This is a genomic window from Streptomyces sp. SX-6, assembly GCF_059089585.1.
In genome coordinates, this window is the sequence record NZ_JBTHHU010000014.1 from 111137 (window position 1) to 167247 (window position 56111).

Here is a 56111-nt window from a genome sequence, read left to right on the forward strand (position 1 = left end):
AGCCGGCAGGAACTCCCGGTGGGCAGCCTCGCGCAGATGGCGGGCGCCCATGTCGCCGCGGTCTCCCAGCACCTGGCGAAGCTGCGGTCGGCCGGCCTGGTGGATTCCCGCCGCGAGGGGACGCGTATCTACTACCGGGTCGCCGGGCCGCATGTGCGGGGGCTGCTCGAGGAGGCCGCGCTGGCCGCGTCCGCCCCGGCCGAGGGCCTCGAGAGCGTCCCGGTGCGGGAGGAGCCCGCGGCGGCCGTCCAGGAGCAGACGGCCCTGGCACGCGGCATGCGGGCCCGCGCCCGGCGCCCGGTCACCGAGCACTGACCAGCCGGTACTCCTGCCGGTCCGCGTCGTAGGAGAACAGCTCCGCGTAGCGGCCCCAGTCGGTGGCGGTCTCCAGCTGCCGGGTCACCTGCTCGCCCGTGTGGTCACGCGCCAGCAGGTCGCGGAAGAACCCCGCGTGCAGGGCGCCGCCGGGCTCCCGCTCCAGGCTGGTGGTGATCAGCCGGACCAGCGGTACGCCCCGGGCCGCCTCGGCGAAGATCCGCTTCGACTGCCGGGCGTCCGCCCGGGCGAACGCCTCGCCGCGCTCGGTGAGCCGCAGCCCGTCCTCGCCCGCCCCGGCGAAGCCGAGCAGCTCGAGGGCGTCGACGAGCGGCAGGAGGTCGTCGAGCTCCAGGCCGAGTTCCTCGGCCAGGGCCACCGGGTCGCAGTCGCCGCCCCGGCCGGCCACCATGTCGGCGAGCCCGGCCAGCCCGTCCGTCCCCGCACCGGGCAGCGGGCCCGGGCCGGTGCCGGAGAGGCCGGGGGCCGGGGGTTCCCCGCCGCGGCCCGTCATGGTGCGGTAGACGCGCTCGACGAGGTCCTCGTAGGCGGCGGACCGGCGGTCGCGGGGGCGCTCGAGGCCGACGTCGAAGGTCTCGCGGATGGTGCCGGGCCGCGAGCCGAGGACGACGATGCGGTCGGCCATCAGCACCGCCTCCTCGATGGTGTGGGTGACGAGCACGACGGCCCGGGTCGGGAACAGCCCGGAGTCCCACAGCTCCAGCAGCTCGCCCCGCAGGTTCTCGGCGGTCAGCACGTCCAGGGCGGAGAAGGGCTCGTCCATCAGCAGCACGTCCGGCTCGACGACCAGCGCCCGGGCGAACCCCACGCGCTGGCGCATGCCGCCGGACAGCTCCTTGGGGTAGGCCGACGCGAAGCCGTCCAGCCCGATGAGGTCGATGGCCTGGAGCGCGGCCTCGGTGCGCCGCGCGGCGGGGACGCCACGGGCCTCCAGCCCGACCTCGACGTTCTGCCGGACGGTGAGCCAGGGCAGCAGGGCGAAGGTCTGGAAGACCATGGCCGTACCCGGGTTGGCACCGGTGAGCGGCTCTCCGCGGTAGGTGACGCGGCCGGAGTCGGGCGGGATCAGCCCGGCCAGGCAGCGCAGCAGGGTCGACTTCCCGGCGCCGGACCGGCCGAGCACGGCGACGATCTCCCCGGCGCGGATGTGCAGGTCGACACCGGCGAGTACGGGCAGTTCACCGCCGGCACCGGCGTAGGACTTGGCCAGCCCGTCTGCGGCGAGCAATACGTCGTCGACGCGGCCGTCGCGGCCGTCGCGCGGCGGGGCCTCGGCGGTGCCGCGGGCGGCACGCCGCCTGCGGAGGGCGATCGGCACGGGGGCTCCATCGGGAAAGGAATCGGATGGTCAGAGGGCGTAGCGGGTCTCGACGAGCCGGTAGAGGCGCCGCCACACCAGGCGGTTGACGGCCACGACGTACAGGCTCATCACCGCGACGCCCGCGAGCAGGCGCGGGAAGTCGCCGTCGGCGGTGGCCCGGGCGATGTAGGCGCCGAGGCCGGTGGCGGTCAGCGTGGTGCCGCCGAAGGAGACCACCTCGGAGACGATCGAGGCGTTCCACGCACCGCCTGAGGCCGTGATGCCGCCGGTGACATAGGACGGCAGGATGCCGGGGACGATCAGGCGCCGCCAGCGCTGCAGGCCGCGCACCCCGAGGTTGTCCATGGCCTCGCGCAGGTCGGTGGGGATGGCCATGGCGCCGGCGATGGTGTTGAAGAGGATGTACCACTGGGCGCCCAGCGCCATCAGCACCACACCGCCCACGTCCAGCGGCAGGCCGGTCCGCAGGAAGAACCAGACGGCGAGCGGGAAGAGGAAGTTGGCCGGGAAGCTCGCCGCCACCTGCACCAGCGGCTGGGCCACGCGGGTCAGCCGGGGCGAGAAGCCGATCCGTACCCCGACCGGCACCCAGACCACCGTGGCCACCACCACGACCACCGCCACCCGCGCGAGGGTGACCAGGCCCAGCAGCAGCGGCTCCCCGAAGATGCCGGGCCCGTTCCGCGTGTACACGTACCCGCCCAGGTCGACGAGGCCCCACAGGATCAGGGCGCCCGCCACGGCCGTGAAGACGGCGTCGCCCGTGCGCCGCCGCCGCGGGTCGACGGCCAGCGGACGGTCGTCGCGGCCGAGGACGCGCCCCGCCCGGGCGAGCCCGCGTCCCACGGGGCCGAGGAAGCGGCCCGGGAGCCGGGACAGTCCCGAGCGGCGCAGCAGGCGCAGGACGACGGAGCGCTGGACCTCGCTCGCCTCGGCCTGCTCGTTCTTGAACTTCTCCGCCCAGGCCGTGAGCGGGCGCCAGAACAGGAAGTTCACCGCGACGACCATGACGGCCATGGCGAGGACCGCCCAGCCGACCCGGCCGAGGTCGCCGTCCGCGACCGCCGCCCCCGCGTACGAGCCGACGCCCGGCAGCGCACGGCCCGTACCGCCGACGCTGATCGCCTCGGAGGCGACGAGGAAGAACCAGCCGCCGCCGAAGCTCATCATCCCGTTCCAGACCAGGCCGATGGCCCCGGAGGGCAGCTCGACCCGCCAGAAGCGCATCCACCGCGTGAAGCCGAACGAGCGCGAGAGCTCGTCGAGTTCACGGGGGAGCGCGGTGAGCGACTGGTAGAAGCCGAAGGCCATGTTCCACGCCTGCGACGTGAAGATGGCGAACACCGCCGCGCACTCCAGGCCGAGCACGGAGCCGGGGAACAGGGTGGTGAACCCGGTCACCGCGACGGCGAGGAAGCCGAGCACCGGCACCGACTGGAGGACGTCCAGCGCGGGGACCAGGATCCGCTCGAGGCGGCGGCTGCGGACCGCGGCACGGGCGTAGCACAGCGCGAAGACGGTGGAGGCGACGAGCGCGGCGAACATCCGCAGCAGGCTGCGCAGCGCGTCGTACGGCAGGCGGGCCGGATCGGTGTCGACGGACACCGCCTGCCCGGGGGAGAAACGGACGGTGGTGCCCTGGCCCAGATGAAGGGTCAGGTGGAACAGCACCAGGACGGCCGCCGCGGCGGCCACTTCGGCGCCCACGCCCGCCAGCCGGGACTGTGTGACGCCCGGGCGGCTCGTCGGGAACGACATCACTAAGACCTCCGGCCCACAGGGGGCACGACGTTGCCGCCCGGCCGTGCTCGGTGATGCGGTTCGTTTTTCGCTGCGGGTGACGCGGGTGACGCGGGTGACGCGGCCCCGGGGGGCGCGCCGCGAGAAGTCTGCCGCTTGCCACACTTATGTGCAAATAACAGCCGGGGCGGCGGCCGTCCGCCGCCCCGGTGCGGTGCGTCAGCCGATGCCGGTGAACGGCGCGAGGACGTGGCTGAAGGCCCAGGTGTCCTGCGCTATGCCGGAGCAGGTGTCGGAGCCCTTGGTGCCGGGGCAGCCGCCGTTGTCGCGCTGGAGTGCCCAGAAGGACAGGGTGTTCACGCCCTTGGAGACGGCCCAGTCGTAGACCTTGGAGGCGTCCTGGAGACCGAAGGTCTCGGCGGGGCCGTAGTCGTCGATGCCGGGCATCTCGGTGATGCCGGTCATGGCCCACAGGTCGGCGGGGGCCTTCGCCGGGTACAGCTGCGCGAGTTGGGCCTGGAGGCCTTGCGCGGCGGAGATGGTGTCGGCGGCCATGTCGTGCTGGGCACCGTCGTAGTAGTCGAACGTCATGAGGTTGACGACGTCGACGCGGGCGCCGTTGGCGCCCCCGCTGCGCAGCACCGCGAGCCCGCTGTCGGCCAGGCCGTGGGTGGTGGACGGCAGGGTGTACGAGATCTGCACGGTGCGGCCCGTGCTCGCCGCCCAGTCCTGCACCTTCTTGACCGCCTGGTTGCGGCGGTCGATCCCGGCGGGCTTGGTGAGGGAGTTGTCCTCGATGTCCAGATCGAGGCGTGTCACGTCGTAGGTGGTGATGACGTTCTCGTACGCGGCGGCGATGCTGTCGACGTTCGTACAGCTGTCGGCGAGCTCGGTGCCGCCGTTGTCCGCCGCATAGCCGCCGAAGGACGGGATGACGTCGCCGCCGTTCGACCGGATCGTCGCGATGTCGGCCCCGAACGTGGCTTGCGCGACGGGCTTGTTGACGTCGCCGTTCCAGTACGGGGTGCACGAGCCCGCCGCCTCGGTCCCGAGGAAGGCCAGCGTCAGGTGCTTCGCCCCCGCCTGCGCGGACAGCGCGGCCGGGCTGTCCGCGGTGTACGTCTGGAAGTACGGCGCGAAGACGTGCGGCGGCAGCGGGGTGGCCGCGGCCGCCGTCCCGCTGCCGCCCAGTACGAGCCCCGTGCTCGTGGCCAGTGCGGCCAGCGCGGTCACCAGGGTCCTGACGGATATGCGTCGTCTCACGGATGCTCCCGAGGTCGAGAGGTGCGCGGGTGGGGGGTGGTGGCGCGAGGGACATCGTTGGACTGGACCAAAGGTCCGTCAAGAGGCCCCGCATGACGGAGTCCTGGCCCGCCCGCCCGTGCGTCGCACGGGAATTACGGCGTCCGGGAATTCGATGAGTTCAACCGACCTGATATTCAGGGGACTTCACGCTTTTCCGTTCCTCGGCCTTGTCCCACAGGCATACAAAAACCCGCCGCCCCGGGGTCGTTGCCCCGGAGCGGCGGGTTTTTCCGGTCGAATCGCCGTGGCCGTCAGCCGTTGCCCGAACCGTTGCCGGACAGCACCGGGATCTCGCTGAGGATGTGCGACAGCGGGTTGTCGCCGTTGTTGACCGTGGAGTTGTCGGTGCACTGCTGCGTCTGCTCGGAGGACAGGATCGGGACGTCCTGGACGCCGATGTTGAGGAGCCCGATGAGCGACTGGACGTTGGCCTTGCCGATGCCGATGCACAGCTTGTTGAGCGTGCCCTGGATCAGGCTCATCTGCGGGCTTTCCTGGCCCCCGGTCGAGGTGTTGCCGTACCCGGTCTTGGAGCCGTTCGCGTTGGCGACGTCGTCGTCGTTGCCGATCGCCATCGCCGGGGTGGCAACGGCGCCCACCGCCGCGGCCGTCAAGACACCCGTGGTGATTGCCTTCTTGAGCACGTCCTTGCCTTTCGATCGAAGAGGATTCCCGTCGGGAAGCGAACTGAGTAACTCTGACCTTTTTGGGAAGTTCCGGGATTTCACTCATTCGAGCCATTGCCGAAGTCCGGGCCGCCGTACGCCGCCGAAGAGTTGCGGGCCCGGCTGGTAGCGTGCGCAATTACGGCGGGTTTCTCAGCCGTCGGCCCGCTCGGACAGCGCCCCCACATGACGCGTCCGGGCGGGCTTCAGGGGCAGCGGAACCAGGAGCTTGCGTGACCGTTGAATACATCCGCTACCGCATCGCCGATCCGCAGCGGCGCACGGCCTTCGAGAAGGACTGCGCCGCGGCGCTCGAGCACCTCTACGCCGCACCCCAGTGCCTGTCCTACGAGCTCGCGCACGGTGTCGAGGAACCGGAGTCCTACGTCTTGAGGATCGAGTGGTCCTCGGTGGAAGATCACGAGAACGGCTTCCGCAACGGACCGCACGGTCCGCCGTTCCTCGCCAGGACCGGGCCGTACGCCGCCGACATCGAGGAGACGAGGCACTACGAACGCACGCTCGTGGTCGACAAGAGGAGGGGCTGACGAGCGGCCGTGCACCGCTTCGTTCGTTCCTGATCGAGTCGTATATCCTCGGCTGTGTGAATCTGCTGGTAAAGCGACGCCACGTGGACTACCTGCGCGTCACGAGCATGTCCTGTCGCCTTCACGGCTGACCTTCCGCTCCGGCGGCCCGTCGAAGTTCTCCGGGCCGGAGCGCTCTTTCGCTTTTCCCTTCACTTCACCCTCCGCCCGGCACCGCCCTGTCCGCACACCCCGCGGCAGCGGCGCGGGCCGTCCGGCCATGACCGGACGTGGCCGGGCCCTCACCCTGGGACATCCTCATGAGCAACGAGCTTCCCGTCATCGACCTCTCCGCTGCCTCGGGCAGCGCCGACGACCGCGCCCGCTTCCGCGACGCGCTGCACACCGCGGCCCGTGACGTGGGCTTCTTCCACCTGACCGGACACGGCATCACCCCTGCCGAGACGGCCGACCTGATGCGCACCATGCGGGCCTTCTTCGCGCTGCCGGAGGCCGACCGGCTCGCCATCAGCAACCTCAACTCGCCCCATTTCCGCGGCTACACCCGCATAGGCGACGAACGGACCGGCGGCAGCCAGGACTGGCGCGACCAGCTCGACATCGGCGCCGAGCGCGCACCGCACGTCCCCGCCCCCGGTGAGCCCGGCTACTGGTGGCTGGAGGGGCCCAACCAGTGGCCCGCCGCACTGCCCGAGCTGCGCACCGCCGCACTGCACTGGGTCGAGCGGCTGAGCGAGGTGGCCCGGCGGCTGCTGCACGAACTGCTCTCCGCGATCGGCGCCCCCGAGGACTTCTACGACGATGCCTTCGCCGACCGGCCGCACCTGCACCTGAAGCTCGTCCGCTACCCCGGCAGCGCCCCCGACGGCGCCGGCCAGGGCGTGGGCGCCCACAAGGACTACGGCTTCCTGACCCTCCTGCTGCAGGACGAGGTCGGCGGCCTCCAAGTGGAGGGACCCGACGGGACGTTCCTCGAGGTGCCGCCGCTGCCGGGCGCGTTCGTGATCAACCTGGGCGAGCTGCTGGAGGTGGCGACCAACGGCTATCTGAAGGCCACCAACCACCGGGTGGTCAGCCCGCCCGGCAACCGCGAGCGCTTCTCCGTCCCCTTCTTCTACAACCCGCGGCTGGACGCGCGCATCGAGCCCGTCTCCTTCCCGTACGCCCACCGTGCCCCCGGGGTCACCCAGGACTCGGCCAACCCGCTGTTCGCCGAGTACGGGCGCAACGAGATCAAGGGCTGGCTGCGCGCGCACCCCGCCGTCGCCCGCCGCCACCACGCGGACCTGCTGGACGACGCGGTGGCCGTCGGCTGACGGGCATCAGCGCCCGGAGCGGTTCAGCGCCCAAAGGGCGGCGCAGGTGACCGCCGCCAGCACTGCACCGGCCCCGAGCACCGCCGGTACGGACAGGACGCTGGAGAGCAGGGTCACCGCGTAGGGCGCGAGCATGCCGAGGTACGCCGTCGTCCAGAACAGCGCGGTGATCCGGGCCAGCCGGTCCGGCGGGGCGATGGCGGCGACCTCGGTCAGGCCGAAGGTCAGGCACAGGCCGTAGCCCGCGCCGAGGACGGCCGCCGCGGCCAGCACGAGGTACGGCCGGCCCCCCGAGGCGGCGGGCACCGCGACCGCGAGCCCCGCGACGATCACGGCCGGCCCGGCGCACGCCGAGCCGAGCCGGTGCCGCGCGGCGAGCCGGCGGGCCAGCGGCTGGACGAGCAGCCCCGCACCGGGGACCACGGCGGTGACGATCCCGGCGAAGACGATCCGCCAGCCGCTTATGCCGTGCACCAGGCCGGGCAGGGTGACGAAGCCGATGCTGGGAGCGGCGAAGACCCAGGGCGCGAGGGGCAGCAGGGCGCGCCGGAAGCGCGGCCAGTCCACCGGTGCCGCCGATGCCGCCTGCCCCGCCGGCCTCACAGGACGGGTCTCCGGCGCGCTGCGCGCCGCCGCCCAGGCCGTACCTGCCAGGACCAAGTGCGGCACGTACGCCGTCACCATGGGGTACGGAGCCCACTGGGCGATCAGCGAGGCGGCCAGGCCGCCGGAGGCGAAGCCCGCCGACACGAACAGCCCGGCGCGCCGGGCCGCGGTGCCCGGATCGCCGTCCGGCGTGAACGGGGGCGCGGACAGCTCCTTGACCCAGGCGCTCCCGGCGGCCAGCAGCGCGCCCGCGCCGATGCCGGTCAGCACCCGGCCCGGCACCAGACACCAGGTGGCGGTGGCACCCGCCATCAGCACGCAGGTCGACAGCAGATTGACGGCCAGGGCGGTCAGGGCCACCTTCCGGCGGCCGTACCGGTCGGCCAGCGGGCCGCCGGCCAGCAGGCCGGGGACCAGCCCGGCCACGTACACCGCCACCAGGCCGGTGACGTCCGACTCGGTCAGGCCGAGCCCGGAGCGGTAGGCGTCGAGCAGGGAGGAGAACTGATTGGCGCTCCAGCCGGACGCTGTCATCATCCAGGCCGCCCGCAGCCCGGAACGGGGCCGCGGGCGGGGGAGAGCGGGAACGGCGCGTGGTTCGAAGGTCGTGCTCATGGCGGAATTTGTACGGGCGGCGGCCCCGCCCGCGCCGCCCGCGTTCACGAGTCGTGAACGCCCTTGCGTACGGTCGGCGGGGCGGGCCTAGGGTGGCCGTCATGGATCTCCGCCTGCTGTCGTCCTTCCTCGCGGTGGTCGAGGAGGGGCACTTCGGCCGGGCCGCCGCGCGGCTGTTCCTCTCCCCGCCCGCCGTCACCCAGCACGTACGGCGGCTGGAGAACGAGCTGGGCACCCGCCTGCTCCACCGCAGCCCGGTCGCCCCGACCCCCGCCGGGGAACGGCTGGCCGGCCACGCCCGCACGCTGCTCGCCGCCGCGAACGCGGCGATGGACGACGTGGCGGAGGCGGCGGCACGGCCCGCCGCCGTACGGCCGCTGCGGGTCGGCATCATGGGCCACGGCTCGGCGGAGCTCACCCCCGCCGCGATCAACGCCTTCCGGCGCGCCCGCCCGGAGGTTCCCGTCGATGTGCGCCAGCTCGACTACACCGAGCACGTCAGCGCGCTGACCGGGGACCGGGTCGACGTCGCCTTCGTCCGGCCCGCCCCGGACGACGAGCGCATCACCACTGATGTGCTGACGACCGAGCAGCGCATCGTCGCGGTCCCGGAGAGCTCGCCGCTCGCCGACGCGCGCCACACCGGGGTCCGCCTCGCCGACATCGCCGACCTGCCGTTCTTCCGGGTGCCGCACCACACGCCCCGCGTCTTCAGCGACTACCTCTACTTCGGCAGCGAGACCGGGCGCCGCAGCCCCGACTACGCGCTCACGCCGCAGGACGTGCTCACCGGCGTGGTCACGGGGCGCGCGGCGGGCTCCGGGCTGAAGTCCTTCGCCCGCTACTACGCGTGGCCCGGCGCGGTGTTCGTGCCGGTGCTGGACGCCCCCTGGGAGAGCAGCTACCTCGCCGTGCGGGCCGCCGACCGCGACCCCGAGGTCGCGATCTTCCGGGCGCTGGCGCTGGCCCTCGCCCGGGAGCTCGGCCCGCGCATCACCACGTGATCACGGGATGCGGTACTCCGTGTCCCGGGCGTCGGTGATGAACAGGTGCCCCGGGGCGTGGGTGATGGCGAACGGCGGTGCCGACGCCATGAGCGCGGCCTGCGGGGTGACGCCGCACGCCCAGAAGACGGGGACGTCACCGGGGTGAGCTTGCACCGCATCGCCGAAGTCGGGCGCGGCAAGGTCCCCGATGCCCAGCTCACCGGGGTCCCCGGCGTGCACGGGCGCACCGTGCATGGCGGGCATGCGCGCGGTCAGCTGCCGCACGGTGCCGACGAGATCGGCCGGGACGGGACGCATGGAGACGACGAGCGGGCCGTGCAGCCTCCCCGCCGGCCGGCAGGGCCGGTCGGTGACGTACATCGAGACGTTGCGGCCCTGCTCGAGGTGGCGCAGCGGGACGCCCGCCTCGGTGAGGGAGCTCTCGAAGGTGAGGCTGGCCCCGATGAGGAAGGCGACGAGGTCGTCCCGCCACAGCCCGGTGACGTCGGTGGGCTCGTCCACCAGCCGCCCGTCCCGCCAGACGCGGTAGCGGGGCAGATCGGTGCGCAGGTCGGCGCCGGGCGCGAGCACGGTCTCCGGCACACCGGGCTCCGTGACGTCGAGGACCGGGCACGCCTGGGAGTTGCGCTGGGTGAAGAGCAGGACGTCGTAGGCCCAGTCGGCGGGCACGGCCATCAGATTGGCCTGGGTGCGGCCCTCGGACCAGCCGGCGGTGGGCCGCACCGCCCCGCCGGAACGGAACACCGCCCGCGCCTCGGCCGGAGCCAGGGACGCGGGCGGTGTGTCGGGACGTGCGATGGTTCCCATGGGCACCTCGCGAGGAGTGGAGGAAAGCGGAGGAGGGGGCTTCTCAACTCCCGCGAGAATAGGGATTGTTGAACAACCCTCGCAAGGGGGAGCCGCCTCCTCCGCTCCGCTCAGTGCCTTATCAGCTGGGTGGCCTGCTCGTCCGTGCCCGGGGCCGGGCCCGGGTCGGGCCGCCGCGCGGAGTCGCTGATCTTGATCAGCAGTCCGATGAGCACCCAGGTGGCGACCTGCGAGGAACCGCCGGAGGCGAGGAAGGGCAGGGCCTTGCCGGTGAGCGGGATCAGGCCGGTGACACCGCCGGCGACCACGAAGACCTGGAGGGCCAGCGCGCTCGACAGACCCGTGGCGAGCAGCTTGCCGAAGGAGTCGCGGGCGTCGAGCCCCGCCCGCAGGCCGCGCTCGATGAGCAGGGCGTAGACCAGGAAGACGGCCATCATGCCGGCGAGCCCGAGCTCCTCGCCGACCGTCGTCAGGATGAAGTCGCTGCGCCCGGCGAACTTGATGAGCTCGGAGTGCCCCTGGCCGAGACCGGTGCCCATGACGCCGCCGCTGCCGAAGCTGAACAGCGCCTGTGCGGCCTGGTCGGAGACGATCTCCTTGGGCGGGTGCGCGTCGTAGTAGGACATCGGGTGCAGCCAGGCGAACACGCGGCCCTTCACGTGCGGTTCCATGGAGCCCACCACCGCCGCGCCGACGACGAACATGAGCACGCCCGAGAACACCCAGCTGGCACGTTCGGTGGCGGCGTAGAGCATGATCACGAACAGGCCGAAGAAGATCAGCGAGGTGCCCAGGTCACGCTCGAAGATGAGCACGAGCAGGCTCAGCACCCACACGGTGGCGATCGGCCCGAACTGGCGCCCCCGCGGCAGATAGAAGCCCATCACCCGGCGGCTGGCCAGCGCGAGCGCGTCCTTGTGCATCGTCAGGTAGCCCGCGAAGAACACCGCGATGCCGATCTTGACGAACTCTCCGGGCTGGAACGACAGCGCGCCCAGCTTGATCCAGCGCTTGGCGCCGTAGGCGTCCTGGCCGAAGAAGGCGGGAGCCATCAGCAGCACCATGGCCCCGAACACCATGATGTAGGTGTAGCGCTGCAGATGGCGGTGGTCCTTGAGGAGCACCACGATGCCGAGGCAGACCGTGAGGCCGATGGCGCTCCACATCAGCTGGCCCGACTCCACGGGGTCGGCGTGCCACCTGGCGGCGTACGAGATGTCGAGCCGGTGGAGCAGGACCAGCCCGAGGCCGCTCAGGCCGATGGCCAGCGGCAGGATCAGGGGGTCGGCGTGCGGCGCGAACTTGCGCACCACCAGGTGTGCCAGGCCTGCGACCGCCGACAGCCCGAGAGCGTAGCCGAGCAGTGCCCCCGGGACCTTCCCGTCGATGGCCATTCCCACGGAGGCGTAGCCGAACAGCGTGAGCGCGACCGCGAAGCCCAGCATCAGCAGCTCGGCGTTGCGGCCCCGCCCCACGTCCGTCCGTGCCATCCGGGCCGCAGCCCTTCCTCCCATGCCCATGTATCCCTCGGTTTTCGTACGAGCCGTTGTCCGGCAACCCTTGTGCCTGTGTGCCGTGGTGACGTGCGATCACCGGCCCACACCTGGTAGGAGTCCAGAACCCCGCACAAGGTTGCACGCCCGCGCAACTGTAGAGGCAGCGGGAAGGCGCGTTGCCGTCGGGCTGCCCACTGGCGCTGTCGCGCGGGTCCGCCGACGGTAACCTCAGGTGGTCCGGCACCTCGGGGCAGGGGGCCCGTCCCGGCCATTTATGCCATTACGTCCAGTGCGCCCGGCCACTGCCCGCGGTCTTTGCCCCCGGCGGTTGCGCGTCGGTGCGCTCTGCGGACCTCCGCCGTTGGTAGCGTGCCGAAGTTCCGTGTGCACTGCGCAGGTTGACGCGTCGTTACGGCTGCGAACGGGCGTGGCGGGTGGTGTGTCGATTTCTTGATGGTTTCTTCTGAGCGGCGGGATGCGGTCTTGTGCGCCGCCGCGCCGGGTCGGGATACTCGTCCGGCGATTTGGCATGAACGCGACGCCTTGTCGGGTGGTGCGTTCCGCCGTCGCGTCCTCCGGGCCCGGCCGCCGACCGCGGACCGGGCACACCCCCCATCGCAGGAGGCACCGTGAAACCAGTACGGAATTCGAGGCGCCGTGCGGCCCTGGCCGGTGCGGGCGCCGTGGTCCTCGCGGCGACCACGCTCAGCGTCCAGGGCGCCCACGCGAGCCCCGGGCCGGACCCGGCGACCCTGACATCGGCTCAGGCGGGGAAGCTCGCGCACACGATCGACAGCAAGCTCGGGCAGGACACCGCCGGTGCGTACTACGACGCGCAGCAGCACAAGCTCGTCGTCAACGTCCTCGACCAGCGGACCGCGGACAAGGTGCGCAGGACCGGTGCCGAGCCCCGGATAGTACAGCACTCGACGGCACAGCTCGCCTCGGCCAGACGGGAACTCGCCGCGAAGGCCACCATCCCGGGCACCGCCTGGTCGGTCGACCCCAGGACGAACAAGGTCTCCGTCACCGCCGACAGCACGGTCCGCGGCGCGAAGCTGGCGCAGCTGAACAAGGTCGTGAAGTCCCTCGGCGACAAGGTCACCGTCAAGCGGACGGCCAACGAGCTCCGGCCGTTCATCGCGGGCGGCGACGCCATCTGGGCACCCACCGCGCGCTGTTCGCTGGGCTTCAACGTCACCAAGGGCGGGCAGCCGTACTTCATCACGGCCGGCCACTGCGGCAACATCTCCAACACCTGGTCCGACAGCCAGGGCGGCAGCGAGATCGGCCAGACCGAGAGCTCCACCTTCCCGGGACACGACTACGCCCTGGTGCGCTACACGTCCGGCATCGACCACCCCAGTGCGGTGGACCTCTACAACGGCAGCCTGCAGAACATCAGCAGGGCCGCCGACGCCACCGTCGGCGAGCAGGTCCAGCGCAGCGGCAGCACCACCCAGGTGCACGGCGGACAGGTCACCGGCCTCGACGCCACCGTCAACTACCAAGAGGGCACGGTCACCGGGATGATAGACACCACGGTCTGTGCCGAACCGGGTGACAGCGGCGGTTCGCTCTTCGACAACGATGCCGCCCTCGGCATCACCTCCGGCGGCAGTGGCGACTGCACGAACGGTGGAGAAACCTTCTTCCAGCCGATCACCGGCGCCCTCCAGGCATTCGGAGCCACCATCCCCTAGCAACGCCCCGCACAGACGCGGCCCCCGGACAACCCTTCCGTGTGTCCGGGGGCCGCTCGCGTCGGCTCGTCCGCGTCAGATCGTCGCGGTGTCGATGACGAAGCGGTAGCGCACGTCACTGGCGAGCACCCGCTCGTACGCCTCGTTGATCTGGTCGGCCCGCACCAGCTCGATCTCCGAGGCGATGCCGTGCTCGCCGCAGAAGTCCAGCATCTCCTGGGTCTCCGGGATGCCGCCGATCATCGATCCGGCCATGGACCGCCGCTGGCGGAAGAGGACGGGCGGGGCGACGGTCAGCGCGTTCTCGGGGGCGCCGAGCTGGACCAGGGTGCCGTCGGTCTTCAGCAGGGCGAAGTAGGCGTTCAGGTCCAGGTCCGCCGAGACGGTGTTGAGGATCAGGTCGAAGGTGCCCGCCAGCGTCTCGAAGGTGGCCGGGTCGGAGGTCGCGTGGTAGTGGTCCGCGCCGAGCCGCAGGCCGTCGTCCTTCTTGCGGAGGGACTGGCTGAGCACGGTGACCTCGGCGCCCATGGCGTGGGCGATCTTCACGCCCATGTGACCCAGCCCGCCGAGGCCGATGACGGCGACCTTCTTGCCGGGGCCGGCCTGCCAGTGGGCGAGCGGGGAGTAGAGGGTGATGCCGGCGCACAGCAGCGGGGCCGCGGCGTCCAGCGGGATGTTCTCGGGGATGCGCAGCGCGTAGTTCTCGTCGACGACGATGCGCGTGGAGTAGCCGCCCTGGGTGAACTCCCCATCACGCCCGGTGTCGGCGTAGGTGCCGACCATGCCGGACTCGCCGGTGCAGTACTGCTGCAGTCCGGCGCGGCAGTTGTCGCACTCGCGGCAGGAGTCGACGAAGCAGCCGACGCCGACGCGGTCGCCGACGGCGTAGCGGGTGACGCCGGGGCCGGTCTCGGCGACGATGCCCGCTATCTCGTGGCCGGGAACGATGGGGAAGGTCTCGTGGCCCCACTCGCCGCGCACGGTGTGGATGTCGGAGTGGCAGATGCCGGCGTACTTGATGTCGATCAGGATGTCGTGCTCGCCGAGCGCGCGACGGGGGATGGAGATCTTCTCCAGGGGAGCCTTCGGGGCGGGTGCGGCGTAAGCGTCGACCATGGTGTGCTGCGTCATGCCACCGATCATGCGTGCCCGCACGGTACGCAGCCAGAACTCCCTTGAACCTACGCTCGCCGTGCCTACCACTGGCAGTACCACCTTCGCCCCGGACAGCCTCCGAAGAGGGCCCGCATACTGGTGGGCATGGACCAGCGCACCGAACTGAGCGAGTTCCTCCGCTCCCGCCGCGCCCGGCTACGGCCCGAGGACGTGAACCTGGCGCCCCACGGGGGCCGGCGCCGGGTGCCCGGGCTGCGCCGCGAGGAGCTGGCGCAGCTCGCCGGTGTCAGCGTCGCCTACTACACGCGGCTCGAACAGGGCCGGGGCCAGAACGTGTCGTCCGCCGTGCTGGACGCGATAGCCGACGCCCTGCGCCTGGACCAGGCCGAGCGGAACCACCTCGCCATGCTGGTCCGGCCCGTGCGCCGTGCCCGGCGCGAGGCCGCCGGCCCGCAGCGGGTCCGCCCGGCCGTGCAGAACCTGATCGACGCCATGGACAGCGTCCCGGCGTACGTCCTCGGCCGGCGCATGGACATCCTCGCCTGGAACCGGCTCGCCTGTGCCCTGCTGGGCGACTTCGCCGCCCTGCCCCCGCAGCAGCGCAACATGGCCCGGCTGGTCTTCCTCGACCCGGCCACCCGGGAGTTGTACGCGGACTGGGAGCGCAAGGCGGCCGACATCGTCGCGATGCTGCGGGCCCAGGCCGGATGCCATCCGGATGACTCCGTGTTCGCCTCGCTGGTCGGCGAACTGTCCATGAAGAGCGAGGAGTTCCGGGTCCTGTGGGCCGCCCACGACGTCCGGGACAAGTGCTACGGCATCAAGGAGCTGCACCACCCCGTGGTGGGCCGGCTGACCCTCGCCTGCGAGACCCTGGACATGCCCGCCGACCAGGACCAGCACCTGGTCACCTACCACGCCGAGCCCGCCTCGCCGTCCGCGGAGTCCCTGCGGATACTGGCCAGTTGGACGCTCGAGCCCAGCCCGTCCCGGGTGTACCGCGCCGTCCCGGGGGACAACCCCCGGACCCCCGGCTAGGGGGTGTCCGATGGGTCAGCACAGGCCCCGCGACGCCCGGCACGGCACCTCGCCGCGTTGTCGCATCACCCACGGACGCCCAGTCCGAGGGCGATGCTCCGCCTTGCGATGCACCGCACCGGACGCCGCGGGGCCCGCACTGACCCATCGGACACCCCCTAAGCCTCGCGCGGCTCGTCCGCCAGGCCCTTGAGCAGGCCGCGCAGGCCCAGTTCGAAACGTTCCTCCAGGCCGCGCCCGGTGAGCGCGTCGCGCATCGCGGCGAGGTTCGGGTGGGTGTCGTCGAGGCGGCCGCCGAGCGTCTCGTGCATGGTGCGCAGCCGTTCCTCGCCGCTCTCGCCCGGGCCGAAGGCCGTCTCCTGGCCGACGAAGCCGATCACGTAGTAGAGGAGCAGCAGGTAGCCGTACGCCGCGGTCCTGTCGTCGAACCCCGCGCGGCGCAGCGTGCCGACCACATGGTCGGCGAGCCGCAGGCCGTTGGGCCCGAGGAAGGGCCGGCCCGGGAGCAGCGGTGCGGCGGCGGCGTGGCCGAGCATCGCCCGGCGCAGCCCCCGCGCGACCTGTGCGAGGCGGTCCTGCCAGTCGTCGGAGCCGTCCGTCTCCGGCGTCTCCGGCAGGGGGCACTCGCCCACGATCGCGTCCGCGATCAGGTCGAAGAGCTCCTCCTTGTGCCGGACGTGCCAGTAGAGCGAGGGGTTCTTGACGTCCAGCGCCGTGGCCAGCCTGCGCATGCTGAACGCCTCGTAGCCGTGCTCCGCCAGCAGCTCGAGCGAGGCGCGCACGATCTCGCCGCGGCTCAGCCGGGGCTCCGCTTTCGCCTCGTTCATGTGCTCACCCACGTCCCCTCGGTTGAAGTCGCGCACAACCTAGCACCGCACGGCGGGCGTTGCGGCGGGTGGTCACCCGGCCCAGCGGCCGGAGAGGAAGACCAGGGTCAGGGCGACGGACAGCGGTACGGCCACGCACAGGTACGCGGTCCTCAGCCAGGGGCGGCGCAGGCTCCACACCGCGAGGCCGGTCCACAGCGGCCACCACAGCAACGAGGCGCGGGGCACGGACATGTACCAGTAGGAGGTGCCGAGTGCCCACAGGCTCAGGCCGATGTACACCGCCTCCGGCCACCGGCGCTGCCGGACGAGCACGGCCAGCAGCAGCACACCGGCCACCATGGCGACGAGCTCCGCCTGGAACATCGCGGCATAGCCCGTGGTCGTGGAGTGGGTGAAGGCCCCGTCCCAGGTGTTGCTCCAGGCCTCCCACGGCCAGTGGAACTGCCGGTACCAGCCGCGTTCCTGCGCGTGCTGCCACGCCATCCAGTCGCCGGTGCCCGCCGCGAGGTACCAGGTGTAGGCCAGCGCGGGCAGGCCCGGGAGCGCGAGCCAGGGCGCGGAGCGCCACCGGCGGTGCCCGCCGTCCGCGACGAGGAACTGCACCACGAGCGCGGCGGCGAGGAAGAGGCCGCTGATCCTGACGGACGTGGCCGCCGCGGCCAGCACCGCCGCGAGCGGCCAGTTGCCCTTCTTCGCGGCGAGCCAGGCGGGCAGGGCGAACGCCAGGAACAGCGCCTCGGTGTAGCCGGCGGCCAGGAACACCGCGCAGGGCGACACGAGCAGGAACAGCGCCGCGCGCCGTCCGGCCTCCGCGTCGGGGAGGTGCAGCCGGGCGATCCGGCCGAGCGCCACCACGGCCACCGCCCCCGCGGCGAACGAGACGAGCAGACCGGCCAGGTTCCAGCTGGGGATCACGGTGTGCACGGCCCGCAGCAACGCCGGGAGACCGGGGAAGAACGCCTCGCGGTTGTCGGGACGGGCCGACCCGGCGGCGCCCTCCCCGCCGAAGTAGCCGTGCATCGCTATGCGCCGGAAGAAGCCCCAGTCCCAGCGGTCCCACAGCGAGAGGAAGGAGGGGGCACGCTTGGCGTCCGCGTCGGCCGGGAACATCCAGGCGGCGCAGTACGCGGTGATCAGTACGCCCAGCCGCGTCAGGGCGTACACGCCCAGGACCGCCCGGTCGGCGGGGCCCAGTCCGAAGCGGGGGAGACGGGAGAGGAGGGAGGGAGGGCCGTCCGATGCCGCGGCGGTCCCCGAGGGGCGCTCTGCCTGCGATGGCTGCGGTATCGGTATACGGGCCATGCGGTGGCGCCCCCTCGGCATGCGGAATCAATGAATCGGACGTCACAGCACATCACAGGCGCCACGCACTTCCCAAACAGCGGTAAAGAATCGCACCGGTCACCATCTGTTCATCAAACTGCTCTCCATTAACGCCGCGTTAAGTGGTGTCATGCTCATGATGCCCGGAATCGGCTCCGGGCCCCGACACGGGAGAGTCCTCCTTGACCCCGACTTCCCTCCGCCCGCTGCGCCGCCGTGCCACCGCCACGGCCGCTTCGCTCGTGCTGGCCACCGCCGGCCTGGTGGCGGCGACCGGCACCACGGCGCACGCCGCCCCCCTCGCCGCCCCTCTCGCCGCCAAGTGCAGCCAGTCCTACCTGCCGCTGCCCGACCCCTCGTGCCAGCCGGGCGCCTACAACCCCGATGTCACCCAGGACACCATCGACGACACGATCTGCGTGCCCGGCTGGACCAAGACCGTCCGCCCGCCGGCCAGCTACACGACCAGACTGAAGCAGCAGCAGATCGCGGAGTACGGCTACAGCGACACCAACCTGTCGGACTACGAAGAGGACCACTTCGTCCCGCTCGAGCTGGGCGGCGCCCCCAGGGACCCGAAGAACCTGTGGCCCCAGCCCCACTACGGCAACCAGACGGCCGACGACAAGGACAAGGTCGAGAACAAGCTCAAGGTCGCCGTCTGCGACGGCCGGGTGACGCTCGACGCGGCCCGCAGCGCCATCGTCACCGACTGGACCACGGCCCTGAGCCGGCTCGGTCTCTGATCACTCCGGGGCCCGGCCCCTCGGCGGCTCCAAGCCGTCGAGCAGCCGGGCCGGTCCGCAGCCGCGACGTCAGCACACCGCCCCGGATCGGACATACCGTCAGCAGTGCCCGGAGCGGCGGCGCTCGCCGTGGCGGCCCTCGCGGTGCCCCATCTGATGAAGCCTCAGCAGAAATCCGTCCCCCGCGATTGAGGACGCAACCTTCACCTGGGAAACTCCCTCTCCGAAGCCGAAACGCGCAGAACGCGGACACGACCCGAATGCGGGGGCAGTTGATGACAAGAAGAGTCGCGCAGCAGCGATCGTCACGAGTACGGAAGACCGCGGCGAGGACCGCGGTGGCGCTGACGGCCGGACTGCTGCTCGCGGGCGCGGCGTGGCCGGCGCAGGCGGCGCCCGGCACCGCTGCCGCGCCGGCGAAGCCGGGCTGCGGCGCCGTCGGCGCCATGAAGGCGGCGTCCGCGAACCGGTCGGAGGAGCCCCCCTCGGTGGCGCCCGTCGGGAACGCCCGGCAGAAGCTCTCCTTCTCGGTCGCCTCCCAGCTGCCCATCGGCCTCTGGTCGTCCGCACGCGTCACCGTGCGCACCCCCGTCACCAAGGGCACGGTGCGCCTCGACGTCGGCAGCCGGGGCTTCAGTACCGACTCCGTGGCGATCCAGCGCTACGTGCCCGCGACGCACAGCTGGGCCGACCTCAAAACCGTGCCGAGCAGCACCAGTTGGCCGCACCACGGCGTCTTCACCTTCCCGCTGACGACGGCCGCGAGCGCCCGGCAGCCCCACACCGTGGCCCTGCGCATCCAGGACCTCGACCGCCCCGGCAGGCTCACCGTCACCGCGTCCGTCAAGGACGGCCACGGCCACACCTACCGCGACCGGGCCCGCAGCGCCACGGCCACCCGGCCCGAGATCGCGGTCAGCGGCTGGCGGCGCGGCACCACGCTGGTGCGCGGCGGCTCCGCCCACGACTTCACCCTCACCGTGAAGAACACCACCGACCGGGCCTACCCCGCGCTGAACGCCGCCTACTTCGCCTACGGCGAGAGCAAGAGCCACGCCCTGAAGCCCAAGGACCTGCGCCTCGAGGAGTACCGGTCCGGCCGGGGCTGGGCCGCCGTGCCGCTGCAGGCGAACGGCTGCGACCCGGGCATGGGCACCGTGCTGCGCGCGCGGTCCCTCGCCCCCGGCGCCACCGCCACCTACCGGCTGCGGCTGGCGGTCGAGGCCGGCGCGCCCCGCGATGTGACGCACGCAGACAGCGGGCTGTCGGTGGGCAACGGCGACCAGTCCGTCTGGTCCCAGCAGCTGCCCTTCGCGATCCGCGGCGGGAAATAGCGGAAAGCGCCGTCGGAGCCGCCCGGAATTTCCGGGCGGCTCCAACGTTTCCGGGGCCGGGAAAGGTAGCGTGCTGGCGACCCGTCCGAAAAGCACTGCACCGGGAACGGCCATGCTCAAGGGATTCAAGAACTTCCTCATGCGCGGCGACCTCATCACCGTCGCCGTGGGTCTGATCATCGCGCTGGCATTCAGCACCCTCATCAAGGCATTCACGGATTTCGTCATCAATCCGCTCATCGCCCGTGCCCAGGGCGGCCGTTCGCTCGGCCTCGGCTGGCAGCTCGGCCGGGCCGGGAACAAGGCCACCTATCTCGACATCGGGGCCTTCGTCTCGGCGGTCGTCTACTTCCTCATTTTCATGGCGGTCGTCTACTTCTTCATCATCGTGCCCTACCAGCACGTCCAGGCCCGGCGCGGCAGGACCGTCTTCGCCGAGCCCGGCCCCCTCAAGACCTGCCCGGCCTGTCTGTCCGAGGACCTGCCGGCCGGCGCGCTCAAGTGCCGGCACTGCTGCACCGAGCAGCCCCGGCCGGACGTCGCGCCCCGTCCCTGATGCCCTCCATCCGCACGGCGGCCCGCCGCGCGGTGTCCCGGCCCCAGGCGCCGGTGACCAGCGCGCCGAGCAGGAACACCACGGCACCGCACCCGGTGATGGCCCACCACACCGGCCGGGCCGCGTCCGCGAACGCGGCCGGAGCCGGGTGCGCGATGCCGGGCAGCCCCGCCACCAGCAGCGCGCCGCCCACCGCGACCCCCAGCGCCACCCCCACCCGGCAGCTCGCCGTGGTGATGGCCGACGCCACACCCGCCTGCCCCCGCGGCATCCCCGCGACCGCGAGACCGGTGGCGGGGACGTCGGCCAGACCGATCCCGGCGCCGAAGCACACGTACCCGAGGACGAACAGCGGGCCGTGGCACTCCGGGCCGCCCAGGGCGAACACCAGCCCGCTCGCGGTGAGCGCCGCCCCCGCGAGCAGCAGCGGCAGCCGGGGCCCGCAACGGCCGACGAGCCACCCCGACAGCGGCGCGCAGACCACGGCCGTCACCGGCATCGGCGCCATCAGGATCCCGGCCGCCAGCGGGGAGAGCCCGCGGGCGTTCTGCAGGTCGAGCGTGCTCAGGAAGAGAAAGCCGCCCAGCGCGGCGAACGCGCCCAGGGAGATGAGCACCGAGCCGCTGAACGGGGCGCTGCGGAAGAACCGCGGGTCGACCAGCGGCTGCGCGCGCCGGCGCTCGTACACCAGCAGCGCGGCGAGGGCCGCCGGTGCGACGAGGCCGCAGGCCAGCACCGGCAGCGCGAGCGGACCGCGGTGCGGGGCGTCGATGATCGCGTAGGTCAGGCTGCCGAGCAGGGCGACGACCAGAACCTGGCCCGGCACGTCGAACCGGCGGGGCGCCTCCGCGCGCGACTCGGGGACGTACCGGGCGGTGAGCACCACCGCGGCCAGCCCCACCGGCACGTTGATCCAGAACACCGAACGCCACCCGGCCCCCGACACCAGCAGGCCCCCGATCAGCGGACCCGCCGCCATCCCGACGGCGCACGCGCTGGTCCACGCGCCGATCGCACGGGCCCGGCGCCGCTCGGCGGGCACGGCGTGCGTGATGATCGACAGGCACACCGGGCCGAGGATCGCGCCGCCCACGGCCTGGACCGCCCGGAACGCGATCAGCAGGTCCACCGAGGACGCGAGACCGCACAGCACCGAACCGGCCGTGAACACCAGGAACCCGGCCAGGAACACACGCCGCCGCCCGATCCGGTCCGCCGTGGCACCGGCGAGCACCATCAGGGACGCCACCAGCAGGTTGTAGGCGTCGACGGTCCACTGCATCCCGGCGACCGAGGCATGCAGATCCCGCTGAATGGCAGGCAGCGCCACATTGAGACCGGTCGCATCGAGACCGGCCATGAACACCGCCAGACAGCAGATCGCCACGATCACCCGGACCGGGCGCCCGCCGGAATTCCGATAAGAACTCACGTGCTTCTCCAAAGGCGTTGGCGTATCCCCACGCTAGGAAGCACGGATCCGCCGCGGGACCGGACGACCGGTGGATGCACCGGATGACATGTACTCCACCGACCGGTGGAGGGTGCGGGAAACCCGGACGGACGATTGGTCGCCAATTCCGGCGGGAAGAATCAAGGAGGCCCGAAAGGTGCGGGCGGGGGAGGAAAACCACCGAGCCGCGCACGGAGAACGGGGCGAAACGCATGGAGACCAACACCCCCGGTGCACCGCGCTGGGAGGGCGTGCTCGAGGAACGGGCATTCGTCCAGTTCCCGATCGCGATCTCGGTCTACGACCGTGACAACCGGCTGGTGCGGGCCAATGACGAGATGCTCCGCATCACCGGCATCCCCGTGGACGAGATCCTGGGGCGAAGGCTCTCCGACTTCCTGCCCTACGCGCCGTTCGACGAGTTCACCAAGCTGATGGAGCAGGTCCTGAGCACCGGCCGGGCCATCCGGACGGACCGCCGCTTCGCCACGCCCGGCGACGGCCGCGAGCGCATGTGGGCCAGTTTCTTCACCCCCATCACGGACAGTGCGGGCCGCACGCAGGGGGTGACCATCGCCGCCCTCGACGTCACCGAGGAGTACCGCGCCCAGCAGCGGCTGGCCCTGGTCAACGACACGGGCGCCCGCATCGGCAGCACGCTCGACGTCAACCACACCGCCGTCGAGCTGGCGGAGTCCACCGTCGGCCGGTTCGCCGACTTCGTCTGTGTGGACCTGCTCGAGACGGTGCTCCACGGCGAACCGCCGCAGCCCGGGACCACGGGCGCCGTCACGCTGCGCCGCGCGGCCCACCGGGCCGTGTCGGGCGACTGCTCCGATGCCGCGGTGGGCCCCGGGGACACCCACTTCTACCCGCCGCAGTCCCCGCCCGCCCGCGCCCTCGCCGCCGACGAGGCGACCCTGTTCCGGTCCGGCGATCCGGGCGTGCGCCAGTGGGTGGCCGGCACCCCGGCGCTGCCCGGCAGCGTCCGCGGGCGCGGTGTCCACTCCATGATCGTCGTGCCGCTGAGCGCCCGCGACACCGCCGTCGGCCTGGTCATGTTCGTGCGGTACGGCGCGAGCGAGTCCTTCGAGGACCACGACCTGCTGCTCGCCGAGGAGATCGCCGCCCGGGCCGCGGTGTGCATCGACAACGCCCGCCGCTACGCCCGCGAACGCACCGTCGCCCTCACCCTCCAGCGCAGCCTGCTGCCCGCCCGGCTGCCGCAGCAGGCGGCCGTGGAGGTCAGCTACCGCTATCTTCCGGCCAGTTCACAGGCGGGCGTCGGCGGCGACTGGTACGACGTCATCCCGCTCTCCGGTGCCCGCGTCGCCCTGGTCGTCGGCGATGTCGTCGGCCACGGTCTGCAGGCGTCCGCCACCATGGGCAGGCTGCGCGCGGCCGTGCGTACGCTCGCGGACATCGACCTGCCTCCGGACGAACTCCTCACCCACCTCGACGACCTCGTCATCCAGCTGACCCAGGACGGGGACTCGGAGACGGGGGACAGCCGGACGGGGCCGCGCGAGATGGGCGCGGCGTGCCTGTACGCGGTGTACGACCCGGTGTCCCGGCACTGTGCGCTCGCCCGCGCGGGCCACCCGGCCCCCGTGCTCGTGACCCCCGACGGCAGGGCCGAGTTCCTCGAGCTGCCCAGTGGGCCGCCGCTCGGCCTGGGCGGACTCCCCTTCGAATCCTTCGAGTTGGAGCTGCCCGAGGGCAGCCTCCTCGCCCTTTACACCGACGGCCTGGTGGAGGGGCACGGCCACGACGTCGCCGTGGGGCTGGAGAAGCTCCGCGAGTCCCTGGCGCACCCCGCCCCCTCGCTGGAGCAGACCTGCGACAAGGTGATCGAGACCCTGCTGCCCGGGCGGCCGGCCGACGATATCGCGCTGCTCGTGGCCCGTACCCGTGCCCTGGCCCCGTGGCAGGTCGCCAGCTGGGATCTGTCGGACGATCCGGCCACGGTGGCCGACGCCCGCAAGGGCGTCGTGCGGCGGCTCGAGGACTGGGGGCTGGAGGACCTGTCCTTCACCACCGAGCTCGTCGTCAGCGAACTGGTCACCAATGCCATCCGGCACGGCGAACCGCCCATCCGGCTGCGGCTGATCCGGGACAGCTCCCTGATCTGCGAGGTGTCGGACGGCAGCAGCACCTCCCCGCGCATGCGCAGGGCCCGGGCCTTCGACGAGGGAGGCCGGGGCCTGCTGCTGGTCGCGCAGCTCACCGGGCGGTGGGGCACCCGGTTCACGGCCGCCGGCAAGACCATCTGGGCGGAGCAGCCGCTCACCGCCCCGGCCTGAGGCCGGAGCGGCGAGCGGGCGGCGTCAGTTGCGGGTCTTCGACGCGTTGCCGGCGGTCACGTTGACCGCCGCCCAGGCCTGGTCGACCGTCTTGTACTCGGTGCTGTCCGTGCCGTAGATGTCCGCGGCGGCCTGCAGCGTGGCCGTACGGGCGTCGTGGAAGTCGGAGGACGAGACCAGGTAGTTGGTGAGCGCCCGGTACCAGATCTTGATGCCCTTGTCCCGGCCGATGCCGGTCACCGTCGAGCCGTCGTAGGTGGGCGAGTTGTAGGAGAAACCGTTGACGGTCTTGCTGCCGCTGCCCTCGGCCACCAGGTAGAAGGCGTGCGAGGAGACGCCCGAGCCGGCGTGCACCTCACGGTCGTAGGAACCGGAGTCCCAGTAGTCGACCGTGCCCTCCAGCTTGTCCTGGGACGGCTGGTCCAGGCGGCGCAGGAAGCCCTGGTCGAGGCCCAGCTTCTCGCCGATCAGGTAGTTCGGCGGGTTGTTCGGGTTGTTGGTCGCGAACTCGACCGCGGTGCCGAAGATGTCGGCGTAGGACTCGTTGAGCGAACCCGCCTCGCCGAACTGGTTGCCCGATGAATCCACCCGGGTGGGCTGGAAGTTGGCGGTCTGCTCGACCACACCGTGGGTGAGCTCGTGGCCGGTGACGTCCAGGGCCACCAGGGGCTGCTTGAACGTCTGGCCGTCACCGTCGCCGTAGAGCATGCAGTGGCAGTCCGGGGACCAGAAGGCGTTGCCCACACCGTTGCCGAAGTGCACCATCGCGTTCGGGCCGACACCGTCGTTCTTGATGCCGTCGCGGCCGAGGGTGTTCTTGTAGAAGTCGTACGTGCTGGTGATGCCGTACTGGGCGTCCACCGCGGCGCTGCTCGGGTCGGAGCTGGTGCCGTCGCCCCAGCGGTTGGTGCTGTTGGTGAAGGCCTGGCCGCCCGCGAAGCTGCTGAGCTCCTGCCCGCCCGCGTTCCTGGTCTCGGACTGGCCGCGGGTCGGGTCCTTGAGCGTGAAGGAGTCCTGCGCGGTCTGGGTGGTGGTGAGGGAGACGCTGCCGTCGAAGATCGCGGAACCGGTGCCGGCCGCCTGCGCGGGGAAGTCCGTCGCCAGTGAATCGCGCGTCTTCCGGGGCGACTTGGAGGTGCCCGCACCCGGGGTGGCGGTCTGGCCCAGCGCCTTCAGCCGGGACTTGAGCTGCGGCGAGATGAACGCGTCGTTGTTCGGGGTGCTGCTCAGCACCTTGCCCGAGACGGCGTCCACGGTCACCGTGCGCGTGGTGCCCTTCTCGGCCTTGAGGGCGCCGGTGACCGTCACCTGGAAGGCGAGCACGGGCTTGCCGCTCGTGGCGTCGACCACCAACTGGGTGTGCCTGGCGGTGCCCTTGACCGACGCGGCTGCCTTCGCGGCCGCCTGACGCTGCGTCAACTTCGGCTGGACCGTGGGAACGGACAGCTGGTGGTGGGCCGCCCTGGTGACGCCGATGTAGCGGTGGTGGGAGTCGAGATGAATGATCAGGTCGCCGCCGATGACCGGAACACCCTTGTACGCCCGCTCGAAGCGGACGTGCTGCTTGCCCTCGGGGTCGACGAGCGCGTCCTTGGCCGTCAGGGTGTCCTGCTTGCCGACACCGGTCTGCCCGGCGTGGGCGAAGGCGGCGGAACGGGCCGCCTTCACCACGTCCGCACCGGCGGCCCGGGCCACGGCCGAGGCGGCCGTGTGCGTGGCCGGAGATGCCGTGGCCGCCGTGGCCGCGCCGGTCATCGTCGCCGCGGCAGCCACCGCGAGGGCGATGGTGAGTATTCGTCTGGAGGGTGTGGGGGATGTACGCACTGTTCAGCGCCCTTTGGTCGTAAGGGCGGTGCTGTCACTCGTGCACCGCGGGACCCCGTGGTCCCGCGCAGACAATGCATGCGTTGGCATGGTCATGCAAAGACGTGTTACACGCTGTTAACCGCGGTTGATCAACTCTTGACCTGAATCCAGCGGAGAGTGAACGAGGCGTGACTTCATGTCCATTTGGCGAACAGGATGTGACAAGAAGCGTTCAGGTTGCCGTAGTTCGGGCAGTGATCAGCATGTGAGACGCGGCGTCACCCGGTGCGCGAGAGCCATCACGCATACGGCCAGTCGCCGCCCGGAACCGGTGTCCCGGCGGCGCGCAGCAGCCGGGACATCCGGTCCCCGGCGAGGTATACCCATGCGCGGACAAGGCCGCCGCTGTCGGGCAACACGTCGCGCGCGACGCGGTCGTAGAGGTTGCCGGGAGCGCCGGGAGTGCATTCCTCCAGCGCGTCGAGGGCGGCGAGCACGGCGGCGTGGTGCGCCGGGGCGAGCGTGATCAGCTCGCCGCGGACCGTACCGTCCGGCGCGGCCACCGCATACGGGTAGCCCGGCCCCTCGTAGAGCATCGCGCCCCGCAGCGTGGCGGGTTCCTCGGCGGTCGTCCGGCCGTGCAGGAAACGGTCGTGGTTGTGCTGCCCCGGACGCAGGGTGCCGTACACGAAGACGGGCAGTTCGGGCTCCACGCCCGTCACCCTAGGCGGCCCCGTCGCACCCGGTCGAGCAGGCCGCCCGCCACCCCCGCGACCAGGCCCCACAGCGCGCCGAGCCCGGCCAGTGGCAACAGTCGTGCCCGCAGCCACACCTCGTTCCCGAAGGCGTCGACGTCCCCGATCCCGATCAGCGACAGGCCGTAGCGCGCCGAGACATGGGTGAGCCCGCCGACGGCGAGCAGGGCCACCGCCAGCGTGACCGCGAGACTCACCGCGAGCCGCACCAGGCCGGTCCGCGCGGGGGAGAGCACGGCCGTCAGCACCCCGGCGGCCAGCAGTGCGAGCGCCGCGAGGAGCACCAACACCCAGGCACGGCCGTCCTGTTCGGAGAGCGAGGCGTAGTCCACGGTGCCGGGCCGTCCCCCGCGGCCCCGCAGCACCGCCGCGAGCGCCTGGGGCATGGGCAGCCCGATGCCGTGCGGCATCTGCCCCTCCCACGAGCCGCCGAAGCCGACGCCGAACGCGATCCAGACGAAATTGGGCAGCCCGAGCAGCAACACGGCTGCCGTCCGCGCCGGATGGCCATGAGTGAAGAGGATCACCACGCCGGCCACCACGCCCACGGCCACGTACGCCAGCAGCACCGCCACCGTCGCGCACACGGCCGGCCGGACCGTCTCCCGCACCCGTCGCAGCCGGCCCGGCAGCGGTGTACGGCGCGTCACCACGACCGTCACGGCCAGCAGCGCCAGCAGCCACAGCAGCCCGCGGCCGAGCGTGGGGAGCACGGCCGCCCGGAAACCGATCTCCGGCGTCACCCCCAGGGCCTCGCCGATGTCGTTGAGCACCGACCCGCCCAGGTCGAGCCGGAACGTGTGCCGGGCCGCCAGGGCGGTGAGCAGCAGGGCGAGCAGCCACAGGACGACCGTGCGCCCGGCCCGGCCGAGCAGCTCCGGACCGTCCGCCGGGGCACGGCGCAGCGGACGCAGGAAGGCCGCGGCGAGCGTCAGCGCCCCGGCCAGGGTCACCGAGAGCGGTACGGCGGTGAGCGTCGCACCCGTACGGCCGAGGAAGCCCGCACCTCCCGTCAGCTCCACCGAACCGCCCGCCGCCGCGGTCACCGTGGCCGCGAGCACGGCCGGGAACGCCCCGGACGGCAGATCGCCGGCCCCCGCCGCCCACAGCCCCAGCGAGGCGACGACCAGCATGGCCGCCACCGCCGCGACGACCGTGGCGACGGCATCCCCCCAGAGCCTGAGTGACCGGAGCACGCGATCAACGTAAGCCCCGCCGCCGGGCACCACCCGCCCGCGCGGGCGCCCGGGGGACAGCCTCCCGCTTGCGGGACGTCACGGATTGAGACACACAATGTGCACAGATGTCGTGAAATCCCATCAGTCACAGGGAAGCCGAGGAGGAGGCCGTGTCGTCCGAGCCGACCTCCGCCGCCCTGAAGCAGGTCCGCGCACGATGGGCGCCCCTGCTGCTGATGTCGGCGGCCGTGGTCTACAACGACTGGGTGCTGGAGTTCCTCCTGCCCACCGGGCTCGACCCCCGGCACTCCTACGTCAGCGAGCTCTACGCCACCGACCAGCGCTTCCACGTCCTGTTCGGCACCGTCGAACTCGTCGCCGCAGTCCTGGTGACGGCGGGCGCCCTGCTGGCCCGCGGGCGACGGACCGGCCGCTGGGCCACGGCCGGATGCTGGTGCCTGGCCGCCTTCGGCGCGGCCTCCGCGGCCGATGTGATCGTGCCGATGAGCTGCGCCCCCTCGGTGACGCGCGGCTGCGAGGCGGTCCTGTCCTGGCACACGGCGACCAGCGCGCTCGTCCACGCCGCACTGTTCGCCTCGATGGCCCTGTTCACCGTCGCCGCCCGCGCCGACCGGCCCCGCTGGGCGGCCGTCCGCCGCTGGACCCCCTGGATGCCGGTCGCCGCGCTGGTGGCGGCGGTGGCCACGACCGGCCCGCTGCTCGGCCGGCCGGGCTGGCACGGCGTACCGCAGCGCGCCCATCTGGTGCTGGTCGGCGCGTGGTTCGTCCTGGTCGCCGCGGCGGTGCGCGCGGACGCGAGAGCGCGGCGGTAGACGGTGGCCCGGCGCCGGACCGTCCTGTGCGGGGCGGCGGGCCTCGTCCTCGGCGCGGCCGGCTGCTCCGGCACCCGCCCGCCGGACACCGCCCGCACGCCCTCCGCGGCACTGCCCTCCACCACGGCCTGGCAGCCCGACCCGTCGGACATCGCACCCGAGGTGAAGCAGCGCGCCGTACGGCTCGTCACGGCGCTCGGCGCCTGGCCGCCCGGCGGCGGAGGCGCGGCACAGGCACGCGCCCGGGTGGCCGGACTCGGCCTGCCCGACGACCTCGCCGGCCAGGCCGGCCCGCTGCGGCCCGCCGCGGACGAGGCCGCGCTCGAGGTGATCTGCGCCCAGTACGGCGGCATCCTGGCCGCCTCCGCCAGCGTCCTCGTCGTCTGCCGGCAGTGGACCCGGACCGGTGACGGGCCCGTCACCGCGGGCGGCACGACCGTGGACGTACGCCTGTCCCGGCAGCGGAACGGCTGGACGGTGACCGCGCTGCGCCCGGGCTCGCCCGGGCCGGCGGCACCCGCCCTTGCCGCCGAGGCGCGCGAGGTGCTCGCCGAGCGGCGCATCCGGCTGCCGCCCGCCGCCGAGGCCGACATCCGCAGCGGCGCGGTGCACCCCGGCGTGCTCCGGGCGCTGCTCCGGCTCGCGGGCACCTACCGCATGGACGTCAGCGTCGTGGTGTCCGGGCACCCGCTCCAGGTCTTCGGCACCCGCAAACCCAGCGACCATCCGCTCGGCCGGGCCCTCGACGTCTGGCGCATCGACGACCGCGCCGTGCTGAAGGCCCCGAGGCCGCTCGTCGAGACCTTCATGCGCGACGCCGCCGCGGCCGGGTCCTACAACGTGGGCGGGCCGCTGCGGCCCCCGGGCGGGGCCACGGCCAACCAGTACTTCACCGACGACACCCACCACGACCACGTGCACCTCGGCTTCACCGGCTGACGGGCGTCGACGGGCATCAGCCCTTCGTCCGGGCGCGCACCAAGGGGTGGGCGGGGTCGTCCTCCCGGCCGGGGCCCGGCAGTGGAAGCAGCTCGTCCGGGGCGAGTTCGGCGCCGCAGCAGCCGCACACGTAGCGCGGGTCCGCGTCGTGGCCGCAGGCCGTGTGCACGACCCGGGTGGGCGGACCGTCCCCCGCCGGCAGCCAGCGGTCGCCCCACCGCTGCAGGGCCATCAGCACGGAGAACAGGTCCCGCCCCCGCTCCGTGAAGCGGTACTCGCTGCGGGTGCCGCTCGGCCCGTAGCCGTGGCGCTCGAGGACGCCCCCGTCCACCAGACGCGTGAGCCGGGCGGTCAGCACATTGCGGGCGATGCCCAGGTCGCCCTGCATCTCCTCGAAACGCTTGCGGCCGAGGAAGACCTCGCGCAGGACCAAAGGCGTCCACCACTCACCGATCAGATCCACGGTGCGGGCGATCGAGCAGTCGAGACCGGCCAGGCTGGCTCGTTTCATGATCGGAGCCTAACAGGGACAGTTGCGTGACGATACGGGTCAACTCCCGCCCGCCACCGGCCCGGACGGCACGCCCCACGCCTCCGGCACCCGCCAGCCGCGCCACTCCTCCCACCAGGCGCCGCCCTGCTCCACCAGAGCGGCCACCTCCTCCGCCGCCCGCCGCACCGCCTTCTCCTCCCGCGCCGTGAAGCCCCCCGACCGCACCCGCTCCTCGAACTCGTCGACGTCCTTCCACCGGTACGGCGATCCGTCCGCGGGGATCCACAGGTCCAGCTCCAGGTCCAGGGTGTCGAAGCCGTGCTCCGTACGGCGCATCGGCTCCTGGAAGTTGACGTACCAGCCCTGGAACCGGCCGTTCTCGCGGCGCCCCCACACCGCGTACCACTCGCCCGGCCGCTGGAGCTGGAGCACGCCCTCCGACTGCCATACGGGCTCGAAGGCGCTCCACGGGTGCGGGCCCCAGCGGAACGGGCCGCCGCCGAAGGCGAGCGGCGTCCCCTGGGCCAGATGGACCGCCAGGGTGTGCCCGTCGTCGGCGGCCACCCGCACCGGATACGTGAGCCACTCACGGCCGTCCAGGACCTCGCGACGCGTGATCCCCTGCCCGACAGAAAAGATCTTCGACATGTCCGTGACCTTAGGGGACAGCCGATGATCCGCCCGATATCACCCGATCCAGTGATTGTCGGTCCGGTCCTCCCGGCCCGACCCTGGAACCCTGGCAGAGCGCACCGTACAACCGGTCGGCGCCGCCCTCGCAGAGGAGGGGAACCATGATGAACCCGCCGCTGACGGCGGCCTCCGCGCCTCCGGCCGCCGAGCCGCCCAAGCCGCCCCACGCGTGCGAACTCCCCGCCGGGGAACGGCCCGGCCCGGTGTGCTCCGCCTGGCGCGCCCCCGCCTTCACCGCCGTCGAGCTCGCCGCGGAGGTCACCGCGTACTCCGGGCAGTGGTAGCGACCCATGGGGGACACGGGGGAGGAGCGGGCGGCCGGCACCGAGGACTTCACCGCGGCCCTGCACGCCTACGCCGATCGGTACTGGCACCGGCACCCGCTCCATCTGCGGCTGCACCAGGGTGAGTTCAGCCATGACGAGCTGCGCCGGTGGATCGCCAACCGGTGGTACTACCAGAAGTGCCTGCCGCAGAAGGACGCCGCCATCGTCGCCAACTGCCCCGTGGCGGAGGTCCGCCGTCGCTGGGTCCGGCGCATCGCCTACCAGGACGGCGCCTCCGACGGCACAGGCGGCCACGCCCAGTGGCTCGACCTCGCCGAGGCCGCCGGGCTCACCCGCGCCGAGGTCCTCGACGAGCGCCACGTCCTGCCCGCCGTCCGGTTCGCCACCGACGCCTACGTCACCTTCGCCCGCACCCGGCCCTGGACCGAGGCCGTCGCCGCCTCGCTCACCGAACTGTTCTCACCGGGCCTGATGCGCGAGCGCCTCGCCGCACTGCGCACCCACTACCCCTGGGTCGCCCCCGCCGGGCTCGGCTACTTCACGGCCCGTCCCGACGCCGCCGCCGAGGACGCCCGCCACGCCCTCGGCCTCGTCACCGCCTACTGCACGACACGGCAGCAACAGGACGCCGCGCTCGGCGCGTTGGCGTTCAAGTGCGATGTGCTCTGGAGCATGCTCGACGCCCTCGAGCACGCCGGCCGGGCGGGGTGAGCCGATGACCGGCGACCGGACCCGGTGGCGGCTGCGCAGCGGCGTCCGGCTGCGCCACGACGCCGTGCGCGACACCGGCGTACTGCTGCACCCGGAGGGTGTCCTCCTGCTCAACGAGACGGCCATGGCCGTCCTCGAACTCTGCGACGGAACCACCGACCTCGTCGGCGTCACCGTCGCTCTGTCCCGGACGTACTCCGCCGTCGAGGCCGAGGACGTCCGGGCCTTCCTCTCGAGCATGGCCGAGCGGCGGATCGTCGAACCAGCGGCCGGTCCCCGGTGAACCGGCCGCTGGGCATGCTCGCCGAACTCACCTACCGCTGCCCGCTGCAGTGCGCCTACTGCTCCAACCCCCTCGACCTGGGCGACCGTTCGGCGGAGCTCACCCTGGCGCAGTGGCGCTGTGTCCTCGGCGAGGCCCGCGACCTCGGGGTGCTCCAGGTCCTCCTCTCCGGCGGGGAACCCCTCCTGCGCCGGGACCTGGCGGGCATCGTCGCGCGCGCCCGTGAACTCGGCCTCTACATCAGCCTGATCACCGGCGGCCAGACCCTGTCCGCACGGCGCCTCGCGGAACTCACCACCGCCGGCCTCGACCACGTGCAGCTCAGCGTCCAGGACGCCGAGGCACCCGGCGCGGACGCCATCGCGGGCCGCCCCGTGCACCGGCGCAAGCTGGCCGCCGCGGCCCGGGTCAAGGAAGCGGGCCTGCCGCTCACGGTCAACGTCGTCCTGCACCGCGCCACCATCGGTCACACCGGCGCCCTGATCGAACTCGCCGAACGGCTCGGCGCCGACCGGCTCGAGCTCGCCAACGCCCAGTACTACGGCTGGGCGTTGCTCAACCGCGCCCGTCTGCTGCCCACCCGCGAGCAGCTCGCCGAAGCCGAACCGGTGGTGCGCGCCGCACGCGAGCGGCTCGCCGGCCGGATGGAGATCGTGTACGTGACGGCCGACTACCTCGACGGCCTGCCGAAGCCCTGCATGCACGGCTGGGGGAGCCGCCAGCTGACTGTGGCCCCCAACGGCGACGTGCTGCCCTGCCCCGCCGCGGCGCAGATCCCCGGCCTGGGCGTGGTGAACGTCGCCGACGCCCCGCTGGCCGACATCTGGTTCCGCTCCCCGGCGTTCACCAGGTTCCGCGGCACGGACTGGATGGCCGAGCCCTGCCGCAGCTGCCCGCGCAAGGAGATCGACCACGGGGGCTGCCGCTGCCAGGCGTTCCAGCTGACCGGCGACGCCGCCGCCACGGACCCCGCCTGCCCTCTCTCCCCGCACCACGCACTGGTCACCGGGGCCGCACGGGACCCGGACGCCGTACCCGTCCGGAGGATGCCATGACGGTCCCGGTCACCACCCAGCACAACGACAACCGGCGCACCGGCGCCAACCCGCTGGAGACGGCACTGCGCCCGGACACCGTCGGCCCGCACACCTTCGGCAGGCTCTTCTCCCGCGCCGTGGACGGCGAGGTCTACGCCCAGCCGCTCTGCCTGCGCAACGCCGTCTACGTGGCCACCATGCACAACAGCGTGTACGCCTTCGACGCCCAGGACCCCGCCGCCTCGACACCGCTGTGGCACACCTCGCTCGGGCCCCCGGCCCCGCTGCCCGACCCCGATATCGGCCCCTCGGGATACCACGACATCGCGGTCGAGGTGGGCGTGCTGAGCACCCCTGTCATCGATCCGGACCGGAGCGTCCTGTACGTCGTCGCCTTCACCAAGGAGCACGACGGCTACCACCACACGCTGCACGCCCTCGACACGGACACCGGCCGCGAGGTCCTCACACCGGTCCGGATCGCCGCCACCGTGCCGGGCAACGGCGACGGCAGCGTCGGCGGCCGGATCACTTTCACCAGCGAACGGCAGCTCCAGCGCTCGGCGTTGACCCTGGCCAACGGCAGGGTGTACGTGGCGTTCGCGTCGTACGGCGACCGGAGCCCCTACCACGGCTGGGTGTTCGGGTACGACGCGGGAACCCTCAGGCGCACCGGCGTGTACAACACCACCCCCGACACCGGGCTGGGCGGCATCTGGCAGGCGGGCCAGGGCGCGGCCGTCGACGAGCACGGCCACTTGTACGTCATGACCGGCAACGGCGGCTTCCGCACGGACGGTTCGAACCTCGGCGACTGCTTCGTCAAGCTCACCCCCGACCTCACCGTCGCCGACTGGTTCTCGCCCTTCGACAACGCGGTCCTCGACCGCATCGACGCCGACCTCGGTTCGGCCGGCCCCCTGCTCCTCCCCGGCACCGGCCTGGTGCTCGGCGGCGGCAAGATGAGCAAGTTCTATCTGCTCGACACCGCGAACATGGGCCACTTCCAAGCCGGTTCCGACAGCCAGATCGTGCAGAGCTTCCAGGTCGTGGCACCGGGCGTGCTCACCCACCACATCCACGGCGGCCCCGCCTACTGGGACTTCCCCGGCGGGCCGTGGGTGTACGTCTGGCCCGAGAACGCCGCCCTGCGCGCCTACCGTTTCACCGGCGGAAGCTTCCTGACGAGCCCCGTGTCGACCAGCACCACCACGGACCCCACGGGCGTGCCGGGCGGGTCACTGGGGATGCCCGGCGGCATGCTGTCGCTCTCCGCGCACGGCGGCGACCCCGCGACCGGGCTGCTGTGGGCCTCCCACCCCTACAAGGACGACGCCAACCAGCGGGTCGTGGCCGGTGTCCTGCGCGCCTACCAGGCCTCCGACCTCACCCACGAGGTGTGGAACAGCAAGATGGACGCGGCCCGCGACGACGTCGGCCTGTACGCGAAGTTCGTCCCCCCGACGGTCGCCAACGGCAAGGTCTACCTGGCCACGTTCTCCGGCGCCCTGCACGTGTACGGCCTGCTCGGGGTGTGACGGTTCACCCGGACGGCCCGCAGGGCGGGCGGCCCCGGGGCGGGCGGCGGTCCCCTTGACCCATGGCCTCACCGACACCGGAACCGACACCGGAACCGACACCGAAGCCGACACCGAAGCCGACACCGACACCGCCCCGCCCCGCGCCGCCCGCGGGTCTGAAGCCGGGGCTGTGGTGGCACTGCCTGGGCGGCGGCCTCGCCCTGTGGCTGCTCGCCCTGGTGGTCACGTACGCGACCCAGAACACCAACCTGCTGCCGACCCTGATCCTGCTCGGCAGCTTCCTGGTCCCGGGCTGCTTCGCCCTGTGGGCGTACGAGAAGCACGGCCAGGTGTACGGACTCGGCCTGCTCATCGGCTGCTTCGTCGTCGGCGGCGTGCTCGGGGTGCTGGGGGCCTCCGTCCTGGAGTACTACCTGCTGCACCCGTCGGTCGGCCTCTTCCTCGGCGTCGGCCTCATCGAAGAAGCCGTCAAAGCCCTCGCCCTCGTCCTGCTGCTGCGCCGTCACCCGGACATCCGCGGCCGGCGCGCGGGACTGGTGCTCGGCGCGGCGGTCGGCTTCGGCTTCGCCGCCTTCGAGAGCTCCGGCTACGCCTTCAACGCCCTGCTCACCGTCCGGGGACTGTCCCTGCGCGGACTGGTCGAGACGGAGATCCTGCGCGGCCTGCTGGCGCCGTTCGGCCACGGGCTGTGGACCGCGATCCTCGGCGGGGCACTGCTCGCCGAGCGCCGCGACGGCCGCTTCCACCTCACCGGCCGGGTGATCGCCACCTACCTGGGCGTGTCCGTACTGCACGCCCTGTGGGACTCGATGAACGGCATCGCCGTCTGGCTCGTCTACGCGCTGACGGCGACCAGCACCCAGCGCACCCTGTTCGAGTACGGCTACCTGCCCCGCCCCACCGGTGAGCAGAAGCACCTCTACACCCTGTTCTCCGACGGCGGCCTGGTGGTCATCGGCCTGGTCGGCGTGGCCTGGCTGCTGTCGTCGGCATCGCGGGCGCGCAGGGACACCCCCTAGCACCCGCGACTTTGGTCGACGGTCCGCGCGACCTTCGGCGAACGTCCCGGGCGCCCGGATCTGCCTATGGTGCCTGGCATGGCAGTGACATCTTGGGCCCGCGACCTGTGGGTACGGCTGACGGCACCGGGCCAGTGGTCCCGGCGGCGGATCGCCCTGGAGAGCGGGCTCGCCCTGGTGCTCGCCGTGCTCGCGGCGGCAGCGGAGGACGGCTTCGGGGACGGCGGGACCGGTACGGTCGTCCTGGTCGCCCTCGCCACCGCGGCAGTCTCCCTGATCCGGCGCGCACTGCCGGCGACCGCCCTGATCGCCGCCGCCGTGCTGACCGCGCTGAGCGGCGGGGCCTTCGGCCTGCTGCTGATCGTCGTCGGATGGTCCGCCGGGCGCAGGATCGGCGGAGTGCTGCGGGCCCTGTCCGCCTTCAGCGCGGCCTTTGTGCTCTACGGGGTGATCACCCTCTCGTTCGAATCGCATGCGTTGCCGTACGTCGTCTTCACAGCGCTCTTCTTCCTGGTGACCACGGTCGTCCCGGGCCTCGCCAGCCGCTACTGGGCCCAGCGGCACGCCCTGCTGCAAACCCTCCGGGAACGCAACCTCCAGCTCCTGCGCGAGCGTGAGATGGTCGCCGGCCAGGCACGGATGCGCGAACGCCAGCGCATCGCCCGGGACATGCACGACAGCCTCGGCCACCAGCTCGCCCTGATCGCGGTGCAGAGCGGTGCGCTCGAGGTGTCCAGCGGGCTCACCGATCAGCAGCGCGAGGCGGTCGGGGTGCTCCGGGAGGCATCGGTCGCCGCCATGCACGAGCTGCGTGCGGTGGTCGGCGTCCTCAAGGACGGCACCGTCGAGGACGAACAGCCCGCCTCACGGGGCGTGGCGGGCATCGGCGGACTCGTCGACGCGTCCACGACGGCGGGTATGCGGGTCCGGCTCGAGCGATCGGGGGAACCGCGCCCGCTGTCCCCGGCGGCGGACCACGCCGGGTACCGCATCGTGCAGGAGGGGCTGACCAACGCGTACAAGCACGCGCCCGGCGCGCCCATCACCGTCGGTCTGCACCACGAGCAGGACTCCCTGGTGGTGGAGGTCGTCAACGGGTCCGTACCGCAGGACGCCGCCTGCCGGGAGGCGGCGGTCAGCGGCGGCCAGGGGCTCACGGGGCTGCGCGAGCGGGTCCGGCTGGCCGGCGGGATGCTGCACGCCGGACCCGTGGACGGCGGCGGCTTCCGGCTCGGGGCGGTCCTCCCGTACGGCGCGGGGGAACACCCGGAGACGACCATCGTCGAGGCGGGCGACGACTTTCGGCAGCAGATGCGGACCGTGGCTCCGGGCGACGGTGGACCGGTCATCGACGGGCTGGATCCACGTGAGGAGTTCAAGAGCATCATGAGCGTCAGGAAGAGCAACGGCTGTCTCGTCGGCTTCGGGGTCGCCCTCGTGATCCTGGCGGGCCTGGCTCTGCTGGTCGTGCTGGGGGTGAGCAAGCTCATGGACGCGGCGAACAAGGCGATGATCGGGCCCAAGGAGTACGCGTCGATCCAGGTCGGCACGTCCGAGGAGAAAGTACGCAAGCAACTGCCCTCGGGAAAGTCCTTCCTGACGTCCGACCTGAAGGGCAAGGGTCCGGCCGTGCCGGCCGGTGCCAAGTGCCTCAGCCTGCTGTCCACCGACTCCTCGGGGCCGCTGAACGAGGACACGGTGTACCGCTTCTGCTTCAAGGACGGGAAACTGATCGAGAAGCGTGAATTCCATGTCAAGAACGATCAGTAGCAGGAGACAGAGTGATCCGCGTCCTCATCGCCGATGACGAGCCCTTGATCAGGGCGGGCATCAGGATGATCCTGACCTCGGCCGACGACATCGAGGTCGTGGCCGAGGCGGCGGACGGGCGCGAGGCGGTCGAGCTGGCCCGGCGGCACACGGTGGACGTCGCCCTGCTCGACATCCAGATGCCGGTCCTCGACGGCCTGGCCGCACTCGCCGAACTCGGGCGCACGGCTCCGGGCGTCCGGGTGCTGATCCTGACCACCTTCGGCGAGCGCGACAACGTCCTGCGGGCCCTGCGGCACGGCGGGGCCGGCTTCCTGCTCAAGGACTCGGCACCCGCCGAGCTGATCGGTGCCGTACGCGCGGCGGCCGCGGGCAACGCCTATCTGTCGCCCGCCGCGACCCGGCACGTGGTGGACTCCCTCGCGACGGGCGACACCGCCACGCGCGGCGAGGAGGCCCGCCGCCGGGTGGCCGCCCTGAGCGAGCGCGAACGCGCCGTGCTCGCCCTGCTCGGCGAAGGGCTCTCCAACGCCGACGCCGGGCGGCGGATCCACATGAGCGAGGCCACGGTGAAGACGTACGTCAGCCGGATCCTCGCCAAGCTGGAGTGCGAGAACCGGGTCCAGGCCGCCCTGCTCGCCCGCGACGCGGGGCTGGGGGCGTAGGGCGTGTCCGGTGGGGTGTCCCCGTGACCGTGGTGGTGGCCGTGGTGTTCGCGCTGCTGACGGCGCTGAGCAACGCCTCGGCCACGGTCCTGCAGCGCAAGGCGGCGCGCGACGTGCCGCCGGGCGGCGGCCTGCGCCCGCGGCTGATGCTCGACCTGATGCGCCACCCGGTGTGGTTCGCCGGGATCGCGGCGGTGATCTGCGCGGCGGTCTGCCAGGCCCTGGCCCTGACCTGGGGCTCGCTGGCGCTCGTCCAGCCGCTCTTCGTCACCGAGCTGCCGTTCGCGCTGCTGATCGGCTCCGTGGTCCTGCGGCGCCGGCTGCCGGGCCACGGCTGGGCCGCGGTGGCCGCCGTCGCCGTGGGCATCGGCCTCGCCCTCGGCGCGGCGGCACCCTCCGGCGGCCGCACGCCGTTCGCTCTCGGGCCCTGGATCGCCGTACTGGCGGCGACCGGCGGCGCCGTCGGCCTGTGCGTCGCGGGCGCCCTGAAACGCCCCGGCGGCCGGGCCCGCGCCGCGCTCTTCGGCGCCGCCGCGGCCATCGCCTACGCGCTGACCGCCGCCCTGATGAAGGCCGCGGCCACCAGGTTCGGCGACGACGGCGCCGGAGCGTTCCTCACCGCCTGGCAGACCTACGCCTTCTTCGCCTCCGGAGCCTGCGCGCTGTTCCTGCTGTCCCACGCCATGACCTCCGGGCCGCTGGTGGCCTCCCAGCCCGCGCTCACCCTGGGCGACGCGCTCGTCAGCCTGTCCCTGGGCGTCCTGCTCTACGGAGAGCACGTACGCGCCGGGTGGTGGCTGGTCCCCGAGGCCGCCGGGGTGCTCCTGGTGACCTGCGGGACGCTGGTCCTCGCCCGGGTGGAGACCACCGCGACACCGCCAGGCTAGGGGGTGTCGCGGTGGGTCGGCATCGGACACCTCCTAGGCCCTACGCCGGGTCGGAGCGGTCGCCGTCGAGCAGCAGTTGCGGGACCTGGCGGAACGTCCAGCCCGAGCCCTCGCGGGTGAACACCCACACAAGGTCGAACCGTTCGTCCGGCCACTCCGCGGGCGGCGCGGGCCGTACCGTCCCGAGACCCTTGACGATCGCGGAGATCCGGTGGTGCTCCCAGGACACCAGGGTGACGCCGTGCCGGGCGGCGATCTCCTTGGCCAGCGCGGACTCGTCGTCCGTGCGGTAGCCGAGGTTCAGCCGCTGCCCGAGCTTCGCGGCCAGCGGGGTGACGGTCTCGCTGGGCCGCAGGCCCGACTTCCCGCCGTGGTGGGGAGCGGCGGCGTAGACGGCCGTGGGACGGCGCAGCCCCGGGCGCAGCGGCGTGCCCCCGTCGGGCGCGAACAGCCCGACCAGCGCGCCCGCGCGCTGCCAGCCGCGCACCAGCAGGGCGTGGTCGTTCTGTTCGCCTTCCTCGGTGATGCCGAAGGGAGGCTTGTCGCCGTTTTCTTTGGGTTTCTCCCCATGCCGGATGATCATGACGGTGTCGGGTCCGGAGGCGTCCGGCGCGGAGGAGGCCCGCGTCGGCTGTATGCTCGCCGCCGCGTGTCCCGCACTCTTGCCGCAGGCGGCCATCACCGCGCCGGAGGCGCCGGTCAGCCCCATCACCGTGGCCATGCGCAACAGGGTTCTGCGGGGGGTGACTTCGGGAGTTTCGGTCATCCGTTCCTTATAGCGGATCACCCGGCGCCGCAGCCAGAGTGTGATCAGACCTGCGTGATCAGACCTGCGTGATCAGACCTGCCGCCCCAGCCGGGCGAGGAGATCGGTCCAGGAATCCGCCCCGGACGGCACCGGCACCGGCTCCGCGAACAGCCCGGTCGCCGACAAGTCCTCCGCGTACGGCCCGAATTCGCGCACCGCGAACGAGACGAGCGCCCGCGAGGGGCGCTCCGGCGCCCCGATCGCCCGGGACAGGTCCCACGCGTGCACGATCAGGTCGGCCGTCATCTGCGAGCAGTACGCGTCGGCGGCGGACGGGCCGTACGACAGCTGCACGGTCCGGGCGAGGGCGCCGCGCGCGGCGAACGCCTCGCGGGCCCCGGCGGCCGCCGCGTCCCACGCGGCGGCGGGGGCTTCGCCGAGCAGGTCGCCGTCGAGCGAGTCCCCGAGGTCCCCGACGGCCGCACCCGTCAACAGCGGCGGCGCCCACAGCTGTTCCACCGTGAGGTGGTTCACCAGGCCCCGCACCGTCCACTCGGAGCACGGCGTCGCCGCGCCCCACTGCCGGGGCCCGATGGCATGCACCCGGTCGGTGAACAGATCGAGCGCCTCGCCGTGCCGGGCGAGCAGGGTTCGCCGCGTGTCGGTCATGGGATCCAGGATCCGCGCCCCCGGAGACCGCGGCCACCCGGCCTCCGCGGCCCGCATCGGCCGAACGGCCCTCTGGGCGTGATGACCGACACAAGCGGTGCGAGGGTGCCCCTGAGGAGGTGTGGCCATGATGGATCGCCCGCTGGTCGTGGGCGTCGACGGATCCGCCGGCAGCCGGATGGCGCTGGACTGGGCCGTGGACGAGGCGGCCCGCCACAGCCTGCGGCTGCGCGTGGTCTATGCCTCGCTGTGGGAGCGCTACGAGGGCAGGCTCCAGCCGCCCGACAGCACCCTCTCCGCCGAGGCGCTGGCCGAGGAACGCGTCGCCGCCGTCGCCCAGCGGCAGGCCAGGGACCGCAACCCGGAGCTCGAGGTGAACGCGGAAGTCCTGCCCGAGGAGGCGGTCAACGCGCTGCTGGAGGAGAGCCGCCATGCCGCCGCGCTCGTCACCGGACCGTCGGGCCGGGGCACCGTCACCGGCCTGTTCCTGGGGTCGGTGAGCCTCGCGGTCGCGGGCCGCGCCCACTGCCCGGTGACCGTGGTCCGTGGCGAGGAGCACAACATCCGCGGCGAGTGCGGGCGGATCGTCGTGGGCGTCGGCGACCCGGCCGAGGCCCCGGCCGCCCTGCGCTTCGCCCTGCGGGAAGCGGCCGTACGCGGCTGCGAGGTACGGGCCGTCCGCGCCTGGCGGTACCCCGCGCGCCAGTCGGTCGACAACTATCCGCTGCCCACCGACGACGCCCTCACCCACGAGGAACGCGCCGCACGGGAGCTGAGCGACCTGCTGCGCGAGCCGCACGAGGCGAACCCGGACGTCGTCGTCCACGGCGCGACGGTCGAGGGCCCCGCCCACCGGGTGCTCGTCGAGGAGTCGGCCACCGCCGACCTGCTGGTCGTCGGCTCCGCACGGCGCCATCGCGTACGCGGCTTCCAGCTCGGCCGCGTCAGTCATGTCGCGCTGCACCGCGCCGCCTGCCCTGTCGCGGTCGTCCCTCACACCTGACCCTCACACCTGACCCGCACACCTGACCCTCACCCGCCGCCCTGGAGCTCCACCGCGAGATCCACGAACTCCTGGACCAGCGGGCTGCGACGGGCGGCGTCCCACGCCAGGCAGACCCGGCTGGGGCCGATGTCGTCCACGGCGAGGGACCGGATGTCCGGGCGCGTGTAGAACGACACGACGGACCGCGGGAGGACGACCACACCGTGGCCGGCGGCGACGTGCTCCAGCTTCTCCTCGACCGTGCGCATGACGGGCAGCGCCCGGCGCCGCTCCGAGCGGGACTCCGCCGCGAGGTCCCGCCACTCCGGGACGGCGTCCGGGTCCTGCAGCAGGTGCTCGTCGGCGAGCTCGGCGATGCCGGCCGTCTCCCGGCCGGCCAGCCGGTGACCGACGGGCACCACCGCCATGCGCGGCTCGTCCAGCAACGGCCGCATCCGCAGGCCCCGTTGGTCGACGGGCAGCCGTACATAGCCGACGTCGACCCGGCCGTCACGGACGGCATCGGCCTGGTCGTCCCAGCCGGTACGGACCACGTCGACCGTCATATCGGGATGACGGTCGCGCAGGGCCTGCGCCGCAGGCGTGACGATGAGCCCGGGCACGAAGCCGACCGTGAACACCCTCGGCTCGCGCGCGGCCCGCGTGACCCGCCGCCGCAGGGCCTCGGCACTCGCCAGCAACGGGGCCGCGTCCGCCGCCAGTTGGACGCCGGCCGCGGTCAGCTCGGTCGACCGCCGCGAGCGCACGAACAGCTGCACCCCCAAGTCCTCCTCGAGCGACCTGATCTGACGCGAGAGCACCGGCTGCGCGATGTGCAACGCCTCGGCCGCACGGCCGAAATGCAGGTGCCCGGCGACCGCCAGGAAATACCGCAGCTTCCGCAGACTCAGGTCCATCAGCGCTTCTCCCCACCTCTGATGCCCTCACGGTATGACAGCCGCCGGAAAGGGTCTTGGACGGGGGCCGCCCCACGACCGCATCGTGGACACACCGGATCACCACTTCTCACCGGAGTTCCCACATGAACCTGCAAGGACAGCGCGTCGTCGTACTGGGCGGCACCTCGGGCATCGGACTGGCCACCGCCGAAGCCGCCGCCGCACAGGGCGCCGAGGTCACCGTCGTCTCCGGCAAGGGGACGAGCGTCGAACGCGCCCTGGCCGTGCTGCCTTCCGGCGCGCACGGACGGGTCGCCGACCTCACCGACACGACGGCGGTACGGGCCCTGTTCGACGGCCTCGGCGACTTCGACCACCTCGTGTTCACCGCCGGGGAACCGCCGCAGCTGGCCCCGCTGGACGGGATGGACCTCGACGCGGCCAGGGACCTCTTCTCGCTGCGCTTCTTCGGCGCCCTCGCCGCCGTGCAGGCCGCCCGCCCGCACCTGCGCCCCGGCGGCTCGGTCACGCTGACCACCGGCATCTCCAAGGACCGCCCGGCACCGGGCTGGACGGTCGCGGCGAGCGTCTGCGGCGCCGTCGACGCCCTGACCCGCGCCCTCGCGGTCGAACTCGCCCCGCTGCGGGTCAACGCCGTCTCGGCCGGTGTCGTCCGGACCCCGATGTGGACGGCGGCCCTGGGCGACGCCGACCGGGAACAACTCTTCACCGGCACCGCCGCGCACAACCCCACGGGACGGGTGGGCGAGGCCGCCGACATCGCCCGGGCCTTCCTGTTCCTCATCGGCCAGCCGTTCGCCACCGGGACGGTCCTCACGGTCGACGGCGGCGCGGTCCTCGTCTGACCCCGGCTCCCCATGTCCCCTGATGTGACATGGGCATTGCTATAGCCGATTTACCTGGACAAATATCGCTTTCCTCGGGAACCGAAACAGTGTTCCGATCATCTGTACGGATAGCGGGGGGTTGATTGCCCGCATGTCAGGGCTGTTTCGGTTTTTGGGAGGTCACTCAGTGCACGTCAGGTTGGGCCGTCGCCCCGTCCTGTTGATATCCGCCCTCACGGGTTCTGTTGTACTGACTGCTTGTTCGGGGGGGTCCGACAAGGCCGCGGACTCGGGGCCGGAGGCCAAGGTCACCGTCACTCCGGCCGTGAGCGGCAAGGAGACCAAGCTCGGTTCGCCGATCTCGGTGAAGGCCGCGGGAGGCAAGCTCACCTCCGTGGAGGTGAAGGACGACAAGGGGCACAGCGTGTCCGGCCGCCTGGCCGGTGACGGCAGCTCCTGGCAGTCCGACGGCAAGGTCATGCCGCAGACGACCTACACCGTCAAGACCGCGGCGGAGTCGGACAAGGGCCGGAAGTCCTCCGGAACCTCGTCCTTCACCACGCAGCAGGCGCCGAGCGTCAACAAGCTCACCAACACCCCGCAGAACGGGGAGACGGTCGGGACCGGCATGCCGGTCTCGATCCTGTTCGACCACAAGGTCGACAAGAGCAAGCGCGCCGAGATCGAGAAGGCGCTGAAGGTCACCACGTCGACGAACGTCGAGGGCGCCTGGGGCTGGGTGACCGACTACTCCGGCGCGGACCGCATCGACTGGCGGCCCAAGAGCTCTTGGCCCAGCGGGACCAAGGTGTCCGTCAAGGGCTCGCTCGGCGGCATCGACTCGGGGGAGGGCGGCTGGTTCGTCCGCGACTACGACTTCGGCTTCACGATCGGCGCCGACCACAAGGCCGTCATCGACGTTCCGGGCCACAGCCTGACCATGTACGAGAACGGCAAGGTCGTCGGCAGCGTCAAGGGCTCGGCCGGTTCCCTGGAGACCCCCACCCGCGGCGGCATCCACACGGTGCGCAGCAAGAACGCGGACGAGGTCATGGACTCGTCCACGATCGGCTACGGCAATCAGTGGTCGCTGGCCTCGAAGTGGGTGACCCACATGACCGCCTCCGGCACGTTCCTGCACTCCGCGCCCTGGAACAACGACGTCGGCGTCGTGAACAACAGCCATGGCTGCTTCGGCATGACCACCGAGGACGCCAAGACGGTCTACGACTTCCTGCCCATCGGCTCGACCGTCGAGGTCAAGGGCACGTCGAGCACGGTGAAGACCGACGTCGGCAACGGCCTCGAGGTCTGGCAGGAGACCTGGCCCGAGTGGCAGAAGCGCAGCGCGCTGAACAACAACAAGTGACTGGCCGGGCGGGCCGGGAGGAGCGGGGCTCCTCCCGGGCCGCTCCGGTTTTTCACCGGACCAGGGGCTCGACGTTGACCAGGGACGCGTACGGGCGGTAATGCCCGGCGGTCCCGGGCCCGTTGAGGAACTCGAGGCCCTCGATCTTCTCCAGCGCGGACCGCAGGCGCGGCGCCGTGTGCTCGGCGAAGCGGCGCCAGTGCCGCTCGTCTTCCCACTCGGCGAAGTTGAGCACCTGCTCGCCGTCCCTGGACAGGTGGAAGTGGGCGCCCAGCAGCCCCGGCACCCGCTCCTCCTCCAGTATCGCGAGCACCGTGTCGGCAAGCCGGTGCTGGGTGGCCGGGCCGTCCGTACGGAAGGCCGGGGTGACCAGCAGGCCCGGGGTGCCGCCGGCCGCGACATGGCTGCCGTACAGCGCGTACCGCACCAGGCCGGGCCGCTGGATGCCGGGAATTTCCGCGTCGATGCGGCTCACCGTCGCGGGACGCCGGGTGCGGGCCCATGTGCGGTGCGCGTCGTCGTCCGTCCACTGCGCGTAGAAGAGGACGCGCCGGCCGTCCTCGCCCAGGAACGCGGTCAGCGAGAGCATCGCGTCCGGACGGTCGTCGCCCTGGCGTTCCCATTCCGCCATCAGCAAGTCCGCCGCCTTGCGCTGGAGTTCGGGAGCCGGGACGATCCACTGGCTGATCAGGGCCGTACCGGCGTCGGGGCGGCGGACATCGGGAAAGAAGTGTGCGGTGGGCATGGCGGTCCTTTCGTGTTGCCGTGCCCGGCAGTCTTCTTCCTCAAGCGCGATTGAGGTCAAGCGGCGGACGTCACCGGGCCAGCCTCCCCAGCAGGGCCGACGCGGCCGCCACACCGGCGATCACCGCGGCCGACAGAACGGCGAAATCCAGACCGAGATGGGCGGGTGTGCCGATCAACAGCCCGCGCAGCGCGTCCACTTCATAGCTGAGCGGATTGCCCTTGCTGACCGTCTGGAGCCAGTGCGGCATCAGCTCGATCGGGTAGAGCGCGTTGGAACCGAAGAACAGCGGCATGGTGATGGCCTGTCCGATGCCCATGAGCCGGTCACGGGTCAGCACGAGCCCCGCGATCGTCATGGACAGGCAGGAGAAGAACGCCGCGCCGAGCAGCAGCACGGCCACCACGCCGAGCAGTTCGAGCGGGCCGGTGTCCAGCGTGACCCCTAGCAGGGCCGCGAGGACCAGGACGACCACCGCCTGCGCCAGCGCCCGCACCCCGGCGGCGAACGCCTTGCCCGTCACCAGGGCCGCTCTCGGCGTGGGCGTCACCAGCAGCTTGGTGAGCACGCCCGCGTCACGCTCCCAGATGATCTGGATGCCGTAGAAGATGGCGATGAACAGGGCCGACTGAGCGAGGATGCCCGGGGCCAGGTAGTCCAGGTACGGGACCGGGCCGGTCGGGATGGCGCGCAGCCGGGTGAAGGTCTCGCCGAAGATCAGCAGCCAGAGCGCGGGCTGCACGGCGCGGGTGACCAGTTCGGTGCGGTCGTGGCGCAGCTTCTCCAGCTCGACCAGGCACAGGGCGACGACCCGGCCCGGCAGCTGGCGCCAGACGGGCGGTACGGGCGTCTCAGCCCAGACGGCCGGCGGTGCGGCGGGTGCGGCGGACATCGCGAAGACCTCCTCCTCTGTCGGCGTCCCCCAGGTGATCCCCCGTGTGGTGGCGGAAGACGTCCTCGAGGCTCGCCCCCGGCCCCAGTTCGCTCTTCAGCTCCTGCGGGGTGCCCAGTGCCCGCAGCCGCCCGCGGTGCATCAGCGCGATGCGGTCGCACAGGGCGTCGGCCTCGTCCATGTAGTGCGTGGTCATCAGCACCGTCATCCCGGTGGCCGCGCGCAGCTCGGCGATGCGCTCCCACACCCCGGAGCGGGCCACCGGGTCCAGGCCGATCGTCGGCTCGTCCAGCACCAGCAGCCGTGGCCGGTTGACCAGGGCCTGGGCGAGCTCGAGGCGGCGCACCATGCCGCCGGAGTACGTGGCCACGAGCCGGTCCGCGGCATCGGCCACCCCCATCGTCTCGAGCACCTCGTCGATCCGGGCCCGGCGCTCGCGCCGCGGGACGTCGAAGAGCCGGGCGAACAGCGCCACGTTCTCCCGCCCCGTGAGGGTGCCGTCGGCCGACAGCTCCTGCGGCACATAGCCCAGCAGGCGGCGTACGCGCATGGGCTTGCGCGCCGGGTCGAAGCCGAACACCCGGGCCCGTCCGTGCCGCAGCGGCAGCAGCGTCGTGAGCACCCGGATCGTGGTCGTCTTCCCGGCACCGTTGGGCCCGAGCAGCCCGAACACCTCACCGGGGGCGATCCACAGCGAGACGTCGTCCACGGCCAGACGGTCGCCGAAGCGATAGGACAGTCCCTCGCACTCGACGGCCCGCTGGGGCCCGGTCCTGCCTGAGGTCATGATTCCTCCACGGCGTCGGCCACGCGTCGCAGCAGCACGATGGCATCGGGCAGCCGGTCCCGCTCGGCCGGGTCCAGCCGCCGCAGGGCCTCGGCCACGGCGGCGCAGCGCCGGTCCCGCCACTCGCTCATCCGGCGGCGGGCCGGGGCCGTGAGCTCGAGCCGCACCACGCGCCGGTCCGGCGGGCGCCGGGTGCGTTCCACCAGACCGGCCGTGCACAGTCGGCCCACCAGGGTGCTCACGGAGTTGGGCGCCATGCCGAGCTCGGCGGCGGCTTCGGTCACGGACGCCCCGGGGCGCCGGTAGAGCAGCCGCAGCACATCGGCCTCGGCACCGGTCAGCGTCGCGAAGACCGGCCCGCGCCCGGCGGCCCGCCGCGAACCACGGCGCAGCGCGGCCACCGCTCCCAGCAGTTCCTCGGCCACATGGACCGATAGGCCATCGGTCGCCATGCGGCAATTTTATCTCTCAAACAGAGTCTTTGTCCCGGCCGCGCAGCGGCTCATCGGGGCAGCGGCTCATCGGGTGCCCGGAGCGCGGCCAGCCCGGTGAGCAGGGCGTCGACCGCGAGGCCGAACCGTTCCGCGTCGTCCGTCCCGGCCCCGCTGCGGGCCGCCTCGGTGATCAACGGATAGCGCCCGGCGTCCAGTTCGGCGAGCCACGGCGCGGAGCCCGGGCCCTCGGCGCCGATGTCGCCCGCCTCGGCCGAGGTGTGCCCGACGACCAGCAGGGACAGCGAGTTGAGCGCGTGCACGGCCTGCCCCAGGGGAAAGCCCGCCGTGGTCAGCGCGGTCAGTCCGCGCTCCATCGCGTCCAGGGTCGCCGGGGTCACGGCGGGACGGGCGGATACGAGCGGCAGCACCCCGGGGTGGCGCAACAGCGTGGCACGGAGCGCGTCCGCGTAGGCCCGCAGTAACGGCTGCCAGTCCGTGCCCTCGGCCTCCAGGGGCAGCGCCTCCGTGAACACCCGCTCCACCAGGCCGTCCAACAGGGCGTCCTTGCCCGGCACATGGTGGTAGAGCGTCATCGCCTCGACGCCCAGTTCGGCGCCGAGCCGGCGCATGGTGAGCGCGCTCGTGCCCGCGCTGTCGACCAGGGCGAGCGCGGCATCCAGGATCCGTTCCCGGGTCAGGCCGGCCCGTTCGCCGCGCGACCTCTTGTGAACCATGCGTCCTCCCGGACCCCTTGACATTCTTACAACGTAAGGAGATCGTATCCCCGCACCGAAACTTACTTTGTAAGAAACAAGGGGGAGTATACATGGACACCACCATGATCCAGGCCAACAAGCAGGTCGTCGCGGACTTCTTCCACGCGCTCAGCGAGCGCAGGATCGAGGACCTGCCCCGCTACATGGCGCTGGACGTGATCGACCACAACAAGGTCATCTTCGGGGAGCCGGACGAGCCCGGTGCCGCCTTCGAGGGCTTCCGCCAACAGCTCGAGGCCTTCGGCGAAGGCGGCCTGGAGCCGCAGCAGTTCATCGCCGAAGGCGACACGGTCGTGGTCCGGCTGCTGGTCACCGGCACCCACACCGGGCACCACCCCCGCATGCCCGCCCCCACTGGCCGCTCCTGCGAGGTGGAGCAGATCTGGATCTGCACCGTGAAGGACGGGAAGATCCGCGAACTCCGGGCCGTCAGCGACCGCCTCGGGATGTTCCTCCAGCTCGGCTGGGACTGGCCGACGCAGGACTGACGGCCTGTACGGAGATCAGTGCACCCGGCTGCGCCCGCGCTCCCGCGCGGCGTCCAGCATCTCGTCGAAGGTGGCCACGGTAATCCGGGCAGGCCGGGTTCGAAGCGCTACCGCCGGGCGGTGGAGAAGCCGGTTGCCTTTCGGCCGGACTGGGGGTAGCCGGATCATCGGCCGCAAAAACAACGGACGGAACACGATCTACAAGTACGTGCCCGAGCTGAAGGGCGGACGGATCGCACTCGCCGACGCCGCGGGCGCAGGACGCCGCCGACGAGGTATGACAGGGGCGGGGCCACGGCCAAGGCGTTCTCCGCGGAACTCAACTCCGGGGCGTGCCGGGGGCGTCGAGGTCACTCGCGGCCGCACGACCCCGGAGAGGGGCTTTGTCGGCAGCCCCACCTACCCCCTTTGAGGTTTGTGCTTTCTCCCTTCAGTCCCTCCCGCCTCGCGTGCATACTGGGGGCCCGGAAAGTTACCCGGGGTACGCGGCCGACGGTCCGGGATTCTCCTCGGGCGTTACCAGGGCCGGGGTCTGACGGTGCGTCATCCGGTGGGGACGTCGGAGGAGGTCGCCCGAGGTTCCCTCCTCGGTCGGCACCCATGTGAAACATCGCGCGTGGCCCGAGTTCCACACTTCTCAGGAGCCGTCTTGCACATACCGAAATATGTCACCGCCGTCTGTGCCACCGCCGCGGCGACGGTCTTGGCCACCTCCACGTCCGCGGCTGCGGAGACCGGCCCTGAGCAGGGCAATTTCCTTCCCGCTATGGTCCATTCCATCCTCCACCTCGACATCGATCCGCCGGGCGCCAATGACTGGAACTGCCGTCCCGGCGCCGCCCACCCGCGTCCGGTCGTCCTGGTGCACGGGACCTACGAGAACCGCTACAACAACTGGGCCCGGATGTCCCCCGAGTTGAAGGCCCAGGGCTACTGCGTCTACGCCCTCGACTACGGCGACACCGACGACGCCGGAGTGGCTCTCGCTCCCACCGTCAAGGGTTACGGAGACATCAGGAAGTCCTCCAAGGAGCTGGCCGCCTTCGTGGACAAGGTGCTCGCTGCCAGCGGCTCCGGCCAGGTGGACCTCGTCGGCCACTCCCAGGGCGGGACCCTGGCCCGCTGGTATCTCAAGGCCGACGGAGGCGCGAACCCGACCGACCCCTCGAAGAACAAGGTCAAGAAGGTCGTCCAACTCGGTGCGACCAACCACGGCACCACCATAAGCGGCATCGAGACTCTCGCCGACATGCTCCACATGCTGGGCCCCGGGGAGAAGCTCTTGGGGAAGGCGGGCATCCAGCAGTACAAGAAATCCGACTTCATCAAGGAGCTCAACGCCGACGGGGACACCGTTCCCGGGATCGACTACACCGTGATCGGCACGAAGTACGACGAGATCACCACCCCCTGGCAGAGCACGTTCATGACGGCGGGCCCCGGAGCAACGGTGCACAACATCACCTTGCAGGAGGGCTGCTTCGTCGACTTCTCCGCCCATCTGAGCATGTCGTACAGCCCGCGTGCGATCGGACTGGTCAAGCGGGCCCTGGACCCCTCAGCCCCGGCGGCTCCCTGTGTGCCGAGGGCGCCCGCCTTCTGATTCCACCGAAGGTCCGCCTTGGCCGATCTCGATCGTCAGTCGGCCGCCGGAGGATGCCGGAAAGCAAGGCGGCCGACTCAGCCCTCCAGTCCCGTGAAGATCTGGCGGCCGCCATTCTGGATGGTCTTCAACGCCCTGGTTCACCCCAGGAAACTCAACCGCACCTGGCGGTCCGGGTTGTCCTTGTTCGGCCATGGTGCTGGAGATGCCTGCCCCCGTCGTCGCCGATGCCCGCGGTTACTACCAGGTCACCACAACTCGCCTCGCATCCGAGGCGCTTGGCGAGCTTACCCGGGGCCCCAGGGGCGGTGCAGGGCGGGGGTCAGCGCACGGCGATCTCCTGTGCGCGGTCGACGTCCGGGCTGCGGTAGAGCCGTTCCGGGATGCGTGCGAGGGTCGAGGGATGCACCTGCGGCCCGAGTCCGTAGAGCTTCTGGAAGCTCATGATCAACGGCCGCCAGGCATCGGGGTCGATATGGTCGTCCGTCCCCTTCAGCCGGATGTCCTCGTGCGCATGCACTCGCTGGACCCGGACCTCGAAGGCCGCGATCGCGCCGCGCTGCCGCTCGTCGTCCTCGCCGACCGGATGCACCGCCTCGACGACCGCCTCCAGGGCGACCGGACACTCGGCCGCCCTGGGCGGTGCCACCGTCTCCGAGGCGACGGGCGTGAGCCCGGCCCGGCCGAACTTGTCCGCCTCGTGCCGATAGCCGCGCTCGCGCTTGCGCGGCGGCACCGGGTCCGACCCGGTGGTCAGCGCGAGCCGGTCGACCGCCGGGGCGAGAGCGTCGGACGGCAGATTCAGCACGCACTCGCGGGTGCGCAGCATGTTCTCCGCCGTCTTCGACCGGCGGCCCAGCCCCAGAACGGCCCGCCAGCCGAGCCAGAAGGCCGAGGACATGGGAGCCAGATTGGGCCGGCCGTCCTCGTTCAAGGTCGAGATCAGCACCACGGGGGTGCCGAAGTAGAGGATGTTCGGTTCGATGGTCGTCATGAGGGCAGTCTCGCCGCGATGACCGCCGGGGACCGGCGGTCATCGGACGTCGTCACAACTCCCGCAGCCGCGTGGCCAGTACCGGCCCCGCCTCCCACAGAGCCTCCCTCCCCACGATGTCCATGTGCGTCGCCTCCACCCCGTGCGTCTCGAACTCGCCGGTGAGGAACGGGCCCCACGCCTCCGAGCCCGAACCGGGGGAGTCCTGCTCCGCGGCGGCGTCGAAGAACAGCACCGGCCCGTCGAAGGGCTGCGGCCGGTGCCGCGCCATGGCGGCGAGGTTCTCCTCGGCCACCGTGACGAGGTCCACGATCACCCGCTCCTCCAGCGACCCCAGCGAGTTCCCGGCCTCCCGCAGCACCTGGGCGATCTCCGCCACGTCCGGGCGGGACGGGCCCGTCCAGGCCGGGTCGGTCACGCCGCCCAGCGCCAGGTGCAGGACCTCCGCGATGCCGGGCGCACCGGCGCCGGGGTTGCCCGGGTAGGAGTCGAAGAGGACGAGCAGTGCCACCTCCTCGCCCTGCGCCCGGAGTTCGGCCGCGATCTGCTGCGCGACCACGCCGCCGAACGACCAGCCGGCGAGGACGTACGGCCCCTCCGCCCGGATCTCCCGGATCCGCTTCACGAAATGGGCCGCGAGATCGTGCACCGGGAGCGGGGTCACGGGGCCCCGGACGAGCCGGGGGTCCTGCAGGGCGTACACCGGGTGACCCGCCGGCACATGGATCGGCAACGCCGAATAGCACCAGCCCAGTCCGTTGACCGCGGGCACCAGGAACACCGGTACGCGGTCGCCCTCGCCGCGGAAGGCCAGGACATGGCCGAGGCCGTCGTCCGCCCCGCCCTGCGCCAGCCGCCGCTCCAGCCGGGCCACGGTCGGGCTGTCGAAGACCGCCCGTACGCCGATGTCGTTCCCCAGGACCTCCCGGACGCGGCCCGCCAGGCGGACGGCCAGCATGGAGTGCCCGCCCAGGTCGAAGAAGCCGTCGTCGGGGCCGACCGCGGGCACGCCCAGGACCTCGGCGAACAGCTGGGACAGGACCTCTTCGCGGGGGGAGCGCGACCGGGTGACCGGGGCCGGCGCGGCGGCCTCCGGCTCGGGCAGCGCGGCGCGGTCGAGCTTGCCGTTGGGGGTCAGCGGCAGGGCGTCGACGACGACCAGGGCCGACGGCACCATGTACTCCGGCAGCCGCCGGGCCAGCCGGGCCCGGATCGCCGCGATGTCCGGCCCGGAGCCCGGGAGTTGCGGGCGGGGCACGAGATAGCCGACCAGCCGGAGGCCGTCCCCCGACGGGTCCGGGCGGGTCACCACGACGGCGCGGTCGACCTCGGGGTCCTCGGCCAGCACGGACTCGGTCTCGCCCGGCTCGATCCGGAACCCGCGGATCTTCACCTGGTGGTCGGTCCGTCCCAGGAAGAACAACTGCCCGTCACGGGCCTGCCGCACGATGTCCCCGGTGCGGTACATCCGCTCGCCGGGCCGTCCGAACGGGCAGGCCACGAACCGCTCGGCGGTCAGCACGGGCCGGTTGAGATAGCCCCTGCCGACCCCGGTGCCGGCGATGTACAGCTCGCCGGGCGTGCCCGCCGGCACCGGCTGGAGGCGCTCGTCCAGCACGAACAGCCGGGTGTTGGCCACCGGCCGGCCGATCGGCGGCGGCCCCGTGAGGGGCTCCGTCAGATGCGCGCACACCGCGTAGACGGCCGTCTCCGAGGGGCCGTACCCATTGGTGACGTCGGCACCGTGCCCGGTGAGCGCGGTGGCCAGCGCGGCCGGCAGGGCCTCGCCGCCGATCAGCAGGCGCAGCCCCCGGACGGCCTCGGGGTCCGTCGCGCGCACCATCTCCCAGAGCGCGGGCGTGCCTTGGACGAGGGTGACCGAGTGGCGGCGTACGAGCGCGCCCAGCGCGGCGGGATCGCGGACGGCCTCGCCGGGGGCGACGACCAGGGTGGCCCCGGCGAGCAGTGTGAGGTACATGTCCACCTCGGCGACGTCGAACGCGAGGGTGGTGACCGCGAGCATCCGCTCCCCGGGCGCGAGCGGGAACCGCTCCTTTATCTCCATGAGGACGTTCAGCAGGTTCTCCCGGGTGAGGACGACGCCCTTCGGCCGCCCGGTCGAGCCCGAGGTGTAGATGACGTACGCGGCCGTGTCCGGGAGAACCGGCCCGCCGAGGTCCTCGTCGCTGCGGGCGGCTGTCCGCGCGGCGGTGCCCGGGTCGTCGAGCAGGACAACCTCTGTCGGCGGCTCGGGCGGCAGCGCGCCCGCGGTGCCCGCGTCGGCCAGCAGCAGCGCCGGCCGGGTGTCGTCGAGGACGAAGGCGAGACGGTCCGGTGGGATGTCGGGGGCGAGCGGCAGATACGCGGCACCGGTCTTGAGCACGGCGAGCACCACCACCGGCAACTGCTCGGAGCGCGTGAGCATGAGGGCCACACAGCGCTCCGGACCGGCGCCCCGTGCCAGCAGCTCCCTAGCCAGCCGGTTGGCGCGGGAGTTCAGCTCCGCATAGGTCAGCACCGTGTCGCCGAAGAGCACGGCGGCACGCTCCGGTGACTCCTGGACCTGACGCTCTATCAATTCGGTGAGGGTCGCCTCCGGCAGCGGACGGGCGGTGTCGTTCCACTCGGTGAGCAGCCGGTGCCGCTCGTCCGGGCCGAGCAGGTCGATACGGTCGACGGGCTGCTCCGGGTCGGCCGCGACGGCCTCCAGCAGCCGGGCCAGCCGTGCCGCGAGATCCGCGGCGCTCGCCCGGTCGAACAGGTCCGCGTTGTACTCCAGGGCGCCGCCGATGCCCGCGGGGATGCCGTCGGCGTCGAACCGCTCGCTCAGATAGAGGGTCAGGTCGAACTTGGCCGTGCCCGTGGACGCGGCCTGGGGGAGGCTCTGCAGCCCCTCCAGCCGCACCTCGGGAGGACCACCGGCGGTGAGCGAGAGGAACACCTGGCACAGCGGGTGCCGCGAGAGCGTCCGCGTGGGCTGCAGATGCTCCACCAGCAGCTCGAAGGGCAGGTCCTGGTGCTCGTACGCGGCCAGGTCCGCATCCCGCACCCGCTCCAGGAGCTCGGCGAAGGACGGCGCCCCCGAGGTGTCGGTGCGCAGGACAAGGGTGTTGACGAAGAACCCGACCAGGCCCTCCAGCGCCTCGTCCTGGCGGCCGGCGACCGCGGTGCCCAGGGGGATGTCCGTACCGCACCCCACCCGCGTCAGCAGCGCGGCCAGCGCCGCGTGCAGCACCATGAACACGGTGGCCCGGTGTGTGCGGGCCAGCTCCTGGAGGTCCTCGTGCGTCCAGGCGTCCAGCCGGAACGGGATGCTGCCGCCCCGGTGCGAGGCGGCAGCGGGACGGACGCGGTCCGCCGGCAGCGAAAGCTCCTCCGGTATCCCGGCCAGTGCCTCGCGCCAGAAGGCGAGTTGGGACGACAGGCGGCTGCCGGGATCCCGCTCGCTGCCGAGCACCTCCCGCTGCCAGAGCGCGTAGTCCGCGTACTGCACGGGAAGGGGCGCCCAGCCGGGCGCGCGCCCGGCTCTGCGTGCGGAGTACGCCTCGGCGAGGTCCTCGCCGAGCGGTCCCATCGACCAGCCGTCGCCCGCGATGTGGTGGATCAGCAGCACCAGGATCTGCTCCGCGGGCCCCGTGCGCACCACCGTGACCCTCAGGGGCGGTTCGCAGGAGATGTCGATCGCGCGGGAGAGCAGGGCGGACACCGTCTCCTCGGCCCCGCCCGGTCCGCAGTCGGTGAACTCCACCGGTACATGGGCCTGTTCGGGCGGAAGGACCTCCTGCACCGGCTCGCCCCCGAGCTCGCGGCAGCGCGTGCGCAACGCTTCGTGACGGGTGATCAGGTCGTGGACCGCGGCACCGAGGGCCTCCCGGTCGAGGTCGCCGCGCAGGCGTACCACCAGCGGAAGGTTGTAGGTGGCGCTCGGGCCCTCCAGCTGGTGCAGGAACCACAGCCGGCGCTGGGCGAACGACAGCGGCAGTGCTGCCGGACGCGGGCGCGCTGGGGTGAGATCGTTCGAAACGCCTGCCACATCTGCCCCCTGCTTCTCAGTCATCTCTCAAGTGATCCTGTTCTCATGGAATTTCGGCTGTCAACAGGGCCATGGTGGGTCTGGTGGGTCTGGTGATGCCGGAGGTAGGGTCGCCAGGTTTTTAACCAACACCGTTTCGACCAACACGCCGTGGGAGGCAGCCGTGCCCGTGAGGTACCGGAACCTGGGCAGTTCGGGAGTACAGGTGAGCCGTCTGGCGCTGGGGACCATGAACTTCGGTCCGCAGACGCCCGAGGAAGAGGCCCACGCCATCATGAGCCGGGCACTCGAGCTGGGGATCAACTTCTTCGACACCGCCGACATCTACGGATGGAAGCTCGGCGAGGGCATCACCGAGCAGATCATCGGCCGCTGGCTCGCCGCCGACGGGACGCGCCGCGACCGGATCGTCCTGGCCACCAAGGTGTACGGCCCGATGGGCCGTACACCCAACTCCGCACGGCTGTCCGCCGTGCACATCCGCCGGGCCTGCGAGGCATCCCTGCGCCGCCTGCGGACCGACCACCTCGACCTGTTCCAGCTGCACCACGTCGACCGCACCACTCCCTGGGAGGAGACCTGGGAGGCCGTCGAACTCCTCGTCTCCCAGGGCAAGGTGGTCTACGCCGGCTCCTCCAACTTCGCCGGCTGGCACCTCGCCCGGGCCCAGGAGACGGCACGCCGGCGCGGCTCGCGGGGCCTGGCCAGCGAGCAGTCCGTCTACAACCTCCTCGAGCGCACCGTCGAGCTCGAAGTGCTGCCCGCGTGTCAGGAGTACGG

General features: G+C 72.1%; 52 protein-coding genes and 1 pseudogene (2 of these 53 running past the window's edge). 27 read left to right on the forward strand and 26 right to left on the reverse strand.

Features of this window, described 5'->3' with window-relative positions; translation table 11 throughout:
• Positions 1-315, forward strand: partial view of an ArsR/SmtB family transcription factor gene (locus ACV530_RS19085; RefSeq protein ID WP_494333729.1) — the 3' portion only. The gene continues 105 nt to the left of window position 1, outside the view; 315 of the gene's 420 nt are visible here — the last part of the coding sequence; the start codon falls outside the window, past its left edge; its stop codon occupies positions 313-315.
• On the opposite strand, the gene ACV530_RS19090 is transcribed toward ACV530_RS19085, so the two are convergent.
• The 4 genes and pseudogenes from ACV530_RS19090 to ACV530_RS19105 all read right to left on the reverse strand — a co-directional run bounded on the left by ACV530_RS19090 (position 302) and on the right by ACV530_RS19105 (position 5346).
• The gene (locus ACV530_RS19090; protein WP_494333730.1) at positions 302-1654 is read right to left on the reverse strand and encodes an ABC transporter ATP-binding protein; all 1353 of its coding nucleotides are present in this window, start codon (positions 1652-1654) and stop codon (positions 302-304) included. The two genes, ACV530_RS19085 and ACV530_RS19090, sit on opposite strands and share 14 nt — an antisense overlap.
• A 30-nt stretch (positions 1655-1684) precedes the next feature.
• On the reverse strand, positions 1685-3415 hold the full coding sequence (locus ACV530_RS19095; RefSeq protein WP_494333731.1) for an ABC transporter permease: 1731 nt from the start codon (positions 3413-3415) through the stop codon (positions 1685-1687).
• A gap of 204 nt (positions 3416-3619) precedes the next feature.
• A pseudogene (locus tag ACV530_RS19100) lies at positions 3620-4630 on the reverse strand (chitinase); the annotation flags it as partial.
• Between the two features lie 323 nt (positions 4631-4953).
• Complete coding sequence (locus ACV530_RS19105) at positions 4954-5346, reverse strand: rodlin (protein ID WP_494333732.1); 393 nt, start codon at positions 5344-5346, stop codon at positions 4954-4956.
• A gap of 254 nt (positions 5347-5600) precedes the next feature.
• On the opposite strand from ACV530_RS19105, the gene ACV530_RS19110 reads away from it, so the two are divergent.
• Both ACV530_RS19110 and ACV530_RS19115 read left to right on the forward strand, forming a co-directional pair.
• Complete coding sequence (locus ACV530_RS19110) at positions 5601-5915, forward strand: putative quinol monooxygenase (RefSeq protein ID WP_494333733.1); 315 nt, start codon at positions 5601-5603, stop codon at positions 5913-5915.
• A 299-nt stretch (positions 5916-6214) separates the two neighbouring features.
• Positions 6215-7231, forward strand: coding sequence for an isopenicillin N synthase family dioxygenase (locus ACV530_RS19115; protein WP_494333734.1), 1017 nt, complete (start codon positions 6215-6217; stop codon positions 7229-7231).
• A 6-nt stretch (positions 7232-7237) separates the two neighbouring features.
• On the opposite strand, the gene ACV530_RS19120 is transcribed toward ACV530_RS19115, so the two are convergent.
• Complete coding sequence (locus ACV530_RS19120; protein WP_494333735.1) at positions 7238-8452, reverse strand: MFS transporter; 1215 nt, start codon at positions 8450-8452, stop codon at positions 7238-7240.
• 101 nt (positions 8453-8553) lie between these two features.
• Here ACV530_RS19120 and ACV530_RS19125 point away from each other — a divergent pair, with 101 nt between their 5' ends.
• Positions 8554-9456, forward strand: coding sequence for a LysR family transcriptional regulator (locus ACV530_RS19125; protein ID WP_494333736.1), 903 nt, complete (start codon positions 8554-8556; stop codon positions 9454-9456).
• On the opposite strand, the gene ACV530_RS19130 is transcribed toward ACV530_RS19125, so the two are convergent.
• Together ACV530_RS19130 and ACV530_RS19135 are read right to left on the reverse strand one after the other, a co-directional pair.
• Positions 9457-10266, reverse strand: a complete 810-nt coding sequence (locus ACV530_RS19130) for a putative hydro-lyase (RefSeq protein ID WP_494333737.1) — start codon at positions 10264-10266, stop codon at positions 9457-9459. It abuts the gene before it with no gap.
• Between the two features lie 110 nt (positions 10267-10376).
• Positions 10377-11756 carry an FtsW/RodA/SpoVE family cell cycle protein gene (locus ACV530_RS19135; RefSeq protein WP_494333738.1) on the reverse strand — a complete coding sequence of 460 codons (1380 nt, stop codon included), beginning with the start codon at positions 11754-11756 and terminating at the stop codon, positions 10377-10379.
• A gap of 635 nt (positions 11757-12391) precedes the next feature.
• Between ACV530_RS19135 and ACV530_RS19140 the strand changes: the two genes are divergently transcribed.
• Entirely contained in the window at positions 12392-13465 is a 1074-nt protein-coding gene (locus ACV530_RS19140) for a S1 family peptidase (protein ID WP_494333739.1), read from the forward strand.
• Between the two features lie 75 nt (positions 13466-13540).
• Here the strand turns inward: ACV530_RS19140 and ACV530_RS19145 are convergent, their stop codons facing one another.
• A complete protein-coding gene (locus ACV530_RS19145) occupies positions 13541-14596 on the reverse strand; it encodes an NAD(P)-dependent alcohol dehydrogenase (RefSeq protein WP_494333740.1) in 1056 nt (351 codons plus the stop codon).
• 129 nt (positions 14597-14725) lie between these two features.
• Here ACV530_RS19145 and ACV530_RS19150 point away from each other — a divergent pair, with 129 nt between their 5' ends.
• Positions 14726-15619: a helix-turn-helix transcriptional regulator gene (locus tag ACV530_RS19150; RefSeq protein ID WP_494333741.1), complete on the forward strand. Its 894-nt coding sequence runs from the start codon at positions 14726-14728 to the stop codon at positions 15617-15619.
• 158 nt (positions 15620-15777) lie between these two features.
• Here the strand turns inward: ACV530_RS19150 and ACV530_RS19155 are convergent, their stop codons facing one another.
• Both ACV530_RS19155 and ACV530_RS19160 read right to left on the reverse strand, forming a co-directional pair.
• Positions 15778-16446 carry a TetR/AcrR family transcriptional regulator C-terminal domain-containing protein gene (locus tag ACV530_RS19155; protein ID WP_494333742.1) on the reverse strand — a complete coding sequence of 223 codons (669 nt, stop codon included), beginning with the start codon at positions 16444-16446 and terminating at the stop codon, positions 15778-15780.
• Between the two features lie 72 nt (positions 16447-16518).
• A complete protein-coding gene (locus tag ACV530_RS19160) occupies positions 16519-17751 on the reverse strand; it encodes a mannosyltransferase family protein (RefSeq protein ID WP_494333743.1) in 1233 nt (410 codons plus the stop codon).
• A gap of 203 nt (positions 17752-17954) precedes the next feature.
• Between ACV530_RS19160 and ACV530_RS19165 the strand changes: the two genes are divergently transcribed.
• The 3 genes from ACV530_RS19165 to ACV530_RS19175 all read left to right on the forward strand — a co-directional run bounded on the left by ACV530_RS19165 (position 17955) and on the right by ACV530_RS19175 (position 20408).
• A complete protein-coding gene (locus ACV530_RS19165) occupies positions 17955-18518 on the forward strand; it encodes a hypothetical protein (RefSeq protein WP_494333744.1) in 564 nt (187 codons plus the stop codon).
• Positions 18519-18793: 275 nt separating this feature from the next.
• On the forward strand, positions 18794-19852 hold the full coding sequence (locus ACV530_RS19170) for a hypothetical protein (protein WP_494333745.1): 1059 nt from the start codon (positions 18794-18796) through the stop codon (positions 19850-19852).
• 112 nt (positions 19853-19964) lie between these two features.
• Positions 19965-20408 carry a large conductance mechanosensitive channel protein MscL gene (locus ACV530_RS19175; protein WP_494333746.1) on the forward strand — a complete coding sequence of 148 codons (444 nt, stop codon included), beginning with the start codon at positions 19965-19967 and terminating at the stop codon, positions 20406-20408.
• Here the strand turns inward: ACV530_RS19175 and ACV530_RS19180 are convergent.
• Complete coding sequence (locus ACV530_RS19180; RefSeq protein WP_494333747.1) at positions 20350-21840, reverse strand: MFS transporter; 1491 nt, start codon at positions 21838-21840, stop codon at positions 20350-20352. The genes ACV530_RS19175 and ACV530_RS19180 overlap by 59 nt on opposite strands.
• Before the next feature lie 233 nt (positions 21841-22073).
• Between ACV530_RS19180 and ACV530_RS19185 the strand changes: the two genes are divergently transcribed.
• Positions 22074-24164, forward strand: coding sequence for a SpoIIE family protein phosphatase (locus ACV530_RS19185; protein WP_494333748.1), 2091 nt, complete (start codon positions 22074-22076; stop codon positions 24162-24164).
• 24 nt (positions 24165-24188) lie between these two features.
• Here the strand turns inward: ACV530_RS19185 and ACV530_RS19190 are convergent, their stop codons facing one another.
• The 3 genes from ACV530_RS19190 to ACV530_RS19200 form a co-directional block, all read right to left on the reverse strand.
• Positions 24189-25919, reverse strand: coding sequence for a M4 family metallopeptidase (locus ACV530_RS19190; protein WP_494333800.1), 1731 nt, complete (start codon positions 25917-25919; stop codon positions 24189-24191).
• Between the two features lie 350 nt (positions 25920-26269).
• Positions 26270-26683 (reverse strand): gamma-glutamylcyclotransferase family protein, encoded by a 414-nt coding sequence (locus ACV530_RS19195; protein WP_494333749.1) that lies wholly within the window; start codon positions 26681-26683, stop codon positions 26270-26272.
• Positions 26684-26688: 5 nt separating this feature from the next.
• Positions 26689-27921 carry a streptophobe family protein gene (locus ACV530_RS19200; protein ID WP_494333750.1) on the reverse strand — a complete coding sequence of 411 codons (1233 nt, stop codon included), beginning with the start codon at positions 27919-27921 and terminating at the stop codon, positions 26689-26691.
• Positions 27922-28073: 152 nt separating this feature from the next.
• Here ACV530_RS19200 and ACV530_RS19205 point away from each other — a divergent pair, with 152 nt between their 5' ends.
• Both ACV530_RS19205 and ACV530_RS19210 read left to right on the forward strand, forming a co-directional pair.
• The gene (locus ACV530_RS19205; RefSeq protein ID WP_494333751.1) at positions 28074-28736 is read left to right on the forward strand and encodes a DUF998 domain-containing protein; all 663 of its coding nucleotides are present in this window, start codon (positions 28074-28076) and stop codon (positions 28734-28736) included.
• A 3-nt stretch (positions 28737-28739) separates the two neighbouring features.
• Entirely contained in the window at positions 28740-29675 is a 936-nt protein-coding gene (locus tag ACV530_RS19210; protein WP_494333752.1) for a hypothetical protein, read from the forward strand.
• 16 nt (positions 29676-29691) lie between these two features.
• Here the strand turns inward: ACV530_RS19210 and ACV530_RS19215 are convergent, their stop codons facing one another.
• Positions 29692-30186 (reverse strand): winged helix-turn-helix transcriptional regulator, encoded by a 495-nt coding sequence (locus tag ACV530_RS19215; protein WP_494333753.1) that lies wholly within the window; start codon positions 30184-30186, stop codon positions 29692-29694.
• Positions 30187-30225: 39 nt separating this feature from the next.
• A complete protein-coding gene (locus tag ACV530_RS19220; RefSeq protein ID WP_494333754.1) occupies positions 30226-30816 on the reverse strand; it encodes a ribonuclease FAU-1 family protein in 591 nt (196 codons plus the stop codon).
• A 146-nt stretch (positions 30817-30962) separates the two neighbouring features.
• On the opposite strand from ACV530_RS19220, the gene pqqA reads away from it, so the two are divergent.
• The 9 genes from pqqA (at position 30963) to ACV530_RS19265 (ending at position 39061) form a co-directional block, all read left to right on the forward strand.
• On the forward strand, positions 30963-31145 hold the full coding sequence (gene pqqA / locus ACV530_RS19225) for a pyrroloquinoline quinone precursor peptide PqqA (RefSeq protein ID WP_494333755.1): 183 nt from the start codon (positions 30963-30965) through the stop codon (positions 31143-31145).
• Positions 31146-31151: 6 nt separating this feature from the next.
• On the forward strand, positions 31152-31859 hold the full coding sequence (pqqC, locus tag ACV530_RS19230) for a pyrroloquinoline-quinone synthase PqqC (RefSeq protein ID WP_494333756.1): 708 nt from the start codon (positions 31152-31154) through the stop codon (positions 31857-31859).
• Between the two features lie 4 nt (positions 31860-31863).
• Positions 31864-32142, forward strand: a complete 279-nt coding sequence (pqqD, locus tag ACV530_RS19235; protein WP_494333757.1) for a pyrroloquinoline quinone biosynthesis peptide chaperone PqqD — start codon at positions 31864-31866, stop codon at positions 32140-32142.
• A complete protein-coding gene (pqqE, locus tag ACV530_RS19240; RefSeq protein WP_494333758.1) occupies positions 32139-33197 on the forward strand; it encodes a pyrroloquinoline quinone biosynthesis protein PqqE in 1059 nt (352 codons plus the stop codon). Before pqqD ends, pqqE begins: the two co-directional genes overlap by 4 nt.
• On the forward strand, positions 33194-34717 hold the full coding sequence (locus ACV530_RS19245; protein WP_494333759.1) for a hypothetical protein: 1524 nt from the start codon (positions 33194-33196) through the stop codon (positions 34715-34717). The genes pqqE and ACV530_RS19245 overlap by 4 nt, the downstream gene beginning before the upstream one ends.
• Positions 34718-34779: 62 nt before the next feature.
• Entirely contained in the window at positions 34780-35739 is a 960-nt protein-coding gene (locus ACV530_RS19250; RefSeq protein WP_494333760.1) for a PrsW family intramembrane metalloprotease, read from the forward strand.
• 78 nt (positions 35740-35817) lie between these two features.
• The gene (locus ACV530_RS19255) at positions 35818-37509 is read left to right on the forward strand and encodes a sensor histidine kinase (RefSeq protein WP_494333761.1); all 1692 of its coding nucleotides are present in this window, start codon (positions 35818-35820) and stop codon (positions 37507-37509) included.
• Between the two features lie 11 nt (positions 37510-37520).
• Positions 37521-38174 (forward strand): response regulator transcription factor, encoded by a 654-nt coding sequence (locus ACV530_RS19260; protein WP_494333762.1) that lies wholly within the window; start codon positions 37521-37523, stop codon positions 38172-38174.
• A gap of 23 nt (positions 38175-38197) precedes the next feature.
• Positions 38198-39061 carry a DMT family transporter gene (locus tag ACV530_RS19265; protein ID WP_494333763.1) on the forward strand — a complete coding sequence of 288 codons (864 nt, stop codon included), beginning with the start codon at positions 38198-38200 and terminating at the stop codon, positions 39059-39061.
• A gap of 40 nt (positions 39062-39101) precedes the next feature.
• Here ACV530_RS19265 and ACV530_RS19270 read toward each other — a convergent pair whose 3' ends face one another.
• Both ACV530_RS19270 and ACV530_RS19275 read right to left on the reverse strand, forming a co-directional pair.
• Entirely contained in the window at positions 39102-39782 is a 681-nt protein-coding gene (locus tag ACV530_RS19270; RefSeq protein ID WP_494333764.1) for a hypothetical protein, read from the reverse strand.
• A gap of 117 nt (positions 39783-39899) precedes the next feature.
• A complete protein-coding gene (locus ACV530_RS19275; protein WP_494333765.1) occupies positions 39900-40478 on the reverse strand; it encodes a TIGR03086 family metal-binding protein in 579 nt (192 codons plus the stop codon).
• Between the two features lie 127 nt (positions 40479-40605).
• On the opposite strand from ACV530_RS19275, the gene ACV530_RS19280 reads away from it, so the two are divergent.
• Entirely contained in the window at positions 40606-41481 is an 876-nt protein-coding gene (locus ACV530_RS19280; RefSeq protein ID WP_494333766.1) for a universal stress protein, read from the forward strand.
• 29 nt (positions 41482-41510) lie between these two features.
• On the opposite strand, the gene ACV530_RS19285 is transcribed toward ACV530_RS19280, so the two are convergent.
• Entirely contained in the window at positions 41511-42380 is an 870-nt protein-coding gene (locus ACV530_RS19285; RefSeq protein ID WP_494333767.1) for a LysR family transcriptional regulator, read from the reverse strand.
• 125 nt (positions 42381-42505) lie between these two features.
• On the opposite strand from ACV530_RS19285, the gene ACV530_RS19290 reads away from it, so the two are divergent.
• Positions 42506-43228, forward strand: a complete 723-nt coding sequence (locus ACV530_RS19290) for an SDR family oxidoreductase (protein WP_494333768.1) — start codon at positions 42506-42508, stop codon at positions 43226-43228.
• A 307-nt stretch (positions 43229-43535) separates the two neighbouring features.
• Complete coding sequence (locus ACV530_RS19295; protein ID WP_494333769.1) at positions 43536-44579, forward strand: L,D-transpeptidase; 1044 nt, start codon at positions 43536-43538, stop codon at positions 44577-44579.
• A gap of 52 nt (positions 44580-44631) precedes the next feature.
• Here ACV530_RS19295 and ACV530_RS19300 read toward each other — a convergent pair whose 3' ends face one another.
• The 5 genes from ACV530_RS19300 to ACV530_RS19320 form a co-directional block, all read right to left on the reverse strand.
• On the reverse strand, positions 44632-45324 hold the full coding sequence (locus ACV530_RS19300) for an antibiotic biosynthesis monooxygenase (RefSeq protein ID WP_494333770.1): 693 nt from the start codon (positions 45322-45324) through the stop codon (positions 44632-44634).
• Positions 45325-45394: 70 nt separating this feature from the next.
• On the reverse strand, positions 45395-46216 hold the full coding sequence (locus tag ACV530_RS19305; RefSeq protein ID WP_494333771.1) for an ABC transporter permease: 822 nt from the start codon (positions 46214-46216) through the stop codon (positions 45395-45397).
• A complete protein-coding gene (locus ACV530_RS19310; protein ID WP_494333772.1) occupies positions 46176-47003 on the reverse strand; it encodes an ABC transporter ATP-binding protein in 828 nt (275 codons plus the stop codon). Before ACV530_RS19310 ends, ACV530_RS19305 begins: the two co-directional genes overlap by 41 nt.
• Positions 47000-47455: a MarR family winged helix-turn-helix transcriptional regulator gene (locus ACV530_RS19315; RefSeq protein ID WP_494333773.1), complete on the reverse strand. Its 456-nt coding sequence runs from the start codon at positions 47453-47455 to the stop codon at positions 47000-47002. The genes ACV530_RS19310 and ACV530_RS19315 overlap by 4 nt, the downstream gene beginning before the upstream one ends.
• Before the next feature lie 50 nt (positions 47456-47505).
• On the reverse strand, positions 47506-48171 hold the full coding sequence (locus ACV530_RS19320) for a TetR/AcrR family transcriptional regulator C-terminal domain-containing protein (protein ID WP_494333774.1): 666 nt from the start codon (positions 48169-48171) through the stop codon (positions 47506-47508).
• A 92-nt stretch (positions 48172-48263) separates the two neighbouring features.
• Here ACV530_RS19320 and ACV530_RS19325 point away from each other — a divergent pair, with 92 nt between their 5' ends.
• Both ACV530_RS19325 and ACV530_RS19330 read left to right on the forward strand, forming a co-directional pair.
• Complete coding sequence (locus tag ACV530_RS19325) at positions 48264-48701, forward strand: ester cyclase (RefSeq protein ID WP_494333775.1); 438 nt, start codon at positions 48264-48266, stop codon at positions 48699-48701.
• Positions 48702-49467: 766 nt separating this feature from the next.
• Positions 49468-50304 carry an esterase/lipase family protein gene (locus tag ACV530_RS19330; RefSeq protein ID WP_494333776.1) on the forward strand — a complete coding sequence of 279 codons (837 nt, stop codon included), beginning with the start codon at positions 49468-49470 and terminating at the stop codon, positions 50302-50304.
• Between the two features lie 322 nt (positions 50305-50626).
• On the opposite strand, the gene ACV530_RS19335 is transcribed toward ACV530_RS19330, so the two are convergent.
• Both ACV530_RS19335 and ACV530_RS19340 read right to left on the reverse strand, forming a co-directional pair.
• On the reverse strand, positions 50627-51298 hold the full coding sequence (locus ACV530_RS19335; RefSeq protein WP_494333777.1) for a flavin reductase family protein: 672 nt from the start codon (positions 51296-51298) through the stop codon (positions 50627-50629).
• Positions 51299-51350: 52 nt separating this feature from the next.
• Entirely contained in the window at positions 51351-55355 is a 4005-nt protein-coding gene (locus tag ACV530_RS19340; RefSeq protein WP_494333778.1) for a non-ribosomal peptide synthetase, read from the reverse strand.
• Positions 55356-55500: 145 nt separating this feature from the next.
• On the opposite strand from ACV530_RS19340, the gene ACV530_RS19345 reads away from it, so the two are divergent.
• Positions 55501-56111 carry the 5' portion of an aldo/keto reductase gene (locus ACV530_RS19345; protein ID WP_494333801.1) on the forward strand. The gene runs 364 nt beyond the window's last position, so the window shows 611 of its 975 coding nt (coding positions 1-611); its start codon is at positions 55501-55503; its stop codon lies off the right edge, out of view.

What these genes read in the sequence shown, in the direction of transcription:
- ACV530_RS19095 (WP_494333731.1), bottom strand. Translation starts at nt 3,415, where the DNA reads ATGTCGTTCCCGACGAGCCGCCCGGGCGTCACACAGTCCCGGCTGGCG.
- ACV530_RS19115 (WP_494333734.1), top strand. Translation starts at nt 6,215, where the DNA reads ATGAGCAACGAGCTTCCCGTCATCGACCTCTCCGCTGCCTCGGGCAGC.
- ACV530_RS19120 (WP_494333735.1), bottom strand. Translation starts at nt 8,452, where the DNA reads ATGAGCACGACCTTCGAACCACGCGCCGTTCCCGCTCTCCCCCGCCCG.
- ACV530_RS19125 (WP_494333736.1), top strand. Translation starts at nt 8,554, where the DNA reads ATGGATCTCCGCCTGCTGTCGTCCTTCCTCGCGGTGGTCGAGGAGGGG.
- ACV530_RS19130 (WP_494333737.1), bottom strand. Translation starts at nt 10,266, where the DNA reads ATGGGAACCATCGCACGTCCCGACACACCGCCCGCGTCCCTGGCTCCG.
- ACV530_RS19135 (WP_494333738.1), bottom strand. Translation starts at nt 11,756, where the DNA reads ATGGCACGGACGGACGTGGGGCGGGGCCGCAACGCCGAGCTGCTGATG.
- ACV530_RS19145 (WP_494333740.1), bottom strand. Translation starts at nt 14,596, where the DNA reads ATGACGCAGCACACCATGGTCGACGCTTACGCCGCACCCGCCCCGAAG.
- ACV530_RS19150 (WP_494333741.1), top strand. Translation starts at nt 14,726, where the DNA reads ATGGACCAGCGCACCGAACTGAGCGAGTTCCTCCGCTCCCGCCGCGCC.
- ACV530_RS19155 (WP_494333742.1), bottom strand. Translation starts at nt 16,446, where the DNA reads ATGAACGAGGCGAAAGCGGAGCCCCGGCTGAGCCGCGGCGAGATCGTG.
- ACV530_RS19160 (WP_494333743.1), bottom strand. Translation starts at nt 17,751, where the DNA reads ATGGCCCGTATACCGATACCGCAGCCATCGCAGGCAGAGCGCCCCTCG.
- ACV530_RS19170 (WP_494333745.1), top strand. Translation starts at nt 18,794, where the DNA reads ATGACAAGAAGAGTCGCGCAGCAGCGATCGTCACGAGTACGGAAGACC.
- ACV530_RS19175 (WP_494333746.1), top strand. Translation starts at nt 19,965, where the DNA reads ATGCTCAAGGGATTCAAGAACTTCCTCATGCGCGGCGACCTCATCACC.
- ACV530_RS19185 (WP_494333748.1), top strand. Translation starts at nt 22,074, where the DNA reads ATGGAGACCAACACCCCCGGTGCACCGCGCTGGGAGGGCGTGCTCGAG.
- ACV530_RS19190 (WP_494333800.1), bottom strand. Translation starts at nt 25,919, where the DNA reads ATGACCGGCGCGGCCACGGCGGCCACGGCATCTCCGGCCACGCACACG.
- ACV530_RS19215 (WP_494333753.1), bottom strand. Translation starts at nt 30,186, where the DNA reads ATGAAACGAGCCAGCCTGGCCGGTCTCGACTGCTCGATCGCCCGCACC.
- ACV530_RS19220 (WP_494333754.1), bottom strand. Translation starts at nt 30,816, where the DNA reads ATGTCGAAGATCTTTTCTGTCGGGCAGGGGATCACGCGTCGCGAGGTC.
- pqqA (WP_494333755.1), top strand. Translation starts at nt 30,963, where the DNA reads ATGATGAACCCGCCGCTGACGGCGGCCTCCGCGCCTCCGGCCGCCGAG.
- pqqC (WP_494333756.1), top strand. Translation starts at nt 31,152, where the DNA reads ATGGGGGACACGGGGGAGGAGCGGGCGGCCGGCACCGAGGACTTCACC.
- pqqD (WP_494333757.1), top strand. Translation starts at nt 31,864, where the DNA reads ATGACCGGCGACCGGACCCGGTGGCGGCTGCGCAGCGGCGTCCGGCTG.
- ACV530_RS19245 (WP_494333759.1), top strand. Translation starts at nt 33,194, where the DNA reads ATGACGGTCCCGGTCACCACCCAGCACAACGACAACCGGCGCACCGGC.
- ACV530_RS19250 (WP_494333760.1), top strand. Translation starts at nt 34,780, where the DNA reads ATGGCCTCACCGACACCGGAACCGACACCGGAACCGACACCGAAGCCG.
- ACV530_RS19255 (WP_494333761.1), top strand. Translation starts at nt 35,818, where the DNA reads ATGGCAGTGACATCTTGGGCCCGCGACCTGTGGGTACGGCTGACGGCA.
- ACV530_RS19270 (WP_494333764.1), bottom strand. Translation starts at nt 39,782, where the DNA reads ATGGCCACGGTGATGGGGCTGACCGGCGCCTCCGGCGCGGTGATGGCC.
- ACV530_RS19275 (WP_494333765.1), bottom strand. Translation starts at nt 40,478, where the DNA reads ATGACCGACACGCGGCGAACCCTGCTCGCCCGGCACGGCGAGGCGCTC.
- ACV530_RS19280 (WP_494333766.1), top strand. Translation starts at nt 40,606, where the DNA reads ATGATGGATCGCCCGCTGGTCGTGGGCGTCGACGGATCCGCCGGCAGC.
- ACV530_RS19285 (WP_494333767.1), bottom strand. Translation starts at nt 42,380, where the DNA reads ATGGACCTGAGTCTGCGGAAGCTGCGGTATTTCCTGGCGGTCGCCGGG.
- ACV530_RS19290 (WP_494333768.1), top strand. Translation starts at nt 42,506, where the DNA reads ATGAACCTGCAAGGACAGCGCGTCGTCGTACTGGGCGGCACCTCGGGC.
- ACV530_RS19300 (WP_494333770.1), bottom strand. Translation starts at nt 45,324, where the DNA reads ATGCCCACCGCACACTTCTTTCCCGATGTCCGCCGCCCCGACGCCGGT.
- ACV530_RS19305 (WP_494333771.1), bottom strand. Translation starts at nt 46,216, where the DNA reads ATGTCCGCCGCACCCGCCGCACCGCCGGCCGTCTGGGCTGAGACGCCC.
- ACV530_RS19310 (WP_494333772.1), bottom strand. Translation starts at nt 47,003, where the DNA reads ATGACCTCAGGCAGGACCGGGCCCCAGCGGGCCGTCGAGTGCGAGGGA.
- ACV530_RS19315 (WP_494333773.1), bottom strand. Translation starts at nt 47,455, where the DNA reads ATGGCGACCGATGGCCTATCGGTCCATGTGGCCGAGGAACTGCTGGGA.
- ACV530_RS19320 (WP_494333774.1), bottom strand. Translation starts at nt 48,171, where the DNA reads ATGGTTCACAAGAGGTCGCGCGGCGAACGGGCCGGCCTGACCCGGGAA.
- ACV530_RS19325 (WP_494333775.1), top strand. Translation starts at nt 48,264, where the DNA reads ATGGACACCACCATGATCCAGGCCAACAAGCAGGTCGTCGCGGACTTC.
- ACV530_RS19330 (WP_494333776.1), top strand. Translation starts at nt 49,468, where the DNA reads ATGGTCCATTCCATCCTCCACCTCGACATCGATCCGCCGGGCGCCAAT.
- ACV530_RS19335 (WP_494333777.1), bottom strand. Translation starts at nt 51,298, where the DNA reads ATGACGACCATCGAACCGAACATCCTCTACTTCGGCACCCCCGTGGTG.
- ACV530_RS19340 (WP_494333778.1), bottom strand. Translation starts at nt 55,355, where the DNA reads ATGACTGAGAAGCAGGGGGCAGATGTGGCAGGCGTTTCGAACGATCTC.